The following is a 56026-nucleotide window of genomic DNA, read 5'->3' on the forward strand; positions in this document are numbered from 1 at the left end:
GCGTCGTGGCGTTCATCGGCGAGCACCCCGAGGTCTTCCCGGGCGTGGCGACCCAGGAGCGCAGCGTGCGGTCCTACCCGCACGGCTCGCTCGCGGCCCACATCGTCGGCTACACCGGCACCGTAACGGCCGAGCAGCTCGAGGCGAGCGCCGAGGCGACCGACGGCATGCAGTACCGATCCGGGGACGTGGTGGGGCAGTCCGGCGTCGAGTACCAGTACGAGAGCGTCCTGCAGGGCATCCGCGGCGAGCAGGTCGTCTACGTCGACGCCGACGGCAACGTGCTCGGCCTCTCCTCGAGCGTCGAGGAGCAGAGCGGCTCGGACCTCGTCCTCACGATCGACCTCGACGTCCAGCAGGCGGCCGAGGACTCGCTCGAGCGCGTGATGAACGAGCTGCGCGACACCGGCTACGCCGCGACGGGCGGCTGCGTCGTCGCGGTCGACTGCACCAACGGAGAGGTCATCGCCCTCGCGAGCGCACCGACCTTCTCGCCGAGCGTCTTCACCGGCGGCATCTCGACGGCAGACTGGAACGCGCTCAACGACGAGGGCGCCAACTACCCGATGATGAACCGCGCTATCTCCGGGCAGTACCCCTCCGGCTCCGTCATCAAGCCGCTCACCTCCTTCGCCGCGCTCGACTACGGCGTGTGCAACACAGGCAGCAGCTGGTACTGCTCGGGCTGGTGGACGTGGGACGGCGACCCCAACAGCCTGCCCGTCATGAACTGCTGGTGGGAGACCGGGCACGGCTCCATGAGCCTTGCCGACGGCATCACCTTCTCGTGCGACGTCGTCTTCTACGAGATCGGCAAGGGCTTCTACAACATCGACTCCGAGGGGATGCAGGAGACCTTCCGCCGCTACGGCCTGGGCTCCCTCACCGGCATCGACCTGCCGTCGGAGGCGTCCGGGCGCGTGCCGGACGCCGAGTGGAAGTGGAACTACTTCAAGGAGCTCGGCTACTCCGACGAGGACAGCTCCTGGAAGGGCGGCGACAACGCCAACATCGCCATCGGGCAGGGCGACATGCTCGTCACGGCGATCCAGATGGTCTGCGCCTACTGCAGCATCGCCAACGGCGGCCCCGTCTGGAAGCCGCACGTGATGCGCGGCGTCCGCTCCAAGATAGGGGACGGCTTCGTCTCCGAGTACCGCTGCGAGCAGATCAGGGACGTCGAGGAGGACCAGTCGTTCAGGGACGTGATCGCCCAGGGCATGGAGGGCGTCATCTACCGCGAGGACCCCTCGCAGGCATCGCACTGGACCAACCTCGACGTGACCGTGCGCGGCAAGACGGGAACCGCAGAGCAGCCGGGCGGCGACCCGATCGGGTGGTTCATCGCCTACGCCCCCGCCGACGACCCCAAGTACGTGGTCGGTGGCAACATGGACCGCGTCCTCCAGGGCGCGAGCTCGGCCATGTACGTGGTTCGCGACGTCTTCGGCGCGATCTACGGCCAGCCCGACACCTCGACGGCCACGACCACCATCGCTGACTAGGGGAGGGATTCGATGGCGCTCGACATGACGGGCCCGGGAACGGGCGGAGGCGCGCTGTCCTCGCTCGCCCAGCGGGCGACGGGCCGCGGCGGCGCGGCGCGCGTGAGCAGGAAGCGCGGCCCGCTCGCCGACCTGTACCTCTCGCAGCTCATCCCGGCGCTTCTCGTGGTCCTCATAGGGGTCGTCACGATCTGGTCCGCCTCGCTCACCATCCCCGAGGCGAGCTTCACGAGCCACCTCGCGGGCGTGGCGATCGGGTGCGCCGCGGCCGCCGTCGTGTGGCGCTACGACTGCCGCTCCCTCTCGAACATGACGACGGCGCTGTTCGTGCTGGCCTGCTTCCTCATGATCATGCCCCGCATCCCCGGGCTTGGCTACGAGGTCAACGGCATGATGGGCTGGGTGCGGATCGGCCCGCTGCGCTTCCAGCCCTCCGAGCCCTCCAAGATCGTCACGATCTTCCTCATGGCCTCGGCGTGCGCCCAGTACAACGGCAAGATCGAGACCTTCCGCGACTACGCCAAGCTCTGCGCCACGCTGCTCGTGCCGCTGCTGCTCATCCTCACGCTCGACCTGGGCACCGGCCTCGTCATCTTCTTCATCGGCGCTGCCATCATCATCTGCTCGGGCGCGCCGCGCTCGTGGGTCCTCGTCACGATCGCGCTCATCGTGGGCGCCGCCGCGTTCGTCGTCATCACCTCCATGATCGACGGGCTGCCCCACATACTCAAGGAGTACCAGCTCAACCGACTCATCGTCTTCGTCGACCCGGGCGTGGACCCCACGGGCAGCGGCTACAACCTGCGCCAGGCCATGATCGCGGTCGGCTCCGGGGGCTTCTTCGGCAAGGGCCTCGGCAACGCCTCGCAGGCGCTCACCGGGTTCGTCCCCGAGGCGCAGACCGACTTCGTGTTCTCGCTCTTCGCCGAGCAGTTCGGCTTCGTCGGATCGCTCGTGCTGCTCGGGCTCTACGCCTGGATGATCCTCTCGACGATCCTGCTCGCCATGAGGACGGAGTCGACCTTCTCCAAGCTCCTCCTGGTGGGCTGCGTGGCCATGTGGACGTTCCAGATCCTCGAGAACGTCGGCATGTGCCTGGGCATCATGCCGATCACGGGCATCCCGCTGCCCTTCGTGAGCTACGGCTCGTCCTCGATGCTCGTCCAGCTCATGGCCGTGGGGATCGTCCAGTCGGTCTGGAGGCACCGCCAGAAGGCGGCGTAGGAGACGTTTCTTGGGGGCACGCCCCCGTTTGGAGGCCGATGATGGCAAGGAAGGTGTCTTTCGGCCGCGTGGCCGACGTCGCCCACGCGGGGCGCGTCGCCTTTCGCGGCCGTGACGAGCGCGTGGTGATCCACGTGCTCGTCGACCCGCTCTGCCCGCGCGGGCTCGCGCTCGCGACCCGCCGCGCGCTCGCCGCCGAGCGGCTCGGCGGGGTGGTAGAGGTCGCCCCGGTCGGGGCCCCGCCGGCGGGGGAGCGGCCCGACGCGGCGGTGGTCCTCGCCGGGAAGTCTGACGTGGCCGAGCTCGTGGGGTCGTACGCGCGCTCCGGCGTCCCGGTCGGCATCGTCGTCGAGGGCGCGCTCGACGCCCCGGCGATCGAGCTCCCCGAGCAGGCCGCCGCCCTCGTGGGGGTCGTCGCCTGCTCGGAGCCGGACGCGCTTCCCGACCACCTCGCCTCCTGGCTCGCCTCGGCCACCGACAAGGGCATCGCGCTCGCCGCGAACTTCCCCTTCTGCAGGCGCGCCGTGGTCGATTCGCTCGTCGCCCGCTGCGCCGTGGAGAACGCGGCCGTCGGGGCGATCAGCCTCATCCCCGGGTCCGACCTCCCGGTCATGACGGCCAACCAGGCGAAGCTCGCGCTCGACATCGCGGCCGCCTACGGTCGCGGCGTCGAGCCCTCGCGCGCGGCGGAGCTCGCCGGGGTCGTGGGCGGGGGACTGCTCTGGCGCGCCGTCGCCCGGACGCTCGTGGGGATGCTCCCCGGCGTGGGCGTCCTGCTCAAGGCCGGCGTCGGCTTCGGCGGGACGATGGCGACGGGAAACGCGCTCAGGCTGCGCTTCGAGGCCGAGCTCGCCCGCCCCGCCTCGCCCGCGGACGAGCCCGAGGCACCCGCCATCCTTCTCGCCAGCCCGGACGCCGACGACGACGGGTACGTGCAGATCGGGGGGAGCGCCGAGTGAGAGCACGCAGAGAGAGCCTGTTCCACCTCATCGAGCCGCTGCTCGGGAGCGTCGAGCACCCGGCGCGCTACCTCGACCACGAGTGGGGCTCGTGCCAGGAGCAGGACGGCCCCTTCCACCTCGCCATGGTCTACGCGGACGTCTACGAGGTCGGCCAGCCCAACCTCGGCGTCGCCATCCTCTACAACCAGGTGAACGCCCAGGAGGGCATGAGCTGCGAGCGCTGCTACCTGCCCTGGAAGGACATGGCCGACCTGATGCGCGAGCGCGGCGTGCCGCTGCTCTCGCTCGAGGCCGCGGCCCCGCTCGCGTCCTTCGACGCGATCGGCTTCACGCTCGCCCACGAGCTCATCGCCACCAACGTCCTCGAGGCCCTCGACCTCGCCGGCATCGCCCTCACCTCGGCAGAGCGCGACGAGGACGACCCGATCATTCTGGCCGGCGGGCCCTCCGCCTGGAACTGCGAGCCGCTCGCCCCCGCGCTCGACGCGGTCCTTCTCGGCGACGGCGAGGAGCACATCGTCGACGCGTGCGCCTGCATCCGCGACGCGCGCGCCGAGGGTGTCAGCCGCGCGGAGATCCTGCGGCGCCTCGCGCGCGTGCCGGGGACCTACGTCCCCTCCCTCTACGACGTGGTGGTCGACGAGACCACCACGCGCTGGGGCCGGGCCGTGCCGCGCGCCGGCGAGGACGTGCCCGCGACCGTGCTCAAGCGCTGCGTGCAGGACTTCGCCGCGACGCCGGCCGTCGCGCAGAGGATCGTCCCGTACATGGGCATCGTGCAGGACCGCCTCTCGCTCGAGGTGCTGCGCGGCTGCGCGCGCGGGTGCCGCTTCTGCCAGGCCGGCATGACCTACCGGCCCGTGCGCGAGCGCCCCGCGGAGCAGGTCGTCTCCGCAAGCGTCGAGGGGCTTCTCGCGAGCGGGCACAACGAGATATCGCTCACCTCGCTCTCGACGACCGACCACTCGCAGTGCGCCCGCATCCTGCGCGAGCTCGACGGCGCGCTCGAGGGCCGCGGCATCCGGGTCTCCATCCCCTCGCAGCGCCTCGACTCCTTTGGCGTCGAGATGGCGGCGGCGGTGGCCGGGGGCAAGCGCGGCGGCCTCACCTTCGCGCCCGAGGCGGGCAGCCAGCGCCTGCGCGACGTCATCAACAAGAACGTCAGCGAGCAGGACCTCGAGTCGGCGGCGAGAAACGCCTTCGAGATGGGGTGGAGGCGCTGCAAGCTCTACTTCATGATCGGCCTTCCCACCGAGACCGACGAGGACGTGGTGGGAATCGCCCGCATGGCCGAGCGCGTGCTCGAGATCGGCCGCGAGGTCTGCGGCCGGCGGGCGGGCGTGTCGGTCTCCATCTCGGTGGCCGTGCTCGTCCCGAAGGCCTACACGCCCTTCCAGTGGGTGGGCCAGTGCCGCCCCGAGGAGGTGCGCCGCCGCCAGCAGCTGCTCCTCTCCGAGGTGCGCGACCGCGCGATACGCGTCTCCTACCACGACGCCGACGTCTCGCTCGTCGAGGGCGCGCTCTCCAAGATGGGCCGCGCCGGCTTCGAGCTGCTGCGCGCCGCCTGGGGGCGCGGATGCCGCTTCGACGCGTGGACGAGCGAGTTTGACTTCGACGCCTGGCGCTCGGCGGCCGAGGCATGCGGGCTCGACCTCGAGGACGTGGCCTGCGAGGACTTCCCGCTCTCGGCCGCGCTGCCGTGGGACCACACCTCCCCGGGCGTCGACAAGGGTTACCTGCAGCGCGAGTGGCTGCGCGCCACGCGGGGCGAGACCACGCCCGACTGCACGCGCGCGAGCTGCACGGGCTGTGGCGTGTGCCCGTCGCTCGGGGTCCACAACGTCGTTCAGGAGGTGCGCGCATGAGCCGTCCGCAGCCCACCGGGGCGCGCCCGCAGGACCTTCCGGTCAAGGCCGACCTCGCCCGCCTGCGCGTCGAGTACGGGAAGAGCGAGCGGCTCGCCTACCTCGGCCACCTCGACCTCATCGCCACGGTCGAGCGCTGCATCCGGCGCGCCGGCCTGCCCTTCTCGGTCGGCAACGGCTTCGCCCGCAGGATGCGCATCCAGTTCTCCAGCGCGCTGCCGGTGGGGGCGAGCTCCTCGTGCGAGTACTTCGACGTCCGGCTCACCGAGCGCGTCGAGCCCGGCGAGGCGCTGCGCCTGCTGCGCGCGGCCACGCCCTCCGCGCTCGCCCCGTCGCGCGCCTGCTACGTCGACGGCCGCGCGCCGGCGCTCGAGGCCTGGCTCAACCGGGCCACCTGGGAGCTCAGGTGCGAGGCTCCCGGGCTCACGGCCGCGGCGCTCGAGGGGGCGGTGGGCCGCGTGCGCGAGCGCGGGACCCTGACATACCTGCGCGGGGAAAGGGAGAAGCGCGTCGACCTCGCTGCCACGCTCGGGGGCATCGAGGCGCGCGACGTCGCCCCCGGCGTCGTCGACGCGACGCTCGTGACGCGCTCGGGCCCCGCCGGGGCGCTGCGGCCGCGGGTCCTTCTCGACGCGGCGATCGCCGAGGTCGTCGGCGCGAGCCTCGCCTCCGCGCGGGTGCGCAGGGTGGCGCAGGAGCACGAGGAAGATGGTCTAATTGTGGAACCTTTGGGACCCTTTGGACCGCAGCCGCCCGCACCATTATCCTGAGCAAGGTTGCATCGCCCGGGCGCGGGCCGGGGTGCCGTCTTTTCCCTTACGGTATCCGCAGGTCAAGCCAACTCTTCGTTGACGAGCCAAGGTGGTGCTAGTAATATAAGCAACTGTTGCATTCACGCCAGCAATGAAGGGTTTCGCACATGTACGCAATCGTAGCAACTGGTGGCAAGCAGTATAAGGTTGCCAAGGGCGACGTCATCGACGTCGAGAAGCTCGACGCGCAGCCTGGCGACAAGGTCGAGCTCCCCGTCCTTCTCCTGAACGACGGCGACAAGACCATCGTTGGCTCTGCCCCGCTCCAGGACAAGAAGGTCACCGCCGAGGTCGTCGAGCAGTTCAAGGGCGAGAAGGTCCTCGTCTTCAAGCTCAAGAAGCGCAAGCGCTACCACCGCGCCAACGGCCACCGTCAGAACCTGACGAAGATCAAGGTCGTCGAGCTCCCCGCGTAAGTCTCGTTTTTCTCGGTATCAGAAGGCAGGTTCTCTCATGGCTCACAAGAAAGGTCTCGGCTCGTCTCGCAACGGCCGCGATTCCCAGGCTCAGCGCCTCGGCACCAAGCGCTACGGCGGTCAGTTCGTGAAGGCCGGCGAGATTCTCGTCCGCCAGCGCGGCACCCACATCCACCCCGGTGACAACGTGGGCATCGGCAAGGACGACACCCTGTTCGCCCTCACGGCCGGCACCGTCGAGTTCACCAAGGGCGTCAAGCACCGCGTCCACGTTCGCGAGGCCTAGGCTCTCGCCGACGCAACACAGCACGACTCGGAGCCCCGGTTGCGGTCGGGGCTCTTTTTTGTGCGCCTGCGCGCCCAAGTGGGCGTGAGGTCCCCCGCGAGGCCTCCGTCGCGTCTGGTTGAATTGTTTTACGTTCACTCGTTCGTTTGCGGGGCCGCGCGGTTCCATGCGTCCGCCAGTGCGGCTCCCGTGTCCGGAAGGCGGTGCGATTGGGCGGCATCCTTGATGCGCAGAAGCAAGTTCCCGGGCACCGCGGGCGCCCTCGCGCGCTCCCGGCGGCGTTTTGCCAGCTCGCGTCCTTCTCGCCTGGCGAGAATAACGTGCATTCCGGGCTGCCGCATCAAGCACGCCACCCAATCGCACCGGGTTTGTGGCGGGGGAGGCCCCATGGGCGACGCGCGCGGGTAGACGAGGACGCCCGCGGCGCCGGCCGGGCGGCACGCCGCTCGACGTGCCCGCGCGCTTGCCGTACCATGAGAGACCGACAGAAGGAGAGTCCCGTGGAGAACACGTTTACCGACCTTTCCCACATCAACGTGCGCGGCGGCGACGGCGGCGCGGGCTGCATGTCCTTTAGGCGCGAGGCCTACGTGCCCAAGGGCGGCCCGGACGGCGGCGACGGCGGGCGCGGCGGAGACGTGGTGGTCGAGGCCGACCCGCAGCTGTCCTCGCTCATCGACTACCGCTACAAGCACCACTTCCGCGCCGAGCGCGGCACGCACGGCCAGGGCGCCCGCCGTCACGGCCGCGACGGCGCCGACCTCGTGCTGCGCGTGCCGGTGGGCACCGTGGTCAGGGAGCTCGACCCCGTCACGCAGACGCCCGCCTACGACATCGCCGACCTCACGCAGCCCGGCGAGCGCGTCATCGTGGCGCCCGGCGGCGCGGGCGGCCGCGGCAACATCCACTTCGTCACCTCGGTGCGGCGCGCCCCGGCGTTTGCCGAGAAGGGCGAGCCGGCCCGCGAGCACTGGATCGAGCTCGAGATGAAGCTCATGGCCGACGCGGCCCTCGTGGGCATGCCGAGCGTCGGCAAGAGCTCCATCATCGCGCGCATCAGCGCCGCCCGGCCCAAGATCGCCGACTACCCGTTCACCACGCTCGTCCCCAACCTCGGGGTCGCGCGCGCCGCGAGCGGCCAGTCGTTCGTGGTCGCCGACGTGCCCGGCCTCATCGAGGGCGCGAGCGAGGGCAGGGGGCTTGGCTACCAGTTCCTGCGCCACATCGAGCGCACGGCCCTCATCCTGCACGTCGTCGACGTGACGGGGGGCTACGAGGGGCGCGACGCGGCGCAGGACTACCGCACCATCAACTCCGAGCTCGCCGCCTACGCCTCGGAGCTCGCCGCGCGCCCGCAGATCGTGGTCGCCAACAAGTGCGACCTCCCCGGATGCGAGGAGGCGTGCCGGAGCCTGCGCGAGCTCGCCGAACGCGACGGCCACGCGTTCTTCGCCGTGTCCGCCGCGACGGGCGCCGGACTCGACGAGCTCGTGTCCGCGTGCGCCGCCGAGGTGGCGCGCCTGCGGGCCGAGGGCGTCACCGGCGACCCGACGCTCGACCTCACCGAGCGCTGGGAGCGGGAGCGCCAGCGCCGCGACCGCCAGATCCACGTCAGCCGCGAGGAGCGTCACGCCTGGCGCGTCACGGGCTCCGCGGTGGAGCGCATGGTCATCCAGACCGACTGGGACAACGACGAGGCCGTCGCGTATCTGCAGCACCGCTTCGAGCGCTGCGGCGTTGACGACGCGCTCGCCCGGGCCGGCGCCGTGGGCGGCGACGAGGTGCGCATCCTCGAGCTCGCCTTCACCTACGAGGGAGCCCCCGGCGCCGCCGCGGACGAGGGCGCTGAGGAGGAGCTCGAGCTCCTCGAGGCCGTCGACGACGGGGAGGGGGAGCTCTGAGGTGACCAAGCCCAGGCTCATGGTCGTCAAGGTCGGCTCGTCCACGCTCGTCGACGACGCCGGCGCGCTCGACCGCGGGTTCGTTCGCTCGCTCTGCGACCAGGTCGCACGCCTCGTGTCGGACGGGACGCGCGTGGTCGTGGTGTCGTCGGGCGCGGCGGCGGCCGGTCGCGACGTGCTCGGCTTCCGCGAGCGCCCGTCCGACATCGCCACCCTCCAGGCCTGCGCCTCCGCCGGCCAGGCTCGCCTCACGCAGGCCTACGCCGACGTGCTCGCCGAGCGCGACATCCCCTGCGGCCAGGTGCTCCTCACCCGTCGCGACGTCATGGACCGTGACGGCTTCCTGAACGCCCGGACCACGATCGAGCGGCTCCTCGAGCTCGGCGCGGTGCCGGTCGTGAACGAGAACGACACCGTCTCCACCGCCGAGTTCGCCTTCGGAGACAACGACATGCTCGGCGCGCTCGTGGCCGCGCTCGTCGGCGCCGACCTCTACGTCATCTGCTCGGACGTCGACGGGCTCTACACCTCCAACCCGCAGGAGGACCCGTCCGCGACGCTCGTCGAGCGCGTGAGCGAGGTCGACCAGCGCGTGAGCGAGATGGCGGGCGGCGCCGGCACGTCGTACGGCACCGGAGGGATGTCCTCCAAGCTGCGTGCGGCGCGGGCCATGCTCGCCGCGGGCATACCCACGGTCATCTGTCGCGGGCGACGCGACGACGTGCTGATCGAGGTCGCGCGCGGCGAGTCGGTCGGAACGCGGTTCGAGGCCCCGGAGGGCGCGCCGCACGAGGGCGGGCGCAAGCTCTGGATCGGCCTCGCCGAGGTCCCGCGAGGCACGATCGTGCTCGACGAGGGCGCGACGCGCGCCGTGCTCGAGCGCGGGGCGTCCGTGCTGCCCGTGGGGGTCCGCTCGACGAGCGGCTCCTACGAGGCGGGCGACGTCGTCACCGTGCGCTCCGAGGCGGGCGACCTCCTCGGCCGCGGCGTGGCGCGCTACTCCTCCGACGACATGGAGCGCGTCCGCGGGGTCAAGCTCGACATAGTCGCGCGCTTCCTCGGGCCCGAGCGCGCGCAGCCTGCCGTGCACCGCGACGACCTGCTGGTCCTGTAGAACACCGAGGGAAGGGGCATCATGTCAGAGGCTCTGAGAAAGGCCGAGCTCGCGCGCGAGGCCTCGCGCGTCATCTCCCGCGCCCCCGCGGCCGCGCGCTCCCGCGCCATCGAGGCGGCCGCAGGTCTCATCGAGGCGCGCGCGGAGGCCATCTGCGCCGCCAACGCCGCCGACCTCCGGCGCGCCCGCGCGGCCGGGATGCCCGCGCCGCTCCAGGACCGCCTGCTCCTCGACGGGGCCCGCCTGGGCTCGATAGCCTCGTCGCTGCGCGAGATCGCCCGGCAGGACGACCCGGTCGGCCGCGTCACGGGGGGTCGCACGCTCTCCTCGGGCGTGCGCGTCGAGCAGCTCCGCGTCCCGCTCGGGGTGGTCGCCGTCATCTACGAGGCGCGCCCCAACGTCACGGCCGACGCCTTCGCGCTCTGCCTGCGCTCCGGCAACGCCTGCGTGCTCAAGGGGGGCTCGGCCGCGCAGGACTCCTGCGAGGCGATCGTCGACTGCTGCCGTGACGCGCTCGCCGAGGCCGGCCTGCCCGCAGACGCGGCGCAGTACGTCCCCGACGACGCGTCCCACTCCGAGACCACCGCGCTCCTGCGCGCCAACGGCCTCGTGGACGTGCTCGTTCCGCGCGGGGGGGCCTCGCTCATCCGTCACTGCGTGGAGTGCGCAACGGTCCCGGTCATCGAGACGGGCACCGGCAACTGCCACGTCTACCTGCACGAGGACGCCGACGTCGAGAAGGCCGTGGACATCGTCGTCAACGCCAAGTGCAGCCGGCCGGGCGTCTGCAACGCGGCCGAGTCGCTTCTCGTCGACGCCTGTGCCGCGCGCCGCCTCCTGCCACCCGTCCTCGCCGCGCTCTCCGAGCGCGGGGTCGAGCTCGTGGGCGACGCCCTCGCGCGCGAGGTCGCCTCGGGGGCGGGCGTCTCGATGGGGGAGGCCACCGAGTCCGACTGGGGGAGCGAGTACCTCGACCTCAAGATGAGCGTCGCCTGCGTGGACGGCGTCGAGGCCGCGATAGCGCACGTCAACCGCTACGGCACCGGTCACTCCGAGGCCATCGTGAGCGAGTCCTACGCCGCCTGCGAGGCGTTTCTCGCCGGCGTGGACGCCGCCGCCGTCTACGCCAACGCCTCCACGCGTTTCACCGACGGTGGGGTCTTCGGCCTGGGAGGGGAGATCGGCATCTCCACGCAGAAGCTCCACGCGCGGGGGCCCATGGGCGCCGAGGCGCTCACCACGACCAAGTACGTCCTGCGCGGGGACGGGCAGACGAGATGAGCGCCGGGGAGCGGGCCCTGCGCGCCGCCGACCTCCCCGTGCTCGGGGCGGAGAGCGGGCGCACCTACCGGCTCGGCATCATGGGCGGGACCTTCGACCCCATCCACTACGGCCACCTCGTCGCCGCGGAGCAGGCCTTCGACGACCTGAGGCTTGACCTCGTGGTCTTCATGCCGGCCGGCAGGCCGGCCTTCAAGCTCGACCAGAGCGTGACCTCGGGCGAGGAGCGCTTTGCCATGACGCTGCTGGCAACCGCCGACAACCCCCACTTCGTCGCGTCCCGCTTCGAGATAGACCGCGCGGGCGTCACCTACACGGCGGACACGCTGCGCCTGCTGCGCGAGCTCTACCCCGACAACGTGGAGTTCTACTTCATCACCGGCGCCGACGCGATAACGGAGATCGTCACCTGGCGAGACGCGGCGGACATCGCGCGCCTCGCCCACCTCGTGGCCGCAACGCGCCCCGGCTACGACCTCGACCGCGCGTGGGACGCCATCGCGGCATCGGGGCTCGACTTCGACGTGACCTACCTGTCCGTGCCCGCGCTCGCCATCTCGTCGAGCTACCTGCGCGAGCGGGTGCGCGCCGGGCAGAGCCTGCGCTACCTCACGCCCGACCAGGTGACCGGCTACCTGCACAAGCACGGCCTCTACGGGGCGGCTCGCAGCCGCTACGGGCAGACGAGGGAGGTGGTCGCCTGATGAGCGCGCACCGCGACCCCTCGCGCGCAGACGCCCGGGAGGAGCTCCTGGCGCGTATCGAGTCCGACCTCGCCGCCCAGCTCTCATCGAAGCCCCGCCGCCTCGCCCACTCGCGCTCCGTCGCGGACACGGCCGAGCGGCTCGCGATGGCCTACGGCGTCGACCCGTTCCTCGCGCGCTGCGCGGGACTGCTGCACGACTGGGAGAAGGCCGCGTCCGGGGTCGAGCAGGAGGCTCGCGCCCGCGAGCTCGGGATCGACATGGGCGTGGACCTCTCGCTCGTCCGCCCGCTGCTCCACGGAATCATCGCGGCGCGCGCGCTCCCGGCGCGCTACCCCGAGCTTCCCGACGAGGTGTGGCACGCCATCGAGACGCACACCGTCGCGGCCGCGGACATGGGCCCGCTCGACGAGGTCCTGTTCGTCGCCGATGGCATCGAGCCGCTGCGCCCGCCCTCGCCGGGCATCGAGCGCGTGCGCTCCCTCGTGGGCGAGGCCACCCTCGACGACCTCTTCTGGGAGTCGTTCGTCGGCGGCGTCGTCTACGTCGTCGAGGGCGGGCGCTACCTCTACCCTGGAACCGTCGACGTGTACAATGCGCTTGCGGCCAGACGGGCCGCAGACCGCGCGTAAGGAGAACGAATGCCCACAACCCCGCTCGAGCTCGCCCGCGTCGCGGCGCTCGCCGCCGACTCCAAGAAAGCCTCCGACGTCGTCCTTCTCGACCTGTCGCCCGTGACCGACGTCTGCGACTACTTCCTCGTCTGCTCCGGCGACAACGCCCGCCAGGTCGACGCGATCGTCGACGAAGTGCGCGAGAAGGTCAGCGCAAACTGCGGCGTCTCGCCGCTCTCGTGCGAGGGGCGCGAGGGGCTCTCCTGGGTGCTGCTGGACTACGGCTCGGTCGTCGTGCACGTGTTTCGCCCGGAGACGCGCGACTACTATCGCCTCGAGTCGCTCTGGGCAGACGCGCCGCGCGTGGAGCTCGACCTCGGCTAGGCCCGGCCGTCGCTAGAAGTCGTCCTTGTTCATGGGCATGGTGTCCGAGGTCCGGCCGCGGAAGCGCAGGTCGCGCCCGTAGCCGACCGCGTCGTCCCCGAAGCGGTCCCGCAGCTCGTCGGTCACGCGGGACAGCGCCGCGAGGTCGCGCCCGCGCGCGGCCGGGGTACCCTCGGAAAAGAGGCTGAGCTGCTCGGCCGTCGCGTCGTCAAAGCCGGAGACGCCCACGCCGACGAGGCGCACGTGGTCCCCCGGCTGCCAGAGCTCGTCGAGAAGGCCGACCGCAACCTCGCCGAACACGCGCTCGTCGTCGGTCCTCGCGCCGAGCTGGTGCTGCGCGGTGCGCGAGCGCGTGGCGTCGTACTTGACCTTGAGGGTCACCGTGCGGCCGGCGAGGCCCTTCCGGCGCAGCCGGCGGCCCACCACCGAGGCGACGTGGCGCACCGCGGCCCTGATCTCGTCCTCGTCGAGCAGGTCGCGCTCGAAGGTGCGCTCGTTAGACACCGACTTGGCCTCGTCCGGGGCGGCCGCCTCGGCGACCTGGCTGCGCTCGAGCCCGGCTGCCCGCTCTGCCATGCGCGGCCCCAGCACGCCGAAGGTGCGCTCCAGCAGCCCCGGGTCGACGCGGGAGAGCTCGCCGAGGGTGCGCACTCCCAACGCCTTGAGCCGTCGCTCGGTGGCGGGTCCCACTCCGCTCATGGCGCCGACGGGAAGCGGGGCGAGAAACGCGCGCTCCGTCCCCGGGAGCACCACGGTGAGCCCGCAGGGCTTCTCGCGCTCCGAGGCGATCTTGGCCACGGTCTTGTTGACGCCGATGCCGATCGAGCAGGTCACGCCGAGCTCGGCCACGCGCCGCTGCACGCGCCTGCAGATCTCCACGGGGCTCTCCCTCGAGAAGCGCCCCGGGGTCACGTCGAAGAAGGCCTCGTCGATGGAGACCTGCTCGACGAGGGGGGTCTCGGCGTCGAGCACGGCCATGACGCGGTCGCTCATCTCGCGGTAGCGGGCGTAGTTGCCCTGGGTCCATATGGCGTCCGGGCACAGGCGCCGGGCGGTAGCCGAGGGCATGGCGGAGTGCACCCCGAAGCGACGCGCCTCGTAGGAGGCCGTCGAGACCACGCCGCGGCGCTCGGCGGAGCCGCCCACGATGACCGGCCTGCCGCGCCACTCGGGGTGGTCGAGCTGCTCGACGGACGCGAAGAACGCGTCGAGGTCGAGAAGGCCCACCGCGGGCCCCCTCCACGCGAGCGCGTCGCCCGTGCCCGTCCGGCTCATGTCCTCGCTTCGCTCCATGGGTCCATTATGCACGTTCGGCGCGACTCCCGAGCCTGTGCTCAGAGCGTGACGGTGAAGGTCGTTCCGTCCCGCTCGCTCGACGCGGCCGATATCTTGCCGCCCATGGCCTCGACGAGGCTCTTCGCGATCGCAAGCCCCAGGCCGAAGCCGCCGGTCTTCTGGCGCTCGCGGGCGCCGTCGGTGCGGTAGAAGCGGTCGAAGAGGTGCTCGAGGGCGTCGGGGGAGATGACCTCGCCCCGGTTGTTGACGGCGAGCCTCGCCCGGCGCCCGTCGCGCACGAGGCGCACCGTCACGGCCGTCCCGGCGTCGGCGTACTTGGTCGCGTTGTCGAGCAGGGTCCTCACCACGCGCCTGAGCTGGTCGGGATCGGCGGTGGCCGTCACGCCCTCGGCGAGGTCGCACTCGATGGAGCACCCGCGCTCGAAGGCGACGGCGTCGAACTCGAGCGCGCAGCCGGAGACGAGCCCCGTCACGTCGACGCCCGGCCTCGTGGTCGGGGAGGTGGCCCCCGACGCCTCCTGCTCGTCGGCACGGGCGAGCGTGAGCAGGTCCTCGACGAGCCCCTGCAGGTGCTTGGCCTCGTCGGAGGTGCTGTCGACCCAGCGGCGCGCCTCGTCGGGAAGCGTCTGGTCCCCCTCGAGTATCTGCGTGTTCGCGAGGATGACGGCGAGCGGCGTCTTGAGCTCGTGGGACGCGTCGGACACGAAGCGCCTCTGCCGCTCCCACGCCTTGGCCACGGGCTTGAGCGCCCAGCCGGAGAAGAGGTACGCCATGACGAAGACCACGCCCATGGACGCGGCGAAGATGACGATGTCGTTTTTCGCCTGGGCGCGCAGCGTCGCGTCGCGCGAGTAGGTGTCCGCGAGGGCGACGCGCCAGCCCCACGGGGCGTCCGCGCGCAGCCAGGAGATGGGGTAGGTGGAGCTCTCGCCGAGGGGGTCGCTGCTCGCCATGACCTCGTTCAGCACGTCTTCGAGCGTGTCGTCCCCTATGTCGAGGAGCGAGTCGCTGACCTTCTCGGCCGAGCCGTCCCAGTAGACGTTGAGCGTGACGGTGAGCATGACGTCGGGGCCGTCCTGGCCCGTCGAGTCGCCGAAGCGCACCCCGCTCACGTCGCCCTCGAGGGCACGCTCGAGGGCCTGGCGCGTGAGGTCGCGCTGCGTCAGAGCGCTCGAGGCGAACGACGAGCCGAGGACGCCGAGCAGGACGAGCCCGACGAGCACCATGGTGATGGCGACGAACTCCCGCCTGAGCTTGGCGAGCACCTCGGGTCCCGCCTACTCGCCAAAGACCTCGAGGCGGTAGCCCAGCATGCGCAGGGTGGTTATCTGGACGCCCGAGCCGATGTGGGCGAGCTTCTTGCGCAGGAAGGAGATGTAGGCCTCGACGGAGTTCTCGGAGGCGTCGGTGTCCCCCCAGACGCGCGCGAGCAGGTCCTGCTTGGAGACGACGCGCGCGCTCGAGCCCATGAGGATGCGCATGACCTCGAACTCCTTTCCGGAGAGGTGCACGGACGAGTCCGCACAGGCGAGGTCGTGCGTGGTGAGGTCGAGCGTGACGTCGGCGAAGGTGATCTCGTCGAGCATGACGTCGCCGCGGCGGCGCGTGAGCGCGCGCAGGCGGGCGAGAAGCTCGGGCGCCTCGAAGGGCTTGGTCATGTAGTCGTCCGCCCCGGCGTCGAGCCCGCGGACCTTGTCATCGGTCGAGGTCCGCGCGGTCAGCATGAGGACCGGGACCGCGATGCCCTGGCGGCGCAGCTCGTGGACGAGCTCGGTGCCGTCCATGCCGGGAAGCATCACGTCGAGCACGATGGCGTCGTACGTGCCCGAGAGGGCGGCGCGAAGGCCGCTGCGCCCGTCGTAGAAGGCCTCGGCGTGGTAGGAGTCACCCTCGAGTATGTGCACGATGGCGTCGGCGAGGTTGCGTTCGTCCTCAATCACCAGTACGTTCATGGGAAGGTCCTCTCGGTTTGCTGCGGCGAGGCCGCCTCGACCCTGTTATCCTACCCAGCGGCACTGAATTTCTTCTGAATGCCCCGGGCCGCTCGCAGGTGGGCACGACACGTTCACAAAAACTGCACCTTGCAGCCACAATGAAGAGTCGTATGATTAGTAGCTGTTTTGTGGCCACGCGGTGCGGCCACCACCTGAGTCCACGCGCACCGCTCGTCTGGAGGAGTTTTCATTGGCAGTCAAGATCCGTCTGGCCCGTCACGGTGCCAAGAAGCGCCCGTACTACCGCGTCGTCGTCGCCGATAGCCGCATGCCGCGCGACGGCCGCTACATCGAGGAGGTCGGCCGTTACAACCCGCTGACCAACCCCAAGGTCATCGACATCAACCTCGAGAAGGTCGACGAGTGGGTCGCCAAGGGCGCCCAGCCCACCAACGCTGTGTCCCACCTCATCGACGTTGCCAGGAACGGCCAGCCCGTCGTCGAGAAGAAGACCAAGATCTCGAAGAAGGCTGCCGCCAAGGCCGCCGCTGCCGCCGAGGCCGAGGCCGAGGCCGCCGCTGACGCCGAGTAGGTCTTCCCATGGGGACCACGGACAGCGTCCTCGACGGGACCGAGGAGCGGGAGCTGCCGTCCGACAAGGTCGCCGACCTCGTCGAGTACATCGTCTGCGGCCTCGTTGACGACGAGCAGAGCGTCTCGCTCGACGTCACCGACTCCGAGGAGGGGGCCCTCATCGAGGTCACCTGCTCCGAGGAGGACGCCGGCAGGGTCATCGGGCGCAAGGGTCGCACAATCAAGGCAATCCGCACCCTCGCCCGCGCCCTGGGCCAGCGCGTCGGCACCGCCGTCGAAGTCGAGGTCGTGGGCTAGTCTGGCATGCGCGCTCAGTATCGCTGCATAGCCCGTGTGGAGAAGCCGCACGGGAGAAGAGGGGAGGTCGTGACGGTTCCCGTCCACGGCCTTCCCTCTCTTGTGCACGAGGGCCTCGAGGTGGCCGTCGTGCCCCCGTCCGCGTCCGGCTCGCGCTGGCACGTCGTCTCGTCGTGCTCCTCGGGCGGCCGCTCGGGCGACCTCGTGGCCCTGAGCGGCGTGACGAGCCTCGGGGAGGCCGAGGACCTCGTCGGTCGATACCTCCTCGCCTCCGTGGCGGACCTTCCTGCCGACCTCGCCCTCCACGACCGCGAGCGCCTCGTCGGGCGCGAGGTCGTTGACGAGCGTGGCACGAGGGGGGCGATCGCCGAGGTCCTGACCGGGCCTGCCAACGACGTCTGGGTCGTGCGCGGGCCGGCGGGCGAGGTGCTCCTGCCGGTGATTCCCGAGGTCGTCGACAACGTCCCCGATGAGGGGGCCGTGAGCGTGCGCGTCCCGCGCGGGCTCTCCTGGGAGGCGAGGTGACGATGATCCTCGAGACCCTCTCGGTCTTCCCCGAGCTCTTCGGACCCTACATGGGCGCCTCGATCATGGGGCGCGCCCAGCGCTCGGGCGTCTTCTCCTTCGAGGCGCACGACCTGCGCGACTGGACGCACGACCGCCATCGCACGGTCGACGACGCGCCGTTCGGCGGGGGGCAGGGCATGCTCATGAAGCCCGAGCCCATCTTCGAGGCGCTCGACGACCTGTGCTCCCGGCCCCCGGCCAGGCCGCACGTGGTGTTCTTCTCGCCGTGCGGGGAGCGCTTCTGCCAGCGCACCGCCGAGCGGCTCTCGCGGCACGAGCGCCTGCTGTTCGTCTGCGGGCGCTACGAGGGGACCGACGAGCGCGTCTACTCGCTCGCCGACGACGTCCTGTCCATCGGCGACTACGTCCTCACGGGAGGCGAGCTTGCCGCGCTCGTGGTCATGGACTCGGTTGTCCGGCTGCTGCCCGGCGCGCTCGGCGACGAGATGAGCGCGGTGGACGAGTCGTTCTCGGCCGCCGGCCTGCTCGAGTACGCGCAGTACACCCGGCCCGCGAGCTACCGCGGCATGGACGTGCCCGAGGTGCTTCTCAGCGGAGACCACGCGCGCGTCGACGCGTGGAGGCGCGCCAGCGCAATCGAGCGCACGGCCCGCTGGCGCCCCGACCTCATTGAGTCGGCGGACCTGACTGCGGAGGAGCGCGCGCGGGCGCTCGAGCTCGCGGAGCGGGGAGAGGGGGACTAGGATGGCACGTCACCTGCGCGGGGGCGAGCCCGTGACGTGGCGCGTGGAGCGCCACGTGGCGCCGAGGTTCTGGATCCTGGGCGCCGTCGTGCTCGGCCTGGTGGGCGCGTTTCTGCTCAGGACCTTCGTCTTCGGCGTCTACTACGTCCCCTCGGGATCGATGCTCGACACCATCCACGAGGGGGACCTGCTGCTCGGCGAGCGCGTCTCGCTTGCCTTCGACGACCCCAACCCCGGCGACATCGTGACCTTCGACAGCCCCCTCGAGGAGGGGGAGACGCTCGTCAAGCGCGTGATCGCCGTGGGCGGGCAGACCATCGACCTGCGCGACGGGGTCGTGTACGTGGACGGGGAGGCCCTCGACGAGCCATACGTGGGCGGGCGACCCACCGAGTCCCTCTCCGACCTCGCCGGCTCCGAGGGCATCACCTACCCCTACGTGGTCCCCGAGGGAACGGTCTGGGTGATGGGGGACAACCGCACCAACTCGAAGGACTCGCGCTACTTCGGCCCCGTGAGCGTCGATGACGTAACATCGAGGGCACGCTTCATCTACTGGCCGATCTGGGACGTCAGAGCGCTCTAGGCGCCCCGGTTACGAGAGAAGGACGACCATGACCGAAAAGGTGCTTACATTCCAGGACATGATCCTCGCGCTCGAGCGCTACTGGGCGGGCCAGGGCTGCACCGTCATGCAGCCCTACGACTCCGAGGTCGGCGCCGGCACGTTCCACACGGCGACCACCCTGCGCTCGCTCGGGCCCGGCGCCTGGCGCACCTGCTACCCGCAGCCCTGCCGTCGCCCCGCCGACGGCCGCTACGGCGAGAACCCCAACCGCCTGCAGCACTACTACCAGTTCCAGGTGCTCCTCAAGCCCTCCCCGGCCGACTCGCAGGACCTCTACCTCGGCTCCCTCGAGGCCATCGGCCTCGACCCCGACCTGCACGACGTTCGTTTCGTGGAGGACGACTGGGAGAGCCCGACGCTCGGCGCATGGGGCCTGGGCTGGGAGGTCTGGCTCGACGGCCAGGAGGTCACGCAGTTCACCTACTTCCAGCAGGTGGGCGGCATCGAGGTCGACCCGGTTCCGGTGGAGATCACCTATGGCCTCGAGCGCATCGCCATGTACATCCAGGGCGTGACGAGCGTCTACGACCTCGTCTGGAGCTACCTGCCCGACGGCACCCCCATGACCTATGGCGACGTCTTCCTCGAGAACGAGCGCGAGTTCTCCGCCTACAACTTCGAGGTCGCCAACGTCGAGATGATGCGGGCGAAGTTCGACGACTACGAGCGGGAGTGCCACTCGTGCCTCGAGGCGCACCTGCCGCTGCCCGCCTACGACTGCGTCATGAAGTGCTCCCACGCCTTCAACCTGCTCGACGCGCGCGGGGCCCTCTCCGCCGTCGAGCGCGCCAACTACATCCTGCGCGTCCGCGCCGTCGCCAAGGCCTGCTGCGAGGCGTACCTCGCCGAGGTCGCCGGCCGCGCCGACGCCGCCGAGAAGGGGGAGGTGGCCTAGATGGCCGAGACCCGTGACTTCCTGCTCGAGATCGGCTGCGAGGAGATGCCCTCAGCCCCGCTGATCAACGCCGTCAAGCAGCTTGGCCCGCTCGTCGAGCGGGGCCTCGACGAGGCCGGCCTCGCCCACGGCGCGGTCCGCGTCGTCTCCTCCCCGCGTCGCCTGGCGGCCATCGTCTCCGACGTCGCCTGCCAGACCGAGGAGATCCACGAGGTGAGACGCGGCCCGGCCGCCTCGATCGCCTTCGACGAGTCCGGCGCCCCGACCAAGGCCGCCGAGGGGTTCGCGCGCAAGTTCGGCGCGAGCGCCTCCGACCTCGTGCGCCGCGTCGACACCGACGGCCGCGAGTACGTCTTCGCCGAGCGCAGCGTGGCCGCCGCGCCGGCCATGCCGATCCTCTCGAGCCTCTCCGAGCGCGTGATCGCCTCGCTCGAGTGGCCCAACTACCGCAGCCAGCGCTGGGGCGGCGAGCACCAGACCTTCGTGAGGCCCATCCGCTGGATCTGCGCCCTTCTCGGCAGCGAGGTCGTTCCGGTGCGCTACGCCGACGTTACGAGCGGGAACACCACCCGCGGGCACCGCGTCCTGGGCCCGGGCGAGCACGTCGTGAGCGAGCCGGCCGCCTACGAGGCCGTGCTCGAGTCCGCCGGGGTCCTCACCGAGGACCGTCGCCGCGAGGTCATCGCCGAGGGGATCGCCCGCGTGGAGGCCGAGCGGGGCGGCGCGCACGTCGACACGCCCAAGCGCGTGCTCGACGAGGTCGTCAACCTCACCGAGTGGCCGAGCGTGCTCGTGGGCACCTTCGACGAGGAGTTCCTCGCCGTGCCGCACGAGATCATCTGCGAGTCGATGCTCTCCAACCAGCGCTACTTCCCGATCTACGACGCCGAGGGCAACCTCACGCGCGAGTTCGTGGTCGTCTCCAACACGCGTCCCGAGAACGCCGGGCGTGTGATCGAGGGCAACGAGTGCGTGGTGCGCGCCCGCCTCGACGACGCCAAGTTCTTCTACGAGGAGGACCTCAAGCGCCCGCTCGAGGCCTACCTGCCCAAGCTCGGCGAGGTCACCTTCCAGGAGAGGCTCGGCACCGTCCTGCAGAAGGCAGAGCGCATGGAGCGCGTGGCGCCCGTCGTGGCGAGCCGCTCCCTGCTGCTCGACGAGGGGCGAGCCGCCATGGCGGCTCGCGCGGCGAGGCTTGCCAAGGCCGACCTCGTCACCCAGGCCGTCGTCGAGTTCACGAGCCAGCAGGGCGTGATGGGCGGCTACTACGCCGCTGCCGCGGGCGAGCCCGACGAGGTCTGCGAGGCGATCCGCGACCAGTACCGCCCGCGCTTCGCGGGAGACGAGCCGCCCGCCGGCCCCGTCGGCGTGGCCGTCGCCGTGGCCGACAAGCTCGACACCATCTGCGGCATGTTCGCCATCGAGCAGCCGCCCACCGGCTCCTCCGACCCCTTCGCCGTTCGCAGGAGCGCCATCGGCGTCATCGCGATGCTGCGCCTCGCGCCCGCCGGCGCCCTCGACGAGCTCATCGGTGCCGCCCTCGACGCCTACGAGGCCCAGGGCCTCGCCTTCGACCGCGCCGCGACGCTCGAGGGCGTCCGCTCCTTCTTCCAGGGGCGCCTTGCCTCGATCGCCCGCGACGAGGGCGTCTCTCCCGACACCGTCGAGGCCGTGAGCGCCGTGGGCGTCGTCGACCCCGCCGAGTTCCTCGACCGCGCCCACGCGCTCGAGGACGCGCGCTCCGAGCGCCGCGAGCTCTTCGAGGACCTCGCCCAGGCCTACGCCCGCGCCGCGCACCTCGCCGACGCCTCCCTCGGCACCGACGTCGACGCCGGCCTGCTCGGCGACGCGGAGCGCTCCCTTCTCGACGCGTGCGACCGCGGCCGCTCCCGCGTGCGCGACGCGCTCGCCGAGCGTGACTTCTCCGGCGCCATCTCCGCACTTGCCGAACTGAAGGCCCCCATCGACCGATTCTTCGACGACGTACTTGTCATGGACGAGGATACTGCGGTAAGGGAGAACCGCCTCAGGCTGCTCAACCGCTTCGTTGAAGTCTTCGTGGGGGTTGCCGACGTCGGCGCGCTCTCGCGCAAGAAGTAGCAAGAAGTAGGGTAGGGTGGAGAAGGCGTAAGCCCTGTGAAGCCGGAAGAGGTACAGGAGGACTCGTGATGGCCAAGCTCGATCTCGACGACGACATCTTCGGACACGTCGTCCCGCTCATCTACGTACTTTCCGACGCGCGCGGCGAGACCGCCAACACCGTCGTCATGGCCGCCGCCGCCCAGTTCGGCGACGGCTCGGTCGAAATCCAGCGACTCTCCAACGTCAAGGACGTCGACACGGTGCGCGCCTACTTCGACGAGCACTACGACGCCAGCCGCCCGTGCGCGGTGTTCCACACGTTTGCCGACGGCATCCTCCGTCGCGAGATCCGTCGCGAGCTCGACCGCAGGGGCATCCCCTCGATCGACCTGCTCGGCCCTGCGGTGACGGTCATCTCCACGCTCACGGGCGAGGAGCCCACGCGCGAGATCGGCGCTCTGTACAAGGATGAGGCGGCCAAGTAAGGCCAAATCGCAACCCATGTTACTACCTCTGGGGTCGGGCTGCATGGCTCGACCCCATATTTTGTCTCGAGCCGCCGCTTACCCCCAAGCTGTGACAGGTGACCGAAAACAGCCAGTCTCCCGCGGGCGCGTTGCTACCATTTCCTGAGGCCGCGGGGCATGCCCGGCGGCCTGCAGTAAGTGCGCGCCCCCCGGGCGCGTCCGGTCCCAGAGAAAGCAAGGGGAAAACATGGCAGAAAAGCACGTATACCGCTTCGGCTTCGACGCCAACGGCAACAACGTGACCGAGGTCGCCGGCGAGTCCGTCGACCAGGCCAAGTGGATCACGGGCGGCAAGGGCGCCAACCTCGCCGAGATGGCCAACATCGGCCTGCCCGTCCCTCCCGGCTTCACCATCACGTGCCAGACCTGCGTCGCCTACTCCAGCGCCGGCAACGTGTGGCCTGAGGGCGTCCTCGACGAGATCGACGAGTACCGCAAGGACCTCGAGGAGCGCATGGGCAAGAAGCTCGGCGACTCCGAGGACCCGCTGCTCGTCTCCGTGCGCTCCGGCGCCCCGTTCTCCATGCCCGGCATGATGGACACCGTCCTCAACCTCGGCCTGAACGACGACTCCGTCCAGGGCCTCATCAAGCAGACCGAGAACCCGCGCTTCGCCTACGACTCCTACCGCCGCTTCATCCAGATGTTCTCCGACGTCGTCATGGGCGTCTCCGGCCAGCTCTTCGAGGACGCCATCTCCGCCAAGAAGGCCGAGAAGGGCGTCAAGCTCGACACCGAGCTGGACGCCGACGACCTCAAGGACCTCGTCGAGACCTTCAAGAAGATCTTCGCCGACAACGTCGACACCGAGAAGTACCCCGAGGTCGTCGTTGACGGCAAGGTCGCCTTCCCGCACGACCCGCTGCTCCAGCTGCGCCTGGCCGAGCAGGCCGTCTTCGGCTCCTGGAACACTGACCGCGCCATCCTCTACCGCAAGCAGAACAAGATCCCCGACGAGCTCGGCACGGCCGTGAACGTCCAGGTCATGGCCTTCGGCAACAAGGGCAACACCTCCGCCACCGGCGTCGCCTTCACGCGCAACCCCGCCGACGGCACCAACGAGCGCTACGGCGACTTCCTCGTCAACGCCCAGGGCGAGGACGTCGTGGCCGGCATCCGCAACACCGAGCCGATCGCCGACCTGCCCAAGGTCCCCGGCCTCGAGGAGGCGGGCAAGGAGCTCTTCCACGTCTTCGAGATCCTCGAGGACCACTACGCCGACATGATGGACCTCGAGTTCACCATCGAGCAGGGCAAGCTCTGGATGCTCCAGACCCGCGTGGGCAAGCGCACGGCGCTGTCCGCCCTGAAGGTCGCCATCCAGATGTACAACGAGGGCCGCATCACCAAGGAGCAGGCCGTCTCCCGCGTTGCCCCCGAGCAGCTCGACCAGCTCCTGCACCCGCAGTTCGACACCTCCGTCAAGTACGAGGTGCTCGCCAAGGGCCTCAACGCCTCCCCGGGCGCGGCCGTGGGCGCCGTGGTCTTCTCCTCCGCAGACGCCGAGGCCTACGCCGAGGCCGGCAAGCCCTGCATCCTGGTCCGCTGGGAGACCACGCCCGACGACCTGCACGGCATGGTCGCGGCCGAGGGCATTCTGACCTCCCACGGCGGCAAGACCTCGCATGCCGCCGTCATCGCCCGCGGCATGGGCGCGCCGTGCGTCTGCGGCGTCGACGCCCTGCAGATCGACGCGGTCAACAAGGTCTGCGCCGTCGCCGGCACCGACGTCGTGCTCCACGAGGGCGACATCATCTCCATCGACGGCACCACCGGCGACGTCATCCTCGGCGAGGTGCCCCTGGTTCGCCCCGAGCTCGGCGGCGACCTCCAGACCATCCTCGAGTGGGCCGACGAGATTCGCCTCGACGCCGACCGCGGTCGCGTGATCGGCGTGCGCGCCAACGCCGACAACCCCGCCGACGCCCAGCTCTCCAAGGACAACGGCGCCTCCGGCATCGGCCTGTGCCGCACCGAACACATGTTCCTCGGTGAGCGCAAGCAGCTCATCCAGAACTTCATCCTCGCCGACGACGATGCCGTCAAGGCCGACGCCGTCGAGAAGCTCGGCGCGGCCCAGAAGGGCGACTTCCTCGAGATGTTCAAGGCCATGGACGGCATGCCCGTCATCGTGCGCCTGCTCGATCCGCCCCTGCACGAGTTCCTCGAGTCCCCGCGCGACCTCGACGTCGAGATCGCCAAGGACGAGGCCGCCGGCGCCGACGTCGCCGAGAAGAAGGCCCTTCTCGCCAAGCTCGACTCCTTCCAGGAGGCCAACCCGATGCTCGGCCTGCGTGGCTGCCGCCTCGGCCTGGTCTACCCCGAGCTCAACGTCATGCAGGTGAAGGCCATCGCCTCCGCCACCGCCGAGCTCAAGAAGCAGGGCCTCGACCCCAAGCCGGAGATCATGATTCCGCTCGTGGCCTTCGAGGAGGAGCTCGCCCTCGTCCGCGAGACCGTCGAGGAGAACATCAAGGCCACGGCCGAGGAGTACGGCGTCGAGCTCGACATCCCGGTCGGCACCATGATCGAGATTCCGCGCGCGGCCGTCATGAGCGAGGACATCGCCAAGCACGCCGACTTCTTCTCCTTCGGCACCAACGACCTCACCCAGATGGGCCTTGGCTTCTCGCGTGACGACGTCGAGGCTGCCTTCATGCCGCTCTACCTCGACAAGAAGATCGTCAAGACGAACCCGTTCGCCACGCTCGACAAGGGCGTCGCCAAGCTCGTCGAGATGGGCGTCGAGGGTGGCCACAAGGGCAACCCGGACATCGTCTGCGGCGTCTGCGGCGAGACCGGCGGCGACCCCGAGTCCATCCACATGTACTACGACCTCGGCCTCGACTACGTGTCCTGCTCGCCGTACCGCGTGCCCATCGCGCGCCTCGCGGCTGCCCAGGCCAAGATGGAGGCCAACGGCGGCGCGAAGAAGCTCGAGAAGTAGGGCTCTTCGAGACCAGCGTGTCATGACGGGGGAGGGGCCTTGTGCCCTTCCCCCTCTTCTTTATCGAGGAGTGGACATGAGGCTCAAGACCAGGGAAGACCTCGAGCGCGCCGAGCGCGAGCGACTCTCCGAGGACGCGACCTTCGCCGACGCGAGCGCGGGACGGCGCGTGCGAGAGGAGCCCGACCGCCTGCGCACCTGCTTCCAGTGCGACAGGGACCGCATCCTGCACAGCAAGAGCTTCCGCCGCCTCGCCCACAAGACCCAGGTGTTTCTCGCCCCCGAGGGGGACCACTACCGGACGCGGCTCATCCACACGCTCGAGGTCGCCCAGGTCGCCCGCTCCATCGCGCGGCCCCTGGGGCTCAACGAGGACCTGACCGAGGCGGTTGCGCTCGGCCACGACCTCGGGCACACCCCCTTCGGGCACGTCGGGGAGCGCGCCCTCAGCCACGCCATCGCGCGCTACCGCGGGCTCGACCCGGACGACCCCGCCTCGAAGCGGCTGTTCCGCCACAACGAGCAGGGCGCCCGGATAGTGGAGCTGCTCGAGCGTGACGGTCGCGGCCTCAACCTCACGCGCGAGGTCGTCGACGGGATCCGATGCCACACCGGCTCGCTCAGGGCCGCCACGCCCGAGGGCCGCGTCGTCGCCCTCGCCGACCGGATCGCCTACGTCTGTCACGACATCGACGACGCCGAGCGGGCGGGGCTGCTCAGCGAGCGCGACCTGCCCGCAGGCCCGCGCGCGGTCCTCGGCGCGAGCTCGTCGGAGCGCATCGAGACCATGGTTCACGACGTGGTGACGAGAAGTGCCCAGAGGGGCGACGTGGGGATGTCCGAGCCGGTCTGGAGTGCCATGATGGCGATGCGCTCGTTTCTCTTCGACAACCTCTACTCGCACGGTGACGCCAAGTGGGAGGAGCCCAAGGCGTACGCAATGCTCGAGGAGCTCTTCGACCACTTCGTGTCACACGTCGACGAGGTCCCCTCCGAGTACCGCCTCCACGACGACGCGCCCGACGTGCAGGTTGCCGACTTCGTCTCGGGGATGACGGACCGCTACGCCGTGCGTCTCTACGAGGACCTCAAGATCCCCAAGTCCTGGCGCGCCCGCTAGGGAGAACGAGCCGGACAATCCCGCCAGAAAGCTACGGGGGGTCACAAACGCGCACGTCACGACATGCGCGGCGCATTGCGGGTAGAATGTGTCTTTCCGGAGGCAACGAGGGGAGACGACGTGGAGAGGCGCGGGGGCGGTTGTCTGACGGCGGTGGCCGTCGTTCTTGGGCTTGCGCTCGTCGCTCTCGGCGCGGGGCTGCTCTGGCTCGTCTCGTCCGGAGGCGCCCCCGTCCCCGCGACGATCGCGTCCGAAGGGGCCGAGGTCGAGCCGAAGCCCTTCTCGGAGTACAGCTGGGAGGAGCTCGCCGAGGTGGCGCGGCTCGTCGCCGCGGCGACGAGCGACGAGGAGGGTGCCGCCCTGGCGGAGGAGTACGGCGTCGGCGTGGGGGCCACGAGACCGCTTGCGTTCGACGACGGCCGGCAGGCGACCCTCACCGTCGTGGGGGTGCGCGCCGACGAGCGTGCGGACGGCTCGGGGGTCGCCGGCCTCACCCTCATGGCGTCCCCGATCGCGGTGCGCCCCATGAACACGACCGACACCAACGCGGGGGGCTGGGAGGCGAGCGAGCTCAGGGCGTGGCTCGATACCGAGGGCTCGGCGCTGCTGCCAGACGCCCTCGCCGACGCGGTCGTTGCCGTGAGCAAGTCGACGAACAACGCCGGCGTGAGCTCGGACGCCGCCGCGGTCACCCAGACCTCGGACCGGCTGTGGCTCTTCTCCGCCTCCGAGGTCTGCGGGGCCCCCGGCTGGTTTGCGCAGGAGTACGGCGAGGAGCCCAACGCCTACACCGGCTACGTCGACTTCTCCGTCTACGACGACATCCTCGCGGCGGAGGGGGAGCAGTACGCCTACTTCGCCGACGCCGGGGTGAGCGGCTCGTCCGACCCCGGACACGTGCTCGCGCTCGACTGGGCGGGCGCGGACGTGGCGTGGTGGTACCGAACGTCATACCCCTACAGCTTCACGGGGGAGGATGCGAGCTACTTCTACCAGGTCATGGCAAGCGGCTACCCGTCGACGACGGCGCTCGCGAGCACGGAGGCCGGCGTCACGGTCGGGCTGTGCCTGTAAAAATGTGGTTGTGTGGTTCTTGTCCGCGCGCCCCGCGTGCCCTATAATCATCCGCTGTGTGTAAACCTATGTGTCGCTCACGTGCGGCGGCACCTCTAGAGACAAGGAAAGAGCATGGACTACATTCGCGCAATCGAGCGCCAGCAGATCCGCGAGGACATCCCCGCCGTCCGCGTTGGCGACCACGTCAAGGTGCACTACCGCATCGTCGAGGGCGACCGCACCCGCGAGCAGGTCTTCGAGGGCGACGTCATCCGCATGAGCGGCGCCGGTGCCCGCGAGACCTTCACCGTCCGCAAGATCAGCTTCTCCGTGGGCGTCGAGCGCACCTTCCCGCTGCACAGCCCCAAGATCGCCAAGCTCGACGTCGTCCGTCACGGTGACGTCCGTCGCGCCAAGCTCTACTACCTCCGCGACCGCGTCGGCAAGGCCGCCCGCATTCGCGAGAAGCGCGACTAGGCAATCGCACCACGTTTTTGTCGAGCCGCCCCCGCGCAGGGGGCGGCTCTCTTTGTATGGAGGCAGCCATGTCCGTCATCTCACGTCCCGCGACCGCCCGAGAGGTCGTCGGGATGCTCTCCGACGCCCCACTCGATGAGGCGCGCGAGCTCGTCGAGCGCTACCGCGAGGACCCGCGCAAGCAGGTCATGCGTGCCGTGGAGGTCGCGCGTCGCCGCATCGAGCGCGAGGAGGCCGAGCGGGACCGCGTCGAGGCGATGTACGCGCTCGAGCGCGAGCTCGGCGGGGATGGCGTCGTCGTCGGCGTGGACGAGGTCGGCCGCGGTGCGCTGGCGGGGCCGCTGACGGTTGCCGCCGTGCGGCTCCCCGCCAGCCCGATCGTCTGGGGGCTCAACGACTCCAAGCAGCTCACCCCCTCCCGACGCGAGGCCCTCGCCGCGCAGATCGCAGACGTGGCGCTCGCCATCGGCATCGCGCACGTGGAGCCCGCCTCGATCGACGCCCTCGGCATGGCGCTGTCGCTCAGGCAGGCCATGGCGCGCGCGGTGGGCGACACCGGGCTCGACCCGGACTGCGTGCTCATCGACGGCAACCCCGTCCACGCGCACCCAGCGGAGCGCTGTCTCGTAAAGGGCGACGCCCGCGTCGCCTCGATCGCCGCCGCCTCGATCGTGGCGAAGGTCACCCGAGACGCGCTCATGGTCGCCTACGACGAGGAGTACCCCGGCTACCACCTCGCGGAGTCGAAGGGATACGGGTCCGCAGAGCACATCGCCGCCATACGCGAGCGGGGGCTCACGCCCATCCACCGCGTCTCGTTCTGTGGAAACTTTCTCGAGACCGCGCGCCTGTTCTGAGCCCCCGTTTTTGACGCACCGGCCACGTCCCGCTGCGGGCGAGCCCCTTGAGCTGCGGCGCGGTATGCCGCCCGCCTTGAGGGCGAAGCTGCGCGGAAGATAGCCGCAAGCCAGCCGTAAGCCTCGTGCAAGCCTCGCCTGCCATGCTCTGCTGACCACAAGGAAGTGGAGGCAGACATGGAGACGACAGTGGGAACGCAGGGTAGCTGGCAGATTGCGCCGTCCCAGGCCGAGACCTGGGGCGACCCGGGCGCGGGCGGGGCCCGCGAGCTCGGGTCGCGCGGCGAGGACGCCGCGGTGAGGTCGCTCGAGCGCCGCGGCTGGGAGGTGGTCGAGAGGAACTGGCGCTGCCAGCTCGGCGAGGTCGACATCGTGGCTCGCGACCCGGACGGGCAGCTCGCGCTCGTCGAGGTCAAGACGAGGAGCTGCCCCCAGGGGGCGCCCGACCCCATGCCTGAGCTCGCCGTCGACGACGAGAAGGCGCGCAGATACGTGAGGCTGGCGGGGGTCTACGGGCAGGCGCACCCCGAGGTCGGCTCGGTCCGCTTTGACGTCATCGCCATTACCGCGACAGGCGACGGGCACGCGCACCTGCGCCACATCAGCAACGCCTTCTGCGGGGGCATGTGATGGACGGCGGGTCCGCAGTCACGCTCGCGGCCTCGCTGCGCGGGGTCACGGCGAGCCTCGTCAACGTCGAGGTGAGCACCTCTGGGGGCATCCCGGGGCTCGACGTGGTCGGCATGCCCGACTCCGCCGTGCTCGAGGCGCGCTCGCGCGTGCGGTGCGCCCTGCGCGCCTGCGGGTTCGAGCTGCCCCGGCTCCACGTGACGATCAACCTTGCCCCCGGCGAGCGCCGAAAGACGGGCACGGGCTACGACCTCGCCATCGCCGTCGCCATCCTCGTCGCGACCGGCCAGCTCCCGCCGTCCGTCGCCGAGGGCGCCCTCTTCCTCGGGGAGCTCGCCCTCGACGGGACGGTCTGCCCCGTCAGGGGGGACATGGCCTACGCGATGCTTGCGCGCGAGAGCGACCTCACGCTCGTGACCTCTGCCGAGAGCCCCCTCGCGGGAGCCTGGGCGGAGGGTTCCAGGGCGCTCGTCGATCTCGGCGAGCTTCGTCTGGGCCTGGGGGCCCTGCCACAGCTCGGCTCCCTCGCGCCCGCCCCTGCGACGGAACCGGCGACCGAGCTCGACTTCGCCGACGTCGTCGACCAGGAGCTCGCCAAGCGCGCCATGACGATAGCGGCCGCGGGGCGACACGGGCTGCTCATGGTAGGCCCGCCGGGATCGGGAAAGACGATGCTCGCGCGCAGGCTGCCCACGATCTTGCCCCCGCTCAGCGAGGAGGAGCAGGCGCAGGCTCTTCTCGTCTACTCGGTCGCCGGGCAGGACGCCGGGCAGCTCGCCTGCGGCAGGAGGCCCTTTCGGGCTCCTCACCACTCCATCTCCCTCGGTGGACTCGTCGGGGGCGGGCGACCGGTCACGCCGGGGGAGATTTCGCTCGCGCACGAGGGCGTCCTCTTCCTCGACGAGCTTCCCGAGTTCGCGCGCGGCGCGCTTCAGGCGCTCAGGCAGCCGCTCGAGGACCATGAGGTGAGGATCGTGCGCGTCGACGGGGTCCACACGTTCCCGTGCGACTTTCAGCTCGTCGCCGCGGCCAACCCCTGCCCGTGCGGCCACCTCGGCGACCCGGGGCACGAGTGCACGTGCCCGCCGGCGAAGGTCGCCGCCTACCAAAGCCGCGTCGGCGGCCCCCTCCTGGACCGCATCGACGTCGTGGTGGACGTGGCCAGGCCGTCCACCGCGAAGGTCATCCGCGGCCAGTCCGGCGTGGGGTCGAGGGAGCTCGCGGAGCAGGTCGAGGCCGCACGCGAGTTCAGGGGCTGGAGGGAGCGCCGTGACGGGCGGTCAGCGCGCGGGGCGCTCGAGTCTGCCCGCCTCGACCCGCGGGCGCAGGCGACCTTCGAGAGCCTTGCCGAGGGGCTCGCCCTCGGCGGGCGCGCCATCGTGAGGGTGAGCCGCGTCGCGCGCACCATAGCCGACCTCGCCGGACACGAGCGCGTGAGCGAGGATGACGTCGTGGAGGCGCTCGGCTTCAGGTCGCGCGGCATGGGGTAGGGAGGAAGTCATGGGTTCATCGCGTGGTGACTGGGTCATGGAGCGCGGGGCACGGGGGTGGCCCTCCGCGCTCGAGGACCTCCCCAGCCCACCGGAGCGCCTCTTCGGCAGGGGAGACCCCGGGGCGCTCCTCGGGCCGTGCATCTCGATCGTCGGCGCCCGGAGGGCGACGCCCTACGGGGAGGCGGTCGCCGAGATGGCCGCCCGCGTCGCGGCCGAGTGCGGAGTCACGGTCGTCTCCGGAGGTGCCATGGGGTGTGACCGCGCCGCCGGCATGGCCGCGCTCGCCTCGGGCGGGAGGACGGTGGTGGTCTCGGGGTGCGGGGCCGACGTCGTATACCCGCAGGGATCGAGGGACCTCTTCGAGGGGGCGGTCTCGGGCGGTGGCGCGGTCGTGTCGATGGAGCGCTGGGGGGCTGGGCCTCGGCGATGGGCCTTCCCGAAGAGAAACGCCGTCATAGCGGCCCTCTCCGAGGTGCTCGTCGTGACCGAGGCGGGCGTGCGCTCGGGGACCATGTCGACCGCGGACGTGGCGTCCGAGCTCGGAAGGATCGTCTACGGGATCCCCGGGTCCATCTTCTCCCCAGGCTCTGTGGGAACGAACCGGCTGATCGCCGAGGGTGCCCGCGTGATCGCCGACGAGCACTCCCTCGCCCTGGCGATCTCGCTCGACTACGGGGTCGCCCGCTTCTCGCGGGAGGGCGAGCGCAAGGAGATGGGGCCGGTCATGTCCGCCCTCGTGGCCTCCCCCTCCCGGCCCGACGAGCTGGCCGCGCGCCTGGGGGAAAGCGTGCTGACCGTCCTCAGGACCCTGACCGACTTCGAGGCCCGCGGGCTCGCGGAGCGCCTGCCCGACGGGAGATACTGCGCCACGCGCGCCTACGTCTTGGGGCAGAATAGGGGTACGTGAAGAGGTCGGCGCGCGGCGCCGGGAGGGGAGAGGTGCATGGGGCAGGTCGTGAGCGTCGTCGGGGGAGGCCTCGCCGGATGCGAGTGCGCGCTGCAGCTCGCGCGCAGGGGGGTCGCCGTCCGTCTCTACGAGCAGCGCCCGGGCCACCCCTCGCCCGCGCATCATACCGGCGCGCTCGCGGAGCTCGTCTGCTCGAACTCGCTCAAGTCGACCAAGCCCGAGACGGCCGCGGGGCTGCTCAAGGACGAGCTCGACCTCATGGGATGCTCCCTGCTCGCCTGCGCCAGGAGCAGCGCCGTGCCCGCCGGCGGCGCCCTCGCGGTCGACCGGGACGCCTTCTCCGCGGAGGTGGGGCGCCTTGTGGGGGAGGAGCCCCTGATCGAGCTCGTGCGCGAGCGCGTCACGCGGATCCCCGAGGGCCCGTGCGTCATCGCAGCCGGCCCACTGTGCGCCGACGAGCTGTTCGACGCAATCTCCGGGGCCGTGGGTGGCTCGAGGATGAGCTTCTTCGACGCCGCCGCACCCATCGTCGACGCGGACACGCTCGACCGCGACGTCGTGTTCGAGCAGTCCCGCTACGGGGGCGAGGGGGGCGGAGACTACCTCAACTGCCCGATGGGGCGCGAGGAGTACGACGCGTTCATGGAGGCGCTCCTCGGCGCCGAGCGCGTCGTGGCCCGCGAGTTCGAGCAGGCCGACCTCTTCTGCGCCTGCCAGCCCGTCGAGGAGGTGGGAAGGACCGGGCACGACTCCCTGCGCTTCGGCGCGATGAAGCCCGTCGGCCTCACGGACCCTAGGACGGGGCGGCGGCCGTGGGCGGCCGTGCAGCTTCGCGCCGAGAACGCCGCGCGCAGCGCCTACAACCTGGTGGGCTTCCAGACCAACCTGACCTGGCCCGAGCAGCGGCGCGTCTTCCGCATGATCCCGGGGCTCGGCGGGGCGGAGTTCCTCCGCTACGGCGTCATGCACAGGAACAGCTTCGTCGACGCGCCCCACGCGCTCGACGCGACCTTCAAGATCCCCGGCACGCAGGCGCGCCTCGCGGGGCAGATCACGGGGACCGAGGGCTACGTCGAGGCGATCGCCTCCGGGCTGCTCGCCGCGCTCAACACCTACGCCGAGCTCGTCGGCGCCGAGCCCGTCGCGCTGCCCGCGACGGGCGCGCTCGGCTCCCTCGTCGCCTACGCAACGGACCCGCAGACCAGGGACTACCAGCCCATGCACGTCAACTACGGCCTCGTCCCCCCGCTGGCCGACCCCCCGAGGGGCAAGGCCGAGAAGCGCGCCGCGCTCGCCGCGCGCGCCCGCGAGGACCTTCGCCGCTACCTCGCGGCCCGACGCGACCTGTTCCCGGACGGGGGCGCGAGGCCGTGAGCGGGGGCCGCGAGGACGCCCTCGCGGAGTTCGAGGGGCTCGTCGAGCGCTACTGCCGGTACCTGCTCGAGGTGCGCGGGCTCTCGGACAACACCGTGCGCTCCTACCGGGCGGACCTCGCCTCCTACGTTTCGTGGGTGCGCCGGCGCGGCGTCCGCCCGCTCGCGCCCACCCACCGCGAGCTCAGGGGCTACCTCGCCGAGCTCGCCCGCGCGGGCTACGTCCCCCGCACGCTGAACCGCCGGCTCTCCGCGCTGAGGGGGCTCTACCGCTGGCTCGTGAGGGAGGGGGCGTGCGAGGACGAGGCCGCCTCCGTGGTGGCGAGCCCGAAGCTCGCCAGGACGCTCCCGCGAGCGCCGAGCGATGCCGAGGTCGACCGCCTGCTCGGCTCGGTTGGTGACGGCTGCCCCGTCGACCTGCGCGACCGCGCGTTTCTCGAGCTGCTCTACGCGAGCGGCGCGCGCGTGTCGGAGGTGTCGCGGCTCGACGTCTCCGACCTCGACCTCGCCCAGGGTCAGGCGAGCCTGTTCGGCAAGGGCTCCAAGGAGCGCATCGTCCCGCTCTACGAGACGGCGCTCGGCTGGCTGCGCCGCTACCTTGACGAGTCCCGCCCCGTCCTTCTCGCCCGCGCCAAGGATCCGACCGAGGCGCTCTTCCTCTCCACGCGCGGCCGGCGCATGTCGGCCGACGCGCTGCGCACGGCGTTCGAGAGAAGGGTGACCGAGGCCGGGCTCGACCCGGCGACGACGCCGCACGCGATGCGCCACGCCTTCGCGACTGAGCTCCTCGACGGGGGCGCGGACCTCAGGAGCGTCCAGGAGCTCCTCGGCCACGAGAGCCTCTCCACGACGCAGGTCTACACGCACCTGTCCGTCGAGCGGCTGCGCCGAGCGGCGGAGGGCGCCCACCCGCGGGCGTAGGCACTCGTGGAGGTTGCGTTTGCGCTCGACAGCGGCCCCGCGAGCCGCTATACTCTCGAGCGTTGTGCACAAGCACGGCATGTCGCGCGCCCGCGCGGCACCATCACACACGCGCGACGACTCGTGCGCCGTGGTGCCCCCTGGTTAGCCAGCTAGGGGGTGGCGCATAGGGGATGACCTCGCGCGGAGGACCAACCACAGGAGGTTACCATGGCTAAGATCACCATCCAGACCCTGCTCGACGCCGGCTGCCACTACGGTCACCAGACCCGCCGCTGGAACCCCAAGATGAAGTCCTACATCTTCGGCGAGCGCAACGGCATCTATATCCTCGACCTCAAGCAGACCATGATCGGCGCCGACCGCGCCTACACCTTCCTCAAGGAGACGGCCGCCAAGGGTGGCACCGTGCTCTTCGTGGGCACCAAGAAGCAGGCCCAGGAGGCCGTCGCCGCCCAGGCCGAGCGCTGCGGCATGCCCTACATCAACCAGCGCTGGCTCGGCGGCATGCTCACCAACTTCGTGACGATCCGCGCCCGCATCAGCCGCATGGAGGAGCTCGAGGCCATGGTCGAGGACGGCCGCATGGCGCTGCTGCCCAAGAAGGAGCAGGCGGTCCTCACCAAGGAGCTCGCCAAGCTGCAGGCCAACCTCGGCGGCGCCCGCACCATGACCTCCCTGCCGCAGGCCATCTTCGTCGTTGACACCAAGCGCGAGGAGATCGGCGTCCGCGAGGCCAACCGCCTGCACATCCCGGTCGTGGGCCTGCTCGACACCAACTCCGACCCCGACGTGATCGATTACGGCGTGCCCGCCAACGACGACGCCATCCGCTCCGTCTCGCTGATGTGCGAGCTCGCCGCCGACGCCATCCTCGCCGGCACCGGCAAGGAGCAGATCACCGCCGAGGAGATGGCCGCCACCACCGAGGCCGAGCCCGCCGCCGAGGCCGAGGCCCCGGCTGCCGAGTAGTCCAGCCACCGCACGACACGAGTAGAGGAGAAGATAATGGCTCAGGTTACCGCCGCCCTCGTCAAGCAGCTCCGCGAGATGACCGACTCCCCGATGATGGAGTGCAAGAAGGCCCTCGTCGAGGCAGATGGCGACATCGACAAGGCCGTCGACATCCTTCGCACCATGGGCATCGCCAAGGCCGTCAAGCGCGCCGGCCGCGACACCAACGAGGGCACCATCGCCACCTACGTCTCCGACGACGCCAAGGTCGGCGCCCTTCTCGAGCTCACCTGCGAGACCGACTTCGTGGGCACCAACCCCAAGTTCTGCGGCTTCGCCCTCGACCTCGCCAAGGTCGTCGCCGACAACGACCCGGCCGACCTCGAGGCCCTCAAGGCCTGCGCGATGGGCGAGTCGACCGTCGAGGCCGAGCTCACCGAGATGATCCACGTCATCGGCGAGAACATGAAGATCACCCGCTTCCAGCGTGTCGAGGCTGCTGACGGCGCCCTCGGCAGCTACGTGCACCTGGGCGGCAAGCTCGCCGACATCGTGACCTTCAAGCTCGGCAAGTCCGAGACCGCCGCCTCTGACGAGTTCAAGTCCTTCGCCCACGACGTCGCCATGCAGATCGTGGCCGCCGCGCCCGTCGCCGCCCGTCGCGACGACGTGCCCGCCGACGTCATCGAGCACGAGCTCTCCATCTACAAGGCGCAGGCCGCCGAGTCCGGCAAGCCCGAGGCCATCCAGGAGAAGATGGCCCAGGGTCGCCTCGAGAAGTACTTCAAGGAGAGCGTCCTGACCGAGCAGGAGTTCGTCAAGGACAGCTCCGTCACCGTCGGCCAGCTCGCGAAGAACGTCGGCAAGTCCCTCGGTGACGACATCGAGGTCATGAGCTTCGTCCGCTACGCCTTCGGCGAGACCGAGTAGGCTCACAAGCAACGCACTTCGCGCGGGGCCGGCGAGCAGTCGCCGGCCCCGTTCGTGTGCGAAGCGGGGGCGCTCGCCCGCGCGGGCGCGGCCCCGGGCGCGCTTTTGCTAGAATCACGTGACGAACACGAGGGGGCGCGACATCGCGCTCGCAGGCATCGAGGAAAGAGAGGCCGGCTTGTCTGACATCAAATACGGACGCGTGCTGCTCAAGCTCTCCGGCGAGGCCCTGATGGGGTCCCAGGCGTACGGAATCGACCCGGCGGTGCCCCAGCGCCTCGCCGAGGAGATCAGGCCCGTCTGGGAGGCCGGCGTGCAGGTCGCCATCGTCGTGGGCGGCGGAAACATCTTCCGCGGCCTCTCCGGCGCCGCCGCGGGCATGGACCGCGCCCAGGGCGACAACATGGGCATGCTCGCCACCGTCATCAACTCGCTCTCGCTCCAGGACTGCTTCGAGCGCAACGGCATGGACTGCCGGGTCATGAGCGCGATCGAGATGCGCCAGATCGCCGAGCCCTACATCCGTCGCCGCGCCATCCGCCACCTCGAGAAGGGTCGCATCACCATCTACGCGGCCGGCACCGGCAACCCCTACTTCACCACCGACACCGCAGCCGCCCTGCGCGCCTGCGAGATCAACGCCGAGGTCCTGATGAAGGCGACCAACGTGGACGGCATCTATGACGCCGACCCCAGGAAGAACCCGGACGCGCGCCGCTTCGAAACCATCAGCTACCGCGAGGTCCTCAACCGCGACCTCAAGGTCATGGACGCGACCGCTACGGCGCTGTGCCACGACAACAAGATGCCCATCATGGTCTTTGACATCAAGCAGCCCGGCGTCTTCATGAAGGCCGTCCGGGGGGAGCACGTAGGAACCACCGTCGTCGAGGAGGACTAGGACATGAGCGAGCACACCGACAAGGCAAAGAGGTCCATGGAGAAGTGCGTCGAGGCCCTCAAGGCCAACTTCGCGCGCGTGCGGACCGGCCGCGCCAACCCGCACATCCTCGACGCGATCAAGGTCGACTACTACGGCCAGCCCACGCCCATCACGCAGCTCGCCGGCGTCAAGGTCCCCGAGGCCTCGATGCTCGTCGTCGAGCCGTGGGACAAGAGCTCCCTGCGCGCCATCGAGAAGGCCATCGAGGGCTCCGACCTCGGCATCACCCCGTCCAACGACGGCGTCTGCATCCGCCTGCCCTTCCCCAAGCCCACCGAGGAGCGCCGTCGCGAGCTCGCCAAGGAGTGCAGCCAGATGGCGGAGGAGGGGCGCGTCGCCGTCCGCAACGTCCGCCGCGACGCAAACGGCCGCATCGAGCGCGACGAGGAGCTCTCCGAGGACGAGCAGGCGCGCGAGAAGAAGGCCGTGCAGAAGCTGACCGACACCTACGTCGCCAAGGTCGACGAGCTTCTCAAGGCCAAGACCGCGGAAGTGATGGAGATCTAGGTGCGCATGGACCTGGACAAGCTTCGGGCCTACTACGCAGACGCCCCCGCCGACATCGCCCTGGACGACGTCGACCTCGGGCGCATCCCGTCGCACGTCTCCATCATCATGGACGGCAACGGCCGCTGGGCTCAGGCGCGCGGCCTCGACCGCTCCCGCGGGCACGTCGCAGGCGTCGACTCGCTGCGCGAGGCGGTCACCACGAGCGTCAGGCTCGGGCTCGACGTCCTGTCCGTCTACGCCTTCTCGACCGAGAACTGGAGGCGGCCCCAGCGCGAGGTCGACCTGCTCATGCACCTCTTCGCCACGACGCTCGTCAAGGAGCTGCCGCTCTTTCACCAGGAGAACGTCCGCCTGCGGTTCCTCGGGGACCTCGAGGCGCTGCCGGAGCGCACGCGCAAGGTCTTCTACCAGGGGCTCGACGAGACCGCAGACCACGACGGCATGACGTTTGCGCTTGCGGTCAACTACGGTTCGCGCTCCGAGATCGCCCGCGCGGCCCGCGAGGTCGCCCGCGAGGTCGCCGCCGGGCGCCTCGGCGTCGACGAGGTCGACGAGGGCGCCATCGCGAGCCGCCTCTACACCGCGGGGCTGCCTGACCCCGACCTGCTCATTCGCACCTCGGGCGAGCTCAGGCTCTCCAACTACCTGCTCTGGCAGCTCGCCTACACCGAGTTCTACGTCACCGACACCCTCTGGCCGGACTTCTCGCGCTGGGACTTCCTTCGCGCCGTCGCCGCCTTCCAGGGCCGCTCCCGGCGCTTCGGGGGAGTGGTGAGCTCGTGAGCGTGCGCGGCGAGTCGGGGGGCGAGGACTCCCGCGGAACCGGCCTCGACCGCCAGATCGCGCGGCTTGAGGACCGGCGCGCCTCGAAGGAGGACGCGCGCGCCGCGGGAGACCTCAAGGGCCAGAAAGTGAGGAGCTCCGCCGAGCGCCTTCTCACGCGGAGCACCTCGGGGGCCATCTACGCCGCCCTGACACTCCTGTGCCTGACCGTGGGACCGCTCACCACGACGCTGCTCATCGCGGCCGAGGCGTGGCTGTGCTGCTCGGAGTTCTTTCGCATCTGCCGCATGGGCGGCCGAATGCCCAACGAGACGATCGGCCTCGCCGCCGCGCTGCTCTTCCCGGTCGCCGCGTACGCCAACGGGCTTCTCGCCTGCGCCCTGGTCATCTTCGTCCTGCTCATGGCCTGCGCCGCCTGGTACGTCTTCGCGCCGCGCGCCAACATCGCCGACGTCGCCGCGACCGCCTTCGGGCCGCTCTACACGTCGCTCGCCTTCTCGAGCATCGTGCTCGTGCGCATGTGCGACGGCGGGCCCGCCGGAGCCATCCTGACGCTCGGCGTCATGTTCTCCATCTGGGGCAACGACGCGATGGCCTACCTCGTCGGCTCCGCGATCGGCTCCCACAAGCTTGCGCCCCGCATCTCGCCGAGCAAGAGCGTCGAGGGGTTCTTCGGCGGCATCCTCGGTTCGGTCGTGGTGTGGGTGGTCGTCTCGCTGCTGGTGAGCGAGCTGAGCGTCGCCTGGGCCGTCGTGTGCGGCCTCGTCGTCGGCTTCGCCGCCGTCATCGGCGACCTCTTCGAGTCGCGCCTCAAGCGCGGCGTGGGGGTCAAGGACTCCGGCAACCTCATGCCGGGGCACGGCGGCCTCCTCGACCGCAGCGACTCCATGCTCTTCGGAGGCATGGCCGCCTACTTCCTGCTGCTCTTTGGAGGCATCCTGTGACAACCTCTGCCCGCGACGCGCGCCCGGCTCCGGAGCGCCTGCGCGTCGCCGTACTCGGCTGCTCCGGCTCCATCGGTACGCAGACCCTCGACGTCTGCCGCCGTCACGCCGACCGCCTCCAGGTGGTCGCGGTCTCCGTCAGGTCCTCGGTCCGCCAGCTCGTCGCGGCGGCCCGCGAGTTCGGCTGCGCCCACGTGGCCGTGGCCGATCCCGGCCGAGCCGCCGACCCCGCGCTCGCGGAGCTGCCAGATGGCTGCGAGCTCTCCTTCGGGCAGCGGGCGGTCACCGACCTCGCGACCCTTCCCGAGGTCGACGTCGTCGTGAACGCGCTCGTCGGCTTTGCCGGCATCCACGCCGGCTTCGCGGCGCTCTCGGCGGGCAAGCGGCTCGCCTACGCCAACAAGGAGTCGATCGTCTGCGGCGGCGACCTCATGATGCCGCTCGCGGCCCCCGGGCAGATCGTCCCGGTCGACTCCGAGCACAGCGCCATCTTCCAGTGCCTGGTCGGCGAGCGCCCCGAGGACGTTGAGCGCATCTGGCTCACCTGCTCCGGCGGTCCCTTCTACGGTCGCGGGCGCGACGAGCTTGCCCGCGTGAGCGCGGCCGACGCCCTCGCGCACCCGACCTGGTCGATGGGCGACAAGATCACGGTCGACTGCGCCACCCTCATGAACAAGGGGCTCGAGGTCATCGAGGCCCATCACCTCTTCGCGCAGCCGGTCGACTCGATCAGGGTCCTCGTGCACCGGCAGAGCAAGATCCACTCCATGGTCGAGTTCGTGGACGGCGTCGTGAAGGCGCAGCTCGGCAGCTCGGACATGCGCGCGCCCATCCAGTACGCGCTCAGCTACCCCCAGCGCTGGGGTGCGAGCGCGCGGCGCGTCGACTGGTGCGTCGAGGACCCGTTCACCTTCGGCGAGGCCGACGAGGCCGCCTTCGGGTGCCTCGCCCTGGCGCGGGAGGCCGGTCGCGCGGGGGGAACGCTGCCGTGTGCCATGAACGCGGCCAACGAGGTCGCGAACGCAAGCTTCCGCAAAGGTCTGTGCGGCTTTCTCGACATCGAGCGCGTCGTCGGGGCCGTCATGGATGAGACGAGCGTCGAGCGGGTAGAGAGCACAGAGCAGCTTGACGAGGTCGACGCCCGCGCTCGCGAGCGGGCTCGCGCACTTCTCGCGGAGGTCAGCATTTGAGCACCGTCACGAACGTCGTCTCGGCCGTCTTCTGGGGCGTCCTTGTCCTCTCCGTCCTCGTGTTCGTCCACGAGGGGGGTCACTACCTCGCCGCCCGCGCGCTCCGCGTGCGCGCGACCGAGTTCTTCCTTGGCCTGCCGTGCCGCGTCAAGCTCTCGCGCAGGAGCCGCAAGGTCGGCACCGAGTTCGGCGTGACCCCGCTGCTCCTCGGCGGCTACACGAGGATCTGCGGGATGGAGGGTGCCGACGACGAGCTCCTCGCGCCCGCGCTCGCCCTCGTGATGGAGCGCGGGCGCGTCCGCGCCGACGCCGTCGCGCGCGAGCTCGGCGTCGACGAGGACCGAGCCTACGGGCTTCTCGCCACGCTCTGCGACTGGGCCTCGATCAGGCCCTACTACGACCCCGACCTCGGCGAGACGCCGGGACAGAGCACCTACCCCGCGGCCTTCGAGACGCTTTCGCGCGACGGTCGCGGCCTCACCGAGTACGACCGCGACCACGACTTCTCCCTTCCCGGCTACACCGAGGCCGGGGCGCCCCACGAGCTCGGCTCGACTCCGGAGGAGTTCCTCGCCCGCGAGCGCTCCCGCACCTACCAGGGGGTCGGCTTCCTCAAGAGGGTCGCAATGCTGGTCGCCGGCTCGCTCGTCAACGTCGTCCTCGCGTTTCTCATCGTCACCTGCGCCTTCATGGTGCGCGGCACCGACTACGTCCCCAACGTGAGCACGCTCGGGGGCGTCTCCCAGGGTTCGCTCGCCGAGCAGGCGGGGCTTGTCGCCGGCGACCACGTGACCTCGGTCGCGGGCGAGCCGGTCGACACCTGGGAGGGGCTCGTCGGCGCCGTCCGCGCGAGCCTCGAGCGGGGAGAGGACTTCGCGATCTCCTACGAGCGCGACGGAGTCGCTCGCGAGGTCACCATCGACCTGCCCGAGGGCCAGGAGGTCGACGAGATCGGCGTCCTCGCCCCGGTCGAGACCTACTACCCGAGCCTCCCGGAGGCCGCCGGGGCGACGCTTGACTACGCCGGCCAGGTTGCGGGCTACGTGGCCCAGCTCATCCAGCCCGCCCACACCATGGAGGTCCTCGACCAGTCTTCCTCGATCGTGGGCATATCCGCCATGGCCGCCGAGGCCGCCTCGTCAGGCGCCTACACCCTCATGATGTTCGCGGCGGTGATCTCCATGTCCCTCGGCTTCATGAACCTGCTCCCGGTGCCCCCCTTCGACGGCGGCAAGATCTTGATCGAGCTCATCCAGCTCGTCATCCGCCGGCCGCTGTCCGTCCGCGCGCTCAACTTCCTCAACCTCCTTGGCATGGCTTTCATCGTCTTCGTCTTCGTGGTGGTGCTCAGAAACGACATCCTGCGCTTCGTGATCGGGTAGGTGGTTGGCATGACGGCAGAGAAGAACCCCGTGGCTCGCGAGCTCACGCGTCCCGTGAGGGTGGGCGACGTCACCGTGGGGGGAGACGCCCCCGTCTCGGTGCAGTCGATGTGCACGACCGACACCGCGGACGCCGACGCGACGCTCTCCCAGATCGCGCGCCTTCGCGCCGCGGGCTGCGAGATCGTGCGCGTGGCGGTCCCCAACGCGGCGGCGCTCGACTCCTTCGGGCGCGTGTGCGCCGAGTCGGAGCTGCCCGTCGTCGCCGACATCCACTTCGACCACCGCCTCGCCATCGAGGCGTGCCGCCGCGGCGCCTCCGCGCTGCGCGTCAACCCGGGAAACATCGGCAGCTGGGAGCGCGTCGACGCCGTCATCGACGAGGCGGGCGCGGCGGGGATACCCATCCGCATCGGCGTGAACGCCGGCTCGCTCGACCCCGCCTTCGCCGAGAGGGGCGACCTCACGCAGGTCGAGAAGCTCGTGGGCTCGGCGGCCTCGTTCGTCGAGCACTTCCGCGCGAGGGGATTTCTCGACGTCGTGCTCTCCGCCAAGGCCCACGGCGTGGTGACCACCGTCGAGGTCAACCGCGCCCTGTCGCGCGAGCTGCCCGACGTTCCGCTGCACGTTGGCGTCACCGAGGCGGGCGGCGCGCGTCAGGGCACGGTCAAGAACGCCGCCGCTGTCGGCGCGCTGCTCATGGAGGGCATCGGAAACACCATCCGCCTCTCGCTCACGGCCGACCCGGTCGAGGAGGTCAACGTGGCCTGGGACCTGCTCTCCGCCGTCGGGCTCCGCCGCCTGCGCCCGGAGATGGTGAGCTGCCCCACCTGCGGGCGCTGCCAGTGGGACCTCATGGGCGTCGCCGCCGAGGTCGAGCGCCGGCTCGCCGACGTGCGTGCCCCCATCTCGGTCGCCGTCATGGGCTGCGTGGTGAACGGCCCCGGCGAGGCGCGCGACGCCGACATCGGGCTCGCCGGCGGCCGCGGCAGGGCCGTGCTCTTCGCGGGGGGCGAGCCCATCCGAACCGTGGACGAGGCCGACGCCGTGGACGAGCTCTTCTCCGAGATCGACCGGCGCTTCTCGTAGGGCGTCCACTCGCCGGGGCGCGGCGCACGCAGCGAGAGGAGCGTCGCTGGCTCGCTTGTCGTAGAATCAGTCTCTGCGAACAGACGCGCTCAAAAGGAAGGACCCCACGTGAAGCGCTACGAGAAGATGAGCAGGCTCTACGCACCGACGCTCAAGGAGGACCCCGTCGAGGCAGAGCTCGCGAGCCACCGGCTGCTGCTGCGCGCCGGCATGATCCGAAAGACCGCCGCCGGCCTCTACAGCTACCTGCCGCTCGCCTGGCGCTCGATCCGCAAGATCGAGGCCGTCATCCGCGACGAGATGGAGGCAATCGGCGCCCAGGAGATGATGGTGCCCATCCTCACGCCGGCCGAGCTCTGGCACGAGTCAGGCCGCTGGGACGCCTACGGCCCCGAGCTCATGCGCATCTCCGACCGCCACGACCGCGCCTTCGCCCTGGGTCCCACGCACGAGGAGACCTTCACCGACCTCGTCAAGAACGAGCTTCGCTCCTACAAGCAGCTCCCGTGCACGCTCTATCAGATCCAGGACAAGTTCCGCGACGAGATGCGCCCGCGCTTTGGGCTCATGCGCGGCCGCGAGTTCATCATGAAGGACGCCTACAGCTTCTCTGCCACGCAGGAGTCGCTCCAGGAGGTCTACGAGGACCAGAAGGCGGCCTACGCGCGCGTCGCCGAGCGCTGCGGCATCCGCGCGCTGCCCGTCGTGGCCGACTCGGGCCAGATCGGCGGCGACACGTCCGTCGAGTTCATGGCGCTCGCCGACGCGGGCGAGGCCGAGCTCGTCTGGTGCGACTGCGGCTTCGCGGCCGACGTCGAGGCCGCCAGCACCTCGGTGCCCGTGACCGAGGGTCCCGGCGACGGCACGCTGCAGAAGGTGCACACCCCCGGGCTCGGCTCCATCGAGGACGTCGCCGCCTTCTTCGGCTTCCCGGAGAACGGCACGCGCAAGTCGCTCGCCCTCGTCGCAGAGGACGGCACGCGCGTCGTGGCCATCGTCCCCGGCGACCACGAGCTCAACGACATCAAGGCGAGCCACCTCTTCGGCGCCTACCACCTCATGAGCGACGAGGAGCTCGAGGAGGCAGGCCTCTTCAAGGGGTTCATCGGCCCCGTCGGCCTCCCCGAGGGGATCCGCCTGGTCTGCGACGAGTCCCTGCGGCAGTCCACCTCGTGGACCTGCGGCGCCAACGAGGTGGACTACCACTTCACCGGCGCCTGCCCGGGCCGCGACTTCACCGTCGACGAGTGGGCCGACCTCGTCTCCGTGCGCGAGGGCGACCCCTGCCCGCACTGCGGCGCACCCCTCAAGAGCGCGCGCGGCATCGAGATCTCCCAGGTCTTCCAGCTCGGTACCAAGTACTCCGAGGCCATGGGTGCCACCTTCGCGGACGAGAACGGCGTGGAGAGGCCCTTCCTCATGGGCTGCTACGGCATCGGCGTCTCCCGCACGCTGGCCGCCGTCGTGGAACAGCACAACGACGAGCACGGCATCTCCTGGCCCGTCTGCGTGGCCCCCTACGAGGTCGAGGTCGTTCCGCTTGCCGTGGGCGACGACGTGGTGACCCCGGTCGCCGAGCGCGTCGTCGAGGAGCTCTCCGCTGCCGACCTCGAGGTCCTTCTCGACGACCGTAAGGAGCGCCCGGGCGTCAAGTTCGCCGACGCGGACCTCATCGGCATCCCGTACCAGGTGATCCTTGGCAAGCGCGGCGTTGCGAACGGCGTGGCCGAGGTCAAGGTCCGCGAGACCGGCGAGCGCTTCGAGGTGCCCCTGGACGAGGTCGCCTCGTGGCTCTCGGAGCGCGTGGTTCCCGCCCGCGCGTAGGGGCGCCCCCCAGACCCAGATCACATACGTGCCCCGGTTGGCCTCGGCCTGCCGGGGCACGCCCCCAGAAAGGACAGCGATGACGTACTCGGAGCTCGCGGCCGCCGCGCGCGGCCAGATCGGCCCCTTCTGCAAGGCGTGCCCCACCTGCGACGGACGCGCGTGCGCCGGCGTGATGCCCGGCCCCGGCGACAAGGGAGTCGGGCGGGTGGCGCGCCGCAACTGGGAAGCTTGGCAGGACGTCCGCGTGAGCATGGACACCCTGCACGAGTCCTGGGCGGCCGACACGCGCACGACGGTGCTGGGGCGCGAGCTCGCTCTGCCCGTCATGATCGGCCCCGTCGGCGACGTCCAGCGCCACTATGGCGAGAAGTACGACACGGTCTCCTACAACCGCCGCGTGCTCGAGGCAGCGGCAGGGGAGGGCACGCTCGCCTGGACCGGCGACGGCCTCGACGCCTCCATCATGGCCGAAGCCTGCAGCCTCATCGCCGAGCTCGGAGGCGCCGGCGTCCCCACGGTCAAGCCCTGGGACGAGAAGACCCTCGCCTCCAAGCTCGACCAGGCGCTCGCCGCGCATCCGGCCGCCGTGGCCATGGACATCGACGCGGCGGGGCTGCCCTTCCTGCGCGGCCAGGAGCCGCCCGCTGGCGCCAAGTCGGCCGCGCAGGTGGCCGAGGTCGCCGCGCGCTGCCATGAGGCCGGCGCGCCGTTCGTCCTCAAGGGCGTGATGACGCCTGCGGCCGCCGAGCGCGCCGCGGCGGCGGGCGTGGACGCGATCGTGGTCTCCAACCACGGCGGGCGCGTGCTGGACGGCACGCCGGCCACGGCCGAGGTGCTCCCGAGCATCGTGGCGGCCGCGGGCGAGAAGGTCGAGGTGCTCGTCGACGGCGGTGTGCGCAGCGGCCTCGACGTCTTCCGCGCGCTTGCCCTGGGCGCCCGCGCGTGCCTGGTGTGCCGCCCCTTCGTGGTGGCCGCCTTTGGCGGGGGAGCCGACGGCGTGCGCGCCTACCTCGGTGAGCTGCGCTCGGGCCTCGCCGACGCCATGGAGATGTGCGGCGCGGCCACGACGGCCGACATCACGCGCGAGCTGATCTGGAACGCCTGAGGGCGGCGCGTCGTGCGCGGGAGCGACATGCTCGACGAGCGGATCGTCTTCTTCATGACGGTCGTCGAGGAGGGGTCCTTCTCGGCCGCCGCCCGCAAGCTGCTCGTGTCCCAGCCCGCGGTCTCGCAGCGCGTCTCCGCGCTCGAGGCTGCGGTCGGGGCGCCCCTCTTTGACCGCAGCGGGTACCGGCCCTTACCCACGGAGACGGGACGGCTGCTCTACGAGGGCGTGCACGCCATCAACCTCGCCTGCGACGGCTAGGGGGACCGTCCCGCGAGGGGGCGCACGTTTTGCAACTGATTGAAAAAGGCCAGAGGGACCATCCCTCTGGCCTTGTCGTTTTTGGTGGGCCCTGAGGGATTCGAACCCCCAACCCAGGGATTATGAGTCCCCTGCGCTAACCGTTGCGCCAAGAGCCCGTAGTATGAAAAAGGCGGCGACCGAAGCCGCCGCCATTGTTCACATGGTGGAGATAAGGGGGTTCGAACCCCTGACCTCGTGACTGCCAGTCACGCGCTCTCCCAACTGAGCTATATCCCCGTGCGTTGGTGCGGGAAATACTATAGCCAGCCGCCCGTCGTGGGTCAACCCCCTTTTTTGATCAGAGCGGCGCCGGCGGCGTCGGGATCCCAGCGCGAGGCGACATCCGTTCGAAGATGAATCGCGGAAGCTTGCGTGCAAACTTGGCCGTGCGCGCGTCGTCTGAAATATTCTCGAGGGGCGCTCAAAAAGTCGGGCCAGGCCGTTATAGAGGGTGGGGAGGTGAGCGCGTGGAGCAGGGCGTCGAGAAGATCGTGAGCGAGCGCTACGCGGACGTGCTCGCCTACTGCCGCAGGCACACCGCCTCGCCCGAGGAGGCGGCCGACGCCTGCCAGGAGACGTTCCTGCGCTTCGTGCGGCGCGCGGGCGCCTACCGCGAGCGCGGGAAGCCGCTCGCCTACCTGCTCACCATAGCCCGCAACGTCTGCGTCGACCTCGCGCGCGCTCGGTGTGAGCCGCTTTTCCGCCGGCCGCATGATCCGTTCGGCGCTCGACACGCTGGCGTTTCTCGCCACGCAGGCTCGCTTCGTGCGGCCGGGCTGCTGGCTCGTGCTCGCAGGCTGCCTCGCGCTCGCTGACGCTGCTCACCGGGCTCGTCTCGGCCAAGGGTCACAACATGGTTGAGCTCGAGGGCGCCTGCGCCTTCAACGCGCACGCCGTGGCCTGCGCGCGGCTTACGGTCCTTGGCTGCGCGTCTGCGCTGACGCTCTTCGCCTGCGCCCTGCTCTGTGCCTCCGCCCAGCCCCTGTGGCTGCTTGCCGCCCATGCGGCGGCCCCCTACTTCCTCTCCTGCGCCGGCGGCCTCCTCGTGGCGAGAAGGTCCTCGAGCGCCGGCGCGCTCGGCGCGACCGTGACCTGGGCGCTCGGCGTGTGTGCCGCCTGCGCCGTCCTGCACAGCGTGACCCCCGTCCTGCTCCAGGCGGGCTCGGCGGGCGTCTGGTGCGTCGCCGCAGCGGCCTCGGCCCTGTGGTGCGTGCGCGAGACCGCCCTGTGGCTCAGGCACGCCGCGTGCCCCTTCGAGCCCGCCCGTGCACGGAGCGCGGCCCTCTAGCGCCGCGGGCGCGACCATCGACGACCCCGCGCCCCGGGCCCGGGCGCAGACCCATACCAAAACCGAACGAACCCCGAGGAAGGGAGAACCATGGAACTGACCCTCGACCGGCTCACCCGCGAGTTCGGTCCCAAGATCGCCGTCGACCGCGTGAGCGCGCGGCTCACCCCCGGCGTCTACGGGCTTCTCGGCGCAAACGGGGCCGGCAAGACCACGCTCATGCGCATGGTCTGCGGCGTGCTGCGCCCCACCTCCGGCGAGGTGCGCTACGACGGCGCCCCCGTCTCGCGCCTCGGCGACGCCTACCGGGCGCGCCTGGGCTACCTGCCGCAGGATTTCGGCTACTACCCGGAGTTCACGGCGCTCGACTTCATGGAGTACGTCGCCTCGCTCAAGGGCGTCGACCGCCGTCAGGCGCGCGAGCGCTCGCTTCAGCTGCTCGACACCGTTGGCCTGGCGGGGGAGGAGCGCCGCCGCATCCGGACCTTCTCGGGCGGCATGAAGCAGCGCCTGGGCATCGCCCAGGCCGTCCTCAACGAGCCGGAGGTCCTCGTGCTCGACGAGCCCACGGCGGGGCTGGACCCCAAGGAGCGCGTGCGCTTCCGCAACCTCATCGCGAGCTTCGCCAAGGACAAGATCGTGCTGCTCTCCACGCACATCGTCTCGGACGTGGAGTACATCGCGGACCAGATCGTGATGATGCGCGCCGGTCAGATCGTGCTCGAGGGCGCGCCCGACGAGGTCGTCCGCGCCGTTGCGGGCAGGGTCTGGGAGGCCCGCGTGGGCGCCGCCGAGGCCGACCGGCTTGCCGAGCGGCTCACGGTGGGCAACGTCCACTACCTCGAGGGAGGCGAGGCGCTCGTGAGGATCGTCTGCGACGAGCGGCCCGTGGAGGGCGCATGCCCGGTGGACCCCACGCTCGAGGACCTCTACCTCCACACCTTTGCCGACGGGGCCGCGCAGGCAGCAGACGCGCGGCGTGCGGCGCGCCACGCAAGGGGAGGTCGCCATGCCTAGGATCATGTTCTTCGAGCTCAAGAAGATGCTCACGAGGCGCGTGGCGCTCGTCGTGAACGTGGGCGTGCTCGTGATGCTGTGCGGCATCATGGCGCTCAACGTGGTGCAGGCGCGCTTCGCCCTGAGCGATGGCTCATTCATCGGCGGGCCCGCGGCCATACAGGCCGCGCGAGAGGAGCGCGCGGCCCGCGCCGGCCAGCTCAGCGTCGAGCGCATCCTGTCCGACGTGCAGGGCTACCGCGAGCTCGTGCTGTCCGAGCTCGACGCGGCGGACCTCCTTGAGATGACCGACGCAGCCGCCTACAGCGCGGCGGCGCAGGCCTTCACCGACGAGCAGTTCGACACGCTCTACGACCCATACTGGTCCTGGCTCATGTCGCCCTTCCGCCGCTCGGGTGAGGAGCCCTACCAGACCGCTGTGCGCGTGAGCGACGAGGAGTTTGCGGACTACTACGAAGCCGTGGCGCAGCTCGCGCAGGACACCCTTGACGAGGGGCAGGGCGGCTCCTGGGAGTACACCACTGCCGAGCGCGCCTACTGGACGGACATGGAGGCGAGCGTTCCCGAGCCCGTCTCCTACGGCTGGGCAGGCGCGTGGGACAACATCGTGAGCTGCGTGGCGTTTCTCGCCTTCGCGATGCTCGCGGCTCGTGGCGGCCAAGGTGGCGGCGTCGCTTCTCTACGCCACGGTCTACTTCGCGCACGCGCTCCGCGCTCGCGGTCATCGTGGTCGACGTCGTGGTGGTCTTCCTCACGGGGATGGTGCCCTCGGGTGGCTCGGGCATCCTCGAGCACCTGCTCAGGCTCTTCCCGATGGGCTTCTCCAACTTCTCCACGCTCTTCACGTCGCTCACGTCCTACCCGGTGGGTCCCGTGGTGCTCGACCTCGCCGGCGCGGTGACGGTGACGTGGCTCGCGCTCGCGATCGTGGCGCTGCCGCTCTCCGTGGTGTCCTGGAGGCGCCGCCAGGTGGCGTAGCCCCGGTTCACTCGGGCCGGCCTCGCATAACCCCCCCGATTCGCATGCAAACATGCGCAAAATGCGAGGGGTATGCGTGGTCGGCCCTTCTACATCGTGGAATCAGGCTGCCCGAAGCCCCGTATTCCCACGCTCGTGAGCTCCTGCGCCACGCGCGTGACGTCCTCCACGGGCGGCGCGCCCTCGCCCGCGAGCGCCCACGCGCGCAGGGCGGCGACGAGTCCGCCGAGCTCGAAGGCGAGGCAGTAGTCGAAGGTCTGGGCGTCCATCTCGGGGGAGACGAGGCCGCGCTCCCGGATCCCGTGCGCGAGCGGGTCGGCCAGGTGGCCCAGCAGCCGCTCGGGAGGGACGCTCTCGAGCAGGCGCCGGTTGAGCGCAAGGTTCTCGGAGAGGGCGCGGGCGAGTCCCGAGAAGAACGCTGCGAGCGCGCAGTCCGCGTCGCGCTCGCAGTAGGCCGCCTCGGCGTCGTCGAGCACGCGCGCCACCACCTCGAGCGCCATCTCGTCAAGAAGCCCGTCCACGCTGCCGAAGTGCTGGTAGAAGGTCTTCCTGTCCACGTCCGCCTCGCGCGCGATGGCGCTCACCGTGATTTCGTCGAGCGGCCGCTCCATGACGAGCCGCTCGAAGGCCGCCCTGATGGCCCTCCTGCTGCGGGCGACCCGCCGGTCGACGGGGCGGTGCTCTCGCCGGACCTTGCCGTTCGTGCCCCCACGTTCCTCTCGCCCCGCCATGGCACCCCTCTCCGTCGGAGCTGTGGATTAGTCCACAGACCGCGTCGTTTCGTTGAACAGACACAATACTATTCCACAGACGTTGATTATTCCCTATCTGGGTACTATCTCCACGGGGCGGGCAGACGCCCACCGCATCGACACGGAGAGGGGACCCTCATGGCACTTACCCAGGCCGCAGAGCGCGCCGCGCTCAACAAGCTCATCGACTACCTCGACGACGACCCCGCCGCCCACCTCGAGAAGATCATGGATCTCGCCGACAAGCTCGTGCCCGAGAAGGTCTTCCCGGCGCAGCGCTCGGCCATCCGGGGCGCCATCGACTCGCACAGCAACTGGTACCAGCTTCTCATGCGCATCTTCGACCTCAACCCCGAGGTGCGCCGCCGTCTGCTCAAGGCCTTCGTGGTGGACGCCAACATCCTCGCCTGGCCCGTCCAGGAGAAGATGCGCGAGAAGCACCGGTGCAACATCCCCTGGGCCATCCTGCTGGACCCGACCTCGGCCTGCAACCTCGCCTGCACGGGCTGCTGGGCGGCCGAGTACGGCCACGCGCAGAACCTCTCCTACGAGGACATCTGCTCCATCGTCGACCAGGGCCGCGAACTGGGCACCCACATCTACATCTACACGGGCGGCGAGCCCATGGTGCGCAAGGCGGACCTCATCCGCATCTGCGAGAGGTACCCGGACTGCGTCTTTCTCTGCTTTACCAACGCCACGCTCATCGACGAGGCGTTCTGCCAGGAGATGATCCGCGTGGCCAACTTCGTGCCCGCGATCAGCGCCGAGGGCACCGAGTCCACCACCGACGCGCGGCGCGGCGTGGGCACCTACGCCAAGATCGAGCGCGCCATGGACCTGCTGCGCGAGAACAAGCTACCCTTCGGCATCTCCGCGTGCTGGACGCGCGCCAACGCCGACGCCATCGCCACCGAGCGCAACGTTGACTGGATGATCGAGAAGGGGGCGCTCTTCTGCTGGTACTTCCACTTCATGCCGGTGGGCCGCTCGTCGACCGCCGAGCTCATCCCCACGCCCGAGCAGCGCGAGCGCATGTACCGCTTCGTGCGCGAGATGCGCGACAGGAAGGCCATCTTCACCCTCGACTTCCAGAACGACGGCGAGTACGTGGGCGGCTGCATCGCCGGCGGGCGCCGCTACCTGCACATCAACGCCGCGGGCGACGTTGAGCCCTGCGTCTTCATCCACTACGCCAACGCCAACATCCACGAGGCGACCCTGCTCGAGGCCCTCAAGTCGCCGATCTTCATGGCCTACTACGAGGGACAGCCCTTCAACGACAACCACCTCATGCCCTGCCCGATGCTCGAGAACCCCGACGTGCTTCCGCGCATCGTGGCCGAGACGGGCGCGCACTCCACCGACCTCGTGGAGAGGGAGACCCCCGAGCAGCTGCGCGAGAAGACCGCGCCGGCCGCCGAGGCGTGGGCGCCCGTGGCCGAGCGCCTCTGGGACGAGCGCGACAACCCGCTCTACGAGAGGCGTCACAGCGACCCCACGCAGGGCATGGCGGAGACCGACATGGCGCGCCTGCACCGCCAGGGCCGCAGGTAGGCCGCCCCTCTGCGGCCGCAGGACCAACCTTTCGAAACTCTCACCTGCGCGTAAGGCGCGCGCATGGCGCCGGGCGCGGGGCGGCCCCACAATGGGGGCGTCGAGAGCAGGGAGGCTGGCATGAGGGGTGTTCTGAGGGCGGTGAGGCGCGTCGCGCTGGTTCTTCTCGCTGTCGCGCTGCTGGGGGCCGTGGCGGTGGCGTGGCGTGGGCACGCGCTGTACCGAAGGGCCGTGTCCGAACGGGGGATAGAGGAGGTCGTGGCCTCCGTGCGCGCCCGACCGGGGTACGTGAGCATAGACGATCTGCCGCAGACCTACCTCGACGCGGTCGTCGCCGTCGAGGACCACCGCTTCTACGAGCACGGGGGAGTGGACGTCATCTCCATCGGCCGCGCCGCGTGGCACGACCTCACGACGCTCTCGCTCGAGCAGGGAGGGTCGACCATCACCCAGCAGCTCGCCAAGAACCTCTTCCTCACGCAGGACAAGGAGCTTGCGAGGAAGGTCGCCGAGGTCTTCGTGGCGTGGGACCTCGAGGCTCGCTACGACAAGCGAGAGATCCTCGAGCTCTACGTGAACACCGCCTACTTCGGGGAGGGGTGCTACGGGATAGCGGAGGCGTCGCGCGTGCTCCTGGGCAAGCCCGCGTCGGAGATGACGCCGGTGGAGTGCACGCTCATGGCCGGGCTTCCCAACGCGCCGAGCGCGCTGGCCGGTGACGCCGAGGCTGCGGAGGCGCGCAGGCAGGTGGTAGTGGGCCAGATGGAGAAGTACGGCTACGACGTTGGCGGCCTGCTCGCCGAGTGAGGGGCGCCCGTGAGCCGGTGCGTCCCGTCCGCGCCTCGCCGCCCCTCTGCACGAGTTTTCCAACTCTGCAAAATTTCTCGTGCCAAACGCGGATTCTTTTGCTAACATACTTCCTCGCGCAAGGGCGATTGGCTCAGGGGTAGAGCACTTCCTTCACACGGAAGGGGTCGCTGGTTCGAATCCAGCATCGCCCACCACGCACGGGGATATAGCTCAGTTGGGAGAGCGCGTGACTGGCAGTCACGAGGTCAGGGGTTCGAACCCCCTTATCTCCACCACGAGGTTGATGCCGCCGGGTGAGAGCCCGGCGGCTTTTTTGTAGCTTGATCTCTCGGTTCCCGGCGTCTGCTTCGGTGCACAATTCCGGAATTGTGCGAGTGACGCGTCGCACGACCCGGCTTTTCTAAGCACGAGAAGAACCTCAACTGGAGTTTTGCCCGGGGGAACCGCCCGCCTCCGCACAATTCCGGAATTGTGCGGAGGCGCGGACGCGCGTCGCCCCGTGCCGCGCGGACCCTGCCTATCGTCCCGTGATCGCGCGGCGCAGCATCATCACGTAGGCCTCTGCGCCCTCGGGGCGCAGGTGGGTTCCGTCGTCCCAGAAGTACTCGTCGTGGCCGGCGCTCTCGGCGTACCAGTCGATCACCTCGACGTTGTCGTAGGTGGCGGCGACGTCCTTGAACAGCTGGTTGTTGATGTCCTGGAGCGCCATCGGGACGCGCGTGGTGACGAGGTAGACCTTCTTGTCGGGGCCGCACGCGTCGATGAGCGCGCGAACCTGGTCCTCGCGGGCCACCCCGTTGTTCCCGAGCGCAAAGACCACGACGTCAGAGCCGTGCCCCGCCTCGACGCACTGGTTGTACACGTCGAGGCCGGCCGTGAGCTGCCTGCCTACGGCGGAGTCCATCCAGCCCTTGGGGAAGACCCTCTGGAACTGCGCCTGGGCGCCGAGCGAGACGGAGTCGCCCACGAGAAGCACGCTCGCGTCCGTGGCGCCGGTCTGCTCGTCCACGTCGTAGTTGAGGTGGTTGATCGTGTCGACCGCCTGGTCGAAGGCGGTGCCTGCGAGGTAGGTCGAGGAGAGGTCGTAGCCCTCGGCGTCCGCGTTGAAGGCCTGCGCGGACGAGCTCGACTGCTCGCCGGTCGGCACGCCCGTCTGCTCTGGGGAGATCGGGGCGAGCGTCACCACGACCACGGCGACGAGCGCCACGGCCTCGAGGGCGAGCGCCGAGCGCGGCTGGCCGAGGAACGCGGGCCTGCCCACGCCCCGCTCGAGGACGCGCCAGGAGAGCTCGGCCACGGCGAGGATGACGGCGAGCTCGACCACCCAGCCCCACCAGGGGAGCTCGGTCGTGCGGGTCGCCGGGTTCATGATGAGCAGCAGCGGGTAGTGCCACAGGTAGAGGGCAAAGCCCCGCTTGCCGAGCTCCGCGAGCGGACGGAGTCCGAGGGCGCGGCCGAGCAGGCTCTGCGGCCTCGAGACCGCGCCCACGACCACGGCAGAGAGGAGCGCGGCGAGAAAGATTCCGCCCCGGTAGGCGAACTCGGAGTAGCCGTCGAGCGTGACCATCATCGCGCCGAGCCCGGCGAGCGCGGCCACGCCCACCACGTCGAACGCCCATCCCGGGACGGGGCGCGCCTCCCCCTCGCCCTGCCCCCGTCCCCCCGCCGGGAGCGAGAGGCGCCAGCCGTGGCCGCGCGTCACGAGCGCGCACAGGGCGCCGACGAGGAGCTCCGCCGCGCGCGTGTCCGGACCGTAGTAGATGCGGTTGGTGTCACCGAGCGGGTCGTAGAGGACGGCCATCGCCACGGCGGAGGCCACGGCGAGGACGGCGACCACCCTGCAGGCCGTCGAGCGACGCCGCGCGACGCGCGAGAGGGCGAGAAGGACAAGGGGCCACACCAGGTAGAACTGCATCGCCACGCCGACGAACCACAGGTGCGTGAGCGGCGAGGGCAGGCCGGCGGCGGCGAAGTAGGAGACGTTACGCACGATGTAGTAGAGGTTCTCGAAGAACAGCAGCGCGGGGACGGCGTCCGACTTTACCTTGGGCAGCAGGGCGGGCGAGAACAGCGCGCACATGAGGGCGCAGGCGCCCACGACGACGAGCATGGCGGGAAGCAGGCGCCCCACGCGCCGGAGCAGGAAGCGCGGGTAGTCGAAGCCCCCGGTGCGGGATATCTCGCGCTCGATGGAGAGCGTGATGAGGTAGCCGGTGAGAACGAAGAAGACCGTGACGCCGAAGTATCCGCCTGGCAGCCAGGTGGGGTTGGCGTGGTATGCCACGATGGCCGCGATGGCGAGGACGCGCAGGCCGTCGAGGGCCGCGACCTTCCTGGTAGCGCTCATGAAAGCTCGCTTTCTATCACATCGCGCGTGCGTGCGCGGGAATCGTCCGTCCACCCATTCTAGCGTCCCCGCGCCGCGTGGGGACGCCCACGCGCCCAGATGACGGTTGTGTCAATCTGCCGAGCCTCCCCGGCACACGATATAATCGTTTGGTTTGCATTCCCGAGAGGGGGAGGATCGCATGAGCGCTTCCGAGAGTCCGGTCGAGCTCTTTGGCATGAGGGTCGCCCACGTGGGCATCAACGAGGACACGATGGAGGGGGCCGCCTCCACGGCCGACGCCCTCTGCGCGCTGCTCGGCGTCGCGCGCGGAGAGGAGCCGTTCCCGGTCTCCGCCTTCGCCGGCACGCTCGTCGAGGTGATGGGCAACGGCGGCCGCGGAGCGCGCGGCCACATCGGGCTGCACGTCGACGACGTGGACGCCGCCGTGGCCTGGTACGAGGCGCGCGGCGTCGAGTTCGACGAGTCCTCGCGCAAGGCCCGTCCCGACGGACTCCCGGGGACCTACCTCATCTACTTCAGGCAGGAGATAGCGGGCTTCGCCATCCACCTCACCGTGGCGGAGTAGGCGGGCCCAGAGAGCAGGAAGCACGTGATCGCACTCGCTGACAAGATAACCAAGTCCTTTGGCGGACGCACCCTCTACTCGGGCGCCACGCTGCAGCTCAACGCCCAGGAGCGCTGGGCGCTCGTCGGCCCCAACGGCTCGGGAAAGACGACGCTTCTGCGCATCATCATGGGTGAGGAGTCCCCCGACGAGGGGACCGTGAGCTTCGCGCGCGACACCACCGTCGGCTACCTCGAGCAGGAGACGCACCTCGCGGGCGAGAAGAGCGCGCTTGCCGAGGTCGTCGACTCGGCGCACGAGGTCAAGGAGGTCGAGCGCCTGGTCTTTGAGCTCGAGCGACAGATCTCCGAGTGCGCGCTCGGCCCCGAGCTCGACC

At 70.3% G+C, this 56026-nt stretch carries 56 protein-coding genes and 4 tRNA genes (2 of these 60 running past the window's edge); 53 read left to right on the forward strand and 7 right to left on the reverse strand.

Annotated features, from left to right (window positions below; translation table 11 throughout):
• From mrdA to rsfS, 13 genes are all read left to right on the forward strand, one after another.
• Nucleotides 1-1505 carry the 3' portion of a penicillin-binding protein 2 gene (gene mrdA / locus B5F23_RS00280; protein ID WP_087350183.1) on the forward strand. It extends 529 nt beyond the left edge of the window, so only the last 1505 of its 2034 coding nucleotides appear in the window; its start codon lies off the left edge, out of view; the stop codon is at nt 1503-1505.
• A gap of 12 nt (nt 1506-1517) precedes the next feature.
• On the forward strand, nt 1518-2729 hold the full coding sequence (locus tag B5F23_RS00285; RefSeq protein WP_087350186.1) for an FtsW/RodA/SpoVE family cell cycle protein: 1212 nt from the start codon (nt 1518-1520) through the stop codon (nt 2727-2729).
• A gap of 38 nt (nt 2730-2767) precedes the next feature.
• On the forward strand, nt 2768-3688 hold the full coding sequence (locus B5F23_RS00290; protein ID WP_087350190.1) for a hypothetical protein: 921 nt from the start codon (nt 2768-2770) through the stop codon (nt 3686-3688).
• The gene (locus B5F23_RS00295; protein ID WP_087350192.1) at nt 3685-5556 is read left to right on the forward strand and encodes a TIGR03960 family B12-binding radical SAM protein; all 1872 of its coding nucleotides are present in this window, start codon (nt 3685-3687) and stop codon (nt 5554-5556) included. The genes B5F23_RS00290 and B5F23_RS00295 overlap by 4 nt, the downstream gene beginning before the upstream one ends.
• Complete coding sequence (locus tag B5F23_RS00300) at nt 5553-6326, forward strand: TIGR03936 family radical SAM-associated protein (protein WP_087350195.1); 774 nt, start codon at nt 5553-5555, stop codon at nt 6324-6326. The genes B5F23_RS00295 and B5F23_RS00300 overlap by 4 nt, the downstream gene beginning before the upstream one ends.
• 149 nt (nt 6327-6475) lie before the next feature.
• Entirely contained in the window at nt 6476-6784 is a 309-nt protein-coding gene (rplU, locus tag B5F23_RS00305) for a 50S ribosomal protein L21 (RefSeq protein ID WP_087350197.1), read from the forward strand.
• A 37-nt stretch (nt 6785-6821) separates the two neighbouring features.
• Complete coding sequence (gene rpmA / locus B5F23_RS00310; protein ID WP_072370712.1) at nt 6822-7070, forward strand: 50S ribosomal protein L27; 249 nt, start codon at nt 6822-6824, stop codon at nt 7068-7070.
• 566 nt (nt 7071-7636) lie between these two features.
• The gene (gene obgE, locus B5F23_RS00315) at nt 7637-8971 is read left to right on the forward strand and encodes a GTPase ObgE (RefSeq protein ID WP_241145773.1); all 1335 of its coding nucleotides are present in this window, start codon (nt 7637-7639) and stop codon (nt 8969-8971) included.
• 1 nt (nt 8972) lies between these two features.
• Nucleotides 8973-10085 carry a glutamate 5-kinase gene (gene proB, locus B5F23_RS00320; RefSeq protein WP_241145748.1) on the forward strand — a complete coding sequence of 371 codons (1113 nt, stop codon included), beginning with the start codon at nt 8973-8975 and terminating at the stop codon, nt 10083-10085.
• 21 nt (nt 10086-10106) lie between these two features.
• Nucleotides 10107-11366, forward strand: coding sequence for a glutamate-5-semialdehyde dehydrogenase (locus B5F23_RS00325; protein WP_087350203.1), 1260 nt, complete (start codon nt 10107-10109; stop codon nt 11364-11366).
• Nucleotides 11363-12070, forward strand: coding sequence for a nicotinate-nucleotide adenylyltransferase (nadD, locus tag B5F23_RS00330; protein WP_087350207.1), 708 nt, complete (start codon nt 11363-11365; stop codon nt 12068-12070). The genes B5F23_RS00325 and nadD overlap by 4 nt, the downstream gene beginning before the upstream one ends.
• Nucleotides 12070-12702, forward strand: coding sequence for an HD domain-containing protein (locus B5F23_RS00335; protein ID WP_087350210.1), 633 nt, complete (start codon nt 12070-12072; stop codon nt 12700-12702). The genes nadD and B5F23_RS00335 overlap by 1 nt, the downstream gene beginning before the upstream one ends.
• A gap of 9 nt (nt 12703-12711) precedes the next feature.
• On the forward strand, nt 12712-13068 hold the full coding sequence (gene rsfS, locus B5F23_RS00340; protein WP_087350213.1) for a ribosome silencing factor: 357 nt from the start codon (nt 12712-12714) through the stop codon (nt 13066-13068).
• Between the two features lie 12 nt (nt 13069-13080).
• Here the strand turns inward: rsfS and dinB are convergent, their stop codons facing one another.
• From dinB to B5F23_RS00355, 3 genes are read right to left on the reverse strand one after another with little or no spacing between them, the layout of a single operon-like run.
• Entirely contained in the window at nt 13081-14361 is a 1281-nt protein-coding gene (dinB, locus tag B5F23_RS00345; RefSeq protein WP_241145749.1) for a DNA polymerase IV, read from the reverse strand.
• A gap of 41 nt (nt 14362-14402) precedes the next feature.
• The gene (locus tag B5F23_RS00350) at nt 14403-15629 is read right to left on the reverse strand and encodes a sensor histidine kinase (RefSeq protein WP_087350217.1); all 1227 of its coding nucleotides are present in this window, start codon (nt 15627-15629) and stop codon (nt 14403-14405) included.
• 12 nt (nt 15630-15641) lie between these two features.
• Complete coding sequence (locus B5F23_RS00355; protein ID WP_087350221.1) at nt 15642-16316, reverse strand: response regulator transcription factor; 675 nt, start codon at nt 16314-16316, stop codon at nt 15642-15644.
• A 232-nt stretch (nt 16317-16548) separates the two neighbouring features.
• Between B5F23_RS00355 and rpsP the strand changes: the two genes are divergently transcribed.
• From rpsP to B5F23_RS00505, 30 genes are all read left to right on the forward strand, one after another.
• The gene (rpsP, locus tag B5F23_RS00360) at nt 16549-16890 is read left to right on the forward strand and encodes a 30S ribosomal protein S16 (RefSeq protein WP_087350224.1); all 342 of its coding nucleotides are present in this window, start codon (nt 16549-16551) and stop codon (nt 16888-16890) included.
• Between the two features lie 8 nt (nt 16891-16898).
• Nucleotides 16899-17189, forward strand: a complete 291-nt coding sequence (locus B5F23_RS00365) for a KH domain-containing protein (RefSeq protein ID WP_087350227.1) — start codon at nt 16899-16901, stop codon at nt 17187-17189.
• Between the two features lie 69 nt (nt 17190-17258).
• Nucleotides 17259-17714 (forward strand): ribosome maturation factor RimM, encoded by a 456-nt coding sequence (locus B5F23_RS00370; RefSeq protein ID WP_241145750.1) that lies wholly within the window; start codon nt 17259-17261, stop codon nt 17712-17714.
• Nucleotides 17715-17716: 2 nt separating this feature from the next.
• On the forward strand, nt 17717-18460 hold the full coding sequence (gene trmD / locus B5F23_RS00375) for a tRNA (guanosine(37)-N1)-methyltransferase TrmD (RefSeq protein ID WP_087350237.1): 744 nt from the start codon (nt 17717-17719) through the stop codon (nt 18458-18460).
• Between the two features lies 1 nt (nt 18461).
• The gene (gene lepB / locus B5F23_RS00380; protein WP_087350241.1) at nt 18462-19046 is read left to right on the forward strand and encodes a signal peptidase I; all 585 of its coding nucleotides are present in this window, start codon (nt 18462-18464) and stop codon (nt 19044-19046) included.
• A gap of 28 nt (nt 19047-19074) precedes the next feature.
• Nucleotides 19075-19983 carry a glycine--tRNA ligase subunit alpha gene (locus B5F23_RS00385; protein ID WP_087350244.1) on the forward strand — a complete coding sequence of 303 codons (909 nt, stop codon included), beginning with the start codon at nt 19075-19077 and terminating at the stop codon, nt 19981-19983.
• The gene (glyS, locus tag B5F23_RS00390) at nt 19984-22083 is read left to right on the forward strand and encodes a glycine--tRNA ligase subunit beta (protein WP_087350247.1); all 2100 of its coding nucleotides are present in this window, start codon (nt 19984-19986) and stop codon (nt 22081-22083) included.
• A 68-nt stretch (nt 22084-22151) separates the two neighbouring features.
• Nucleotides 22152-22550 carry a kinase/pyrophosphorylase gene (locus tag B5F23_RS00395; protein WP_087350249.1) on the forward strand — a complete coding sequence of 133 codons (399 nt, stop codon included), beginning with the start codon at nt 22152-22154 and terminating at the stop codon, nt 22548-22550.
• 229 nt (nt 22551-22779) lie between these two features.
• Nucleotides 22780-25539, forward strand: coding sequence for a pyruvate, phosphate dikinase (ppdK, locus tag B5F23_RS00400; RefSeq protein WP_087350251.1), 2760 nt, complete (start codon nt 22780-22782; stop codon nt 25537-25539).
• A 76-nt stretch (nt 25540-25615) separates the two neighbouring features.
• Nucleotides 25616-26659, forward strand: a complete 1044-nt coding sequence (locus B5F23_RS00405; protein ID WP_087350254.1) for a deoxyguanosinetriphosphate triphosphohydrolase — start codon at nt 25616-25618, stop codon at nt 26657-26659.
• A 120-nt stretch (nt 26660-26779) separates the two neighbouring features.
• Nucleotides 26780-27733 (forward strand): DUF6273 domain-containing protein, encoded by a 954-nt coding sequence (locus B5F23_RS09650; protein WP_158096082.1) that lies wholly within the window; start codon nt 26780-26782, stop codon nt 27731-27733.
• Nucleotides 27734-27847: 114 nt separating this feature from the next.
• Nucleotides 27848-28192, forward strand: coding sequence for a 50S ribosomal protein L19 (rplS, locus tag B5F23_RS00415; protein ID WP_087350257.1), 345 nt, complete (start codon nt 27848-27850; stop codon nt 28190-28192).
• 68 nt (nt 28193-28260) lie between these two features.
• Nucleotides 28261-29049 (forward strand): ribonuclease HII, encoded by a 789-nt coding sequence (locus B5F23_RS00420; protein ID WP_087350260.1) that lies wholly within the window; start codon nt 28261-28263, stop codon nt 29047-29049.
• A gap of 177 nt (nt 29050-29226) precedes the next feature.
• Nucleotides 29227-29679: a YraN family protein gene (locus B5F23_RS00425; protein WP_087350263.1), complete on the forward strand. Its 453-nt coding sequence runs from the start codon at nt 29227-29229 to the stop codon at nt 29677-29679.
• Nucleotides 29679-31169 carry a YifB family Mg chelatase-like AAA ATPase gene (locus B5F23_RS00430; RefSeq protein ID WP_087350266.1) on the forward strand — a complete coding sequence of 497 codons (1491 nt, stop codon included), beginning with the start codon at nt 29679-29681 and terminating at the stop codon, nt 31167-31169. The genes B5F23_RS00425 and B5F23_RS00430 overlap by 1 nt, the downstream gene beginning before the upstream one ends.
• A gap of 10 nt (nt 31170-31179) precedes the next feature.
• On the forward strand, nt 31180-32079 hold the full coding sequence (locus B5F23_RS00435; protein ID WP_087350269.1) for a DNA-processing protein DprA: 900 nt from the start codon (nt 31180-31182) through the stop codon (nt 32077-32079).
• Between the two features lie 36 nt (nt 32080-32115).
• Nucleotides 32116-33453: a methylenetetrahydrofolate--tRNA-(uracil(54)-C(5))-methyltransferase (FADH(2)-oxidizing) TrmFO gene (trmFO, locus tag B5F23_RS00440; RefSeq protein WP_087350272.1), complete on the forward strand. Its 1338-nt coding sequence runs from the start codon at nt 32116-32118 to the stop codon at nt 33451-33453.
• The gene (locus B5F23_RS00445; RefSeq protein ID WP_087350275.1) at nt 33450-34373 is read left to right on the forward strand and encodes a tyrosine recombinase; all 924 of its coding nucleotides are present in this window, start codon (nt 33450-33452) and stop codon (nt 34371-34373) included. Before trmFO ends, B5F23_RS00445 begins: the two co-directional genes overlap by 4 nt.
• Before the next feature lie 210 nt (nt 34374-34583).
• Complete coding sequence (gene rpsB / locus B5F23_RS00450) at nt 34584-35345, forward strand: 30S ribosomal protein S2 (RefSeq protein WP_087350278.1); 762 nt, start codon at nt 34584-34586, stop codon at nt 35343-35345.
• A gap of 36 nt (nt 35346-35381) precedes the next feature.
• Nucleotides 35382-36257: a translation elongation factor Ts gene (gene tsf, locus B5F23_RS00455; RefSeq protein ID WP_087350282.1), complete on the forward strand. Its 876-nt coding sequence runs from the start codon at nt 35382-35384 to the stop codon at nt 36255-36257.
• A gap of 178 nt (nt 36258-36435) precedes the next feature.
• Nucleotides 36436-37158 (forward strand): UMP kinase, encoded by a 723-nt coding sequence (pyrH, locus tag B5F23_RS00460; protein ID WP_087350286.1) that lies wholly within the window; start codon nt 36436-36438, stop codon nt 37156-37158.
• 3 nt (nt 37159-37161) lie between these two features.
• Nucleotides 37162-37707 carry a ribosome recycling factor gene (gene frr / locus B5F23_RS00465; RefSeq protein ID WP_087350290.1) on the forward strand — a complete coding sequence of 182 codons (546 nt, stop codon included), beginning with the start codon at nt 37162-37164 and terminating at the stop codon, nt 37705-37707.
• 6 nt (nt 37708-37713) lie between these two features.
• Complete coding sequence (locus tag B5F23_RS00470) at nt 37714-38493, forward strand: isoprenyl transferase (RefSeq protein WP_087351333.1); 780 nt, start codon at nt 37714-37716, stop codon at nt 38491-38493.
• A complete protein-coding gene (locus tag B5F23_RS00475) occupies nt 38490-39437 on the forward strand; it encodes a phosphatidate cytidylyltransferase (protein WP_087350293.1) in 948 nt (315 codons plus the stop codon). Before B5F23_RS00470 ends, B5F23_RS00475 begins: the two co-directional genes overlap by 4 nt.
• The gene (dxr, locus tag B5F23_RS00480) at nt 39434-40627 is read left to right on the forward strand and encodes a 1-deoxy-D-xylulose-5-phosphate reductoisomerase (RefSeq protein WP_087350296.1); all 1194 of its coding nucleotides are present in this window, start codon (nt 39434-39436) and stop codon (nt 40625-40627) included. The genes B5F23_RS00475 and dxr overlap by 4 nt, the downstream gene beginning before the upstream one ends.
• A complete protein-coding gene (locus B5F23_RS00485) occupies nt 40624-42009 on the forward strand; it encodes a site-2 protease family protein (protein ID WP_087350299.1) in 1386 nt (461 codons plus the stop codon). The genes dxr and B5F23_RS00485 overlap by 4 nt, the downstream gene beginning before the upstream one ends.
• A 9-nt stretch (nt 42010-42018) precedes the next feature.
• On the forward strand, nt 42019-43098 hold the full coding sequence (gene ispG, locus B5F23_RS00490) for a flavodoxin-dependent (E)-4-hydroxy-3-methylbut-2-enyl-diphosphate synthase (protein WP_087350302.1): 1080 nt from the start codon (nt 42019-42021) through the stop codon (nt 43096-43098).
• 126 nt (nt 43099-43224) lie between these two features.
• Entirely contained in the window at nt 43225-44922 is a 1698-nt protein-coding gene (locus B5F23_RS00495) for a proline--tRNA ligase (protein WP_087351337.1), read from the forward strand.
• Between the two features lie 79 nt (nt 44923-45001).
• Nucleotides 45002-46030, forward strand: a complete 1029-nt coding sequence (locus B5F23_RS00500) for an alpha-hydroxy-acid oxidizing protein (RefSeq protein WP_087350305.1) — start codon at nt 45002-45004, stop codon at nt 46028-46030.
• Between the two features lie 27 nt (nt 46031-46057).
• Nucleotides 46058-46291, forward strand: a complete 234-nt coding sequence (locus B5F23_RS00505; protein WP_087350308.1) for a LysR family transcriptional regulator — start codon at nt 46058-46060, stop codon at nt 46289-46291.
• Between the two features lie 82 nt (nt 46292-46373).
• On the opposite strand, the gene B5F23_RS00510 is transcribed toward B5F23_RS00505, so the two are convergent.
• A tRNA-Ile gene (locus tag B5F23_RS00510) sits at nt 46374-46449 on the reverse strand.
• 45 nt (nt 46450-46494) lie between these two features.
• Nucleotides 46495-46570, reverse strand: a tRNA-Ala gene (locus tag B5F23_RS00515).
• A 230-nt stretch (nt 46571-46800) separates the two neighbouring features.
• On the opposite strand from B5F23_RS00515, the gene B5F23_RS00520 reads away from it, so the two are divergent.
• From B5F23_RS00520 to B5F23_RS00535, 4 genes are all read left to right on the forward strand, one after another.
• Nucleotides 46801-47148 (forward strand): RNA polymerase sigma factor, encoded by a 348-nt coding sequence (locus B5F23_RS00520; RefSeq protein ID WP_241145751.1) that lies wholly within the window; start codon nt 46801-46803, stop codon nt 47146-47148.
• Between the two features lie 38 nt (nt 47149-47186).
• Nucleotides 47187-47621 carry a hypothetical protein gene (locus B5F23_RS00525; RefSeq protein ID WP_087350314.1) on the forward strand — a complete coding sequence of 145 codons (435 nt, stop codon included), beginning with the start codon at nt 47187-47189 and terminating at the stop codon, nt 47619-47621.
• Nucleotides 47622-47711: 90 nt separating this feature from the next.
• Nucleotides 47712-48638 carry an ABC transporter ATP-binding protein gene (locus B5F23_RS00530; RefSeq protein ID WP_087350318.1) on the forward strand — a complete coding sequence of 309 codons (927 nt, stop codon included), beginning with the start codon at nt 47712-47714 and terminating at the stop codon, nt 48636-48638.
• Entirely contained in the window at nt 48631-49539 is a 909-nt protein-coding gene (locus tag B5F23_RS00535; protein ID WP_087350320.1) for a hypothetical protein, read from the forward strand. Before B5F23_RS00530 ends, B5F23_RS00535 begins: the two co-directional genes overlap by 8 nt.
• 166 nt (nt 49540-49705) lie before the next feature.
• Here the strand turns inward: B5F23_RS00535 and B5F23_RS00540 are convergent, their stop codons facing one another.
• Entirely contained in the window at nt 49706-50347 is a 642-nt protein-coding gene (locus tag B5F23_RS00540) for a TetR/AcrR family transcriptional regulator (RefSeq protein WP_087350322.1), read from the reverse strand.
• A 159-nt stretch (nt 50348-50506) separates the two neighbouring features.
• On the opposite strand from B5F23_RS00540, the gene B5F23_RS00545 reads away from it, so the two are divergent.
• The 4 genes from B5F23_RS00545 (at nt 50507) to B5F23_RS00560 (ending at nt 53010) form a co-directional block, all read left to right on the forward strand.
• On the forward strand, nt 50507-51925 hold the full coding sequence (locus B5F23_RS00545; RefSeq protein ID WP_087350325.1) for a radical SAM protein: 1419 nt from the start codon (nt 50507-50509) through the stop codon (nt 51923-51925).
• Between the two features lie 120 nt (nt 51926-52045).
• The gene (locus B5F23_RS00550; RefSeq protein ID WP_087350327.1) at nt 52046-52732 is read left to right on the forward strand and encodes a biosynthetic peptidoglycan transglycosylase; all 687 of its coding nucleotides are present in this window, start codon (nt 52046-52048) and stop codon (nt 52730-52732) included.
• 122 nt (nt 52733-52854) lie between these two features.
• Nucleotides 52855-52929: transfer RNA gene (locus B5F23_RS00555), tRNA-Val, on the forward strand.
• A 5-nt stretch (nt 52930-52934) separates the two neighbouring features.
• A tRNA-Ala gene (locus B5F23_RS00560) sits at nt 52935-53010 on the forward strand.
• 242 nt (nt 53011-53252) lie between these two features.
• Here B5F23_RS00560 and B5F23_RS00565 read toward each other — a convergent pair.
• On the reverse strand, nt 53253-55082 hold the full coding sequence (locus B5F23_RS00565) for an acyltransferase family protein (RefSeq protein ID WP_087350329.1): 1830 nt from the start codon (nt 55080-55082) through the stop codon (nt 53253-53255).
• Between the two features lie 181 nt (nt 55083-55263).
• Between B5F23_RS00565 and B5F23_RS00570 the strand changes: the two genes are divergently transcribed.
• Entirely contained in the window at nt 55264-55650 is a 387-nt protein-coding gene (locus tag B5F23_RS00570) for a VOC family protein (RefSeq protein WP_087350331.1), read from the forward strand.
• A 24-nt stretch (nt 55651-55674) separates the two neighbouring features.
• A protein-coding gene (locus B5F23_RS00575; protein WP_087350333.1) for an ABC-F family ATP-binding cassette domain-containing protein crosses the window boundary here: on the forward strand, nt 55675-56026 show its beginning. 1643 nt of this gene lie beyond the right edge of the window; the window shows 352 of its 1995 coding nt (coding positions 1-352); its start codon is at nt 55675-55677; the stop codon falls past the right edge of the window.

The sequence above is a fragment of the Olsenella sp. An188 genome (genome assembly GCF_002160255.1).
GTDB classification, from domain to species: domain Bacteria; phylum Actinomycetota; class Coriobacteriia; order Coriobacteriales; family Atopobiaceae; genus Thermophilibacter; species Thermophilibacter avistercoris.

Coding starts and splice junctions, on each gene's coding strand:
- B5F23_RS00505 (WP_087350308.1), top strand. CDS start 46,058: ATGCTCGACGAGCGGATCGTCTTCTTCATGACGGTCGTCGAGGAGGGG.
- trmFO (WP_087350272.1), top strand. CDS start 32,116: ATGGGGCAGGTCGTGAGCGTCGTCGGGGGAGGCCTCGCCGGATGCGAG.
- B5F23_RS00290 (WP_087350190.1), top strand. CDS start 2,768: ATGATGGCAAGGAAGGTGTCTTTCGGCCGCGTGGCCGACGTCGCCCAC.
- B5F23_RS00385 (WP_087350244.1), top strand. CDS start 19,075: ATGACCGAAAAGGTGCTTACATTCCAGGACATGATCCTCGCGCTCGAG.
- B5F23_RS00500 (WP_087350305.1), top strand. CDS start 45,002: ATGACGTACTCGGAGCTCGCGGCCGCCGCGCGCGGCCAGATCGGCCCC.
- B5F23_RS00365 (WP_087350227.1), top strand. CDS start 16,899: ATGGGGACCACGGACAGCGTCCTCGACGGGACCGAGGAGCGGGAGCTG.
- lepB (WP_087350241.1), top strand. CDS start 18,462: ATGGCACGTCACCTGCGCGGGGGCGAGCCCGTGACGTGGCGCGTGGAG.
- tsf (WP_087350282.1), top strand. CDS start 35,382: ATGGCTCAGGTTACCGCCGCCCTCGTCAAGCAGCTCCGCGAGATGACC.
- rpsB (WP_087350278.1), top strand. CDS start 34,584: ATGGCTAAGATCACCATCCAGACCCTGCTCGACGCCGGCTGCCACTAC.
- rpmA (WP_072370712.1), top strand. CDS start 6,822: ATGGCTCACAAGAAAGGTCTCGGCTCGTCTCGCAACGGCCGCGATTCC.
- B5F23_RS00525 (WP_087350314.1), top strand. CDS start 47,187: ATGGTTGAGCTCGAGGGCGCCTGCGCCTTCAACGCGCACGCCGTGGCC.
- B5F23_RS00420 (WP_087350260.1), top strand. CDS start 28,261: ATGTCCGTCATCTCACGTCCCGCGACCGCCCGAGAGGTCGTCGGGATG.
- B5F23_RS00300 (WP_087350195.1), top strand. CDS start 5,553: ATGAGCCGTCCGCAGCCCACCGGGGCGCGCCCGCAGGACCTTCCGGTC.
- B5F23_RS00335 (WP_087350210.1), top strand. CDS start 12,070: ATGAGCGCGCACCGCGACCCCTCGCGCGCAGACGCCCGGGAGGAGCTC.
- B5F23_RS00395 (WP_087350249.1), top strand. CDS start 22,152: ATGGCCAAGCTCGATCTCGACGACGACATCTTCGGACACGTCGTCCCG.
- B5F23_RS00570 (WP_087350331.1), top strand. CDS start 55,264: ATGAGCGCTTCCGAGAGTCCGGTCGAGCTCTTTGGCATGAGGGTCGCC.
- frr (WP_087350290.1), top strand. CDS start 37,162: ATGAGCGAGCACACCGACAAGGCAAAGAGGTCCATGGAGAAGTGCGTC.
- B5F23_RS00495 (WP_087351337.1), top strand. CDS start 43,225: ATGAGCAGGCTCTACGCACCGACGCTCAAGGAGGACCCCGTCGAGGCA.
- rplU (WP_087350197.1), top strand. CDS start 6,476: ATGTACGCAATCGTAGCAACTGGTGGCAAGCAGTATAAGGTTGCCAAG.
- B5F23_RS00355 (WP_087350221.1), bottom strand. CDS start 16,316: ATGAACGTACTGGTGATTGAGGACGAACGCAACCTCGCCGACGCCATC.
- B5F23_RS00535 (WP_087350320.1), top strand. CDS start 48,631: ATGCCTAGGATCATGTTCTTCGAGCTCAAGAAGATGCTCACGAGGCGC.
- ispG (WP_087350302.1), top strand. CDS start 42,019: ATGACGGCAGAGAAGAACCCCGTGGCTCGCGAGCTCACGCGTCCCGTG.
- B5F23_RS00285 (WP_087350186.1), top strand. CDS start 1,518: ATGGCGCTCGACATGACGGGCCCGGGAACGGGCGGAGGCGCGCTGTCC.
- B5F23_RS00565 (WP_087350329.1), bottom strand. CDS start 55,082: ATGAGCGCTACCAGGAAGGTCGCGGCCCTCGACGGCCTGCGCGTCCTC.
- B5F23_RS00425 (WP_087350263.1), top strand. CDS start 29,227: ATGGAGACGACAGTGGGAACGCAGGGTAGCTGGCAGATTGCGCCGTCC.
- B5F23_RS00405 (WP_087350254.1), top strand. CDS start 25,616: ATGAGGCTCAAGACCAGGGAAGACCTCGAGCGCGCCGAGCGCGAGCGA.
- nadD (WP_087350207.1), top strand. CDS start 11,363: ATGAGCGCCGGGGAGCGGGCCCTGCGCGCCGCCGACCTCCCCGTGCTC.
- B5F23_RS00435 (WP_087350269.1), top strand. CDS start 31,180: ATGGGTTCATCGCGTGGTGACTGGGTCATGGAGCGCGGGGCACGGGGG.
- obgE (WP_241145773.1), top strand. CDS start 7,637: ATGTCCTTTAGGCGCGAGGCCTACGTGCCCAAGGGCGGCCCGGACGGC.
- dinB (WP_241145749.1), bottom strand. CDS start 14,361: ATGGAGCGAAGCGAGGACATGAGCCGGACGGGCACGGGCGACGCGCTC.
- rplS (WP_087350257.1), top strand. CDS start 27,848: ATGGACTACATTCGCGCAATCGAGCGCCAGCAGATCCGCGAGGACATC.
- B5F23_RS00530 (WP_087350318.1), top strand. CDS start 47,712: ATGGAACTGACCCTCGACCGGCTCACCCGCGAGTTCGGTCCCAAGATC.
- trmD (WP_087350237.1), top strand. CDS start 17,717: ATGATCCTCGAGACCCTCTCGGTCTTCCCCGAGCTCTTCGGACCCTAC.
- B5F23_RS00325 (WP_087350203.1), top strand. CDS start 10,107: ATGTCAGAGGCTCTGAGAAAGGCCGAGCTCGCGCGCGAGGCCTCGCGC.
- rsfS (WP_087350213.1), top strand. CDS start 12,712: ATGCCCACAACCCCGCTCGAGCTCGCCCGCGTCGCGGCGCTCGCCGCC.
- B5F23_RS00540 (WP_087350322.1), bottom strand. CDS start 50,347: ATGGCGGGGCGAGAGGAACGTGGGGGCACGAACGGCAAGGTCCGGCGA.
- ppdK (WP_087350251.1), top strand. CDS start 22,780: ATGGCAGAAAAGCACGTATACCGCTTCGGCTTCGACGCCAACGGCAAC.
- B5F23_RS00470 (WP_087351333.1), top strand. CDS start 37,714: ATGGACCTGGACAAGCTTCGGGCCTACTACGCAGACGCCCCCGCCGAC.
- B5F23_RS00545 (WP_087350325.1), top strand. CDS start 50,507: ATGGCACTTACCCAGGCCGCAGAGCGCGCCGCGCTCAACAAGCTCATC.
- B5F23_RS00430 (WP_087350266.1), top strand. CDS start 29,679: ATGGACGGCGGGTCCGCAGTCACGCTCGCGGCCTCGCTGCGCGGGGTC.
- B5F23_RS00550 (WP_087350327.1), top strand. CDS start 52,046: ATGAGGGGTGTTCTGAGGGCGGTGAGGCGCGTCGCGCTGGTTCTTCTC.
- glyS (WP_087350247.1), top strand. CDS start 19,984: ATGGCCGAGACCCGTGACTTCCTGCTCGAGATCGGCTGCGAGGAGATG.